Below are 57,671 nucleotides of genomic sequence, written 5' to 3'. Positions count from 1 at the left end.
TTTTCGCTTGGCGTCCGTTTGCTTTATAAGGAGATGAATAATGGTATTTACAGCGAAAAGCCCTAAAATTAATATTGAAGAAGTCCGTAGTTTGTCTAAATTAGAAGGACAAGCACTGGACAATAAACAGCAACGCGATCAAGAGCTTGAAGCGATTATTCGTGGTGAAGATCAGCGTATTTTGTTGGTAATTGGTCCTTGTTCATCTGACAATGAAGAAGCAGTTCTCGAATATGCTAAGCGTTTGTCAAAACTGCAAGAAGAAGTCAAAGACCGCGTCTTTATGGTGATGCGTGTCTACACTGCTAAACCACGTACCAACGGTGATGGCTATAAGGGATTGATTCACCAGCCAAATGCCAAAGAAGCACCTAGCCTCATCAATGGTATCAAAGCAGTTCGTCATTTGCATTATCGTGTTATTTCTGAAACAGGAATGACAACAGCAGATGAAATGTTGTACCCAGAAAACCTTCCTTTGGTAGATGACTTGATTTCTTACATGGCAGTTGGAGCTCGTTCGGTTGAAGATCAACAACACCGTTTTGTAGCCAGTGGAGCAGATTTTCCAACAGGATTTAAAAATCCAACATCAGGAAATCTCAATGTGATGTTCAACGGTATTTATGCAGCTCAAAACAAGCAGAGTTTCCTTTTCCTAGGGAAAGAAGTCGAAACTACAGGGAACCCTCTATCGCATGCTATTCTCCGTGGTGCCCTCAATGAATACGGGAAAAACATTCCGAACTATTACTATGATAATTTGATGGATACTATTGCCCAGTATGAAAAAATGGGACTTGAAAATCCATTTATCATCATTGATACCAACCATGACAACTCTGGCAAGCAGTACATGGATCAGATTCGTATTGTACGTCAAACTTTGATTAATCGCGACTGGAATGAAAAGATTAAAAAACATGTTCGTGGCTTCATGATTGAGTCTTATCTAGAAGACGGTCGTCAAAATGAACCAGAGGTCTTTGGAAAATCTATTACTGACCCATGTCTTGGATGGGAAAATACTGAAGCTCTTGTTCGCGAAATCTACCAAAGACTAGGAGAATAATATGGCATTTATCGAGAAGGGTCAAGAAATCGATATTGAAGCAATCAAGGCGGAAACACAACTATCTGCAGAAGTCTTGCAACATAAGGAAATTCGTGACCAGGAACTAGCTGATATCCTTTCAGGAAAGGATGACCGTATCTTGTTGGTCATTGGGCCTTGTTCGTCTGACAATGAAGAAGCAGTTCTTGAGTATGCTCGTCGTTTGGCAGACTTGCAGAAAAAAGTGGCGGATAAGATTTTCATGGTCATGCGTGTTTACACAGCCAAGCCACGTACTAATGGAGATGGGTACAAGGGTTTGGTTCATCAGCCAGATACTTCTAAAGCCCCAAGTTTGATTAATGGTTTGCAGGCTGTTCGTCAACTTCATTATCGAGTGATTACAGAAACTGGATTGACTACAGCGGATGAAATGCTTTATCCATCCAATCTAGTCTTGGTTGATGACTTGGTTAGCTACCATGCCGTGGGTGCACGTTCGGTAGAAGATCAGGAACACCGTTTTGTAGCTTCAGGGATTGATGCACCAGTGGGAATGAAAAATCCAACCTCTGGAAATCTGTCTGTTATGTTTAATGCTATTTATGCAGCACAAAACAAACAAACCTTTCTCTTCCATGGCCAAGAAGTTGAAACTTCAGGGAATCCCTTGGCTCACGTTATCTTACGTGGAGCTGTAAATGAATATGGGAAAAATGAACCAAACTTCTACTATGAAACTCTCTTAGATGCTATTGGACGTTACGAGTCTATGGGTCTTGAAAATCCTTTTATCATGATTGATACCAACCATGATAATTCAGGGAAACAATATATGGAGCAAGTTCGAATTGTTCGCCAATCTTTGCTCAATCGTGACTGGAATGAAAAAATCAAAAAAACAGTTCGAGGCTTCATGATTGAGTCCTACTTAGCAGATGGTCGTCAAAACCAGCCAGAAATCTTTGGACGTTCCATTACAGACCCATGTTTGGGCTGGGAAAACACAGTAGCTCTAGTAGAAGAAATCTATACTACCTTAACAAAATAAGTGAAAAGGATGGAGTTGGGGGTATCTCAACTCCTTTTGAGGAAAATGATAGTTGGACACGGAATTGATATTGAAGAATTAGCTTCCATACAAAATGCAGTTGAAAAAAGAAAAGGTTTTGCCCAGCGTGTCTTGACAGACAAGGAAATGGAGCGCTTTTCTAGTCTCAAAGGTCGCAGACAGGTCGAGTATTTGGCTGGTCGTTGGTCAGCTAAAGAGGCTTTCTCAAAGGCTATGGGAACGGGAATTGGGAAGTTGGGCTTTCAAGACTTGGAAATCTTGAACAATGAAAGAGGAGCTCCCTACTTCAGCAAATCCCCGTTTTCAGGAAAAGTTTGGCTATCAATTAGCCATACCGATCAGTTTGTGACAGCTAGTGTTATTTTGGAGGAGAATCATGAAAACTAGTCCACATAGACCAACCAAAGCCCTCATCGATCTGGGAGCTATCCGCTACAATATCCAACAAATGGGAGCGCACATTCCCAAAGATACCCTCAAATGGGCAGTTGTAAAAGCCAATGCCTACGGGCACGGAGCAATAGCTGTTGCAACAGCTATTCAGGATGATGTTGACGGCTTTTGCGTTTCTAATATCGATGAAGCCATTGAACTTCGTCAGGCAGGAATTTCTAAGAAGATTCTTATTTTAGGAGTATCTGAGGTTGAATCTCTTTCATTGGCTAAGGAGTATGCCATTACCTTGACAGTGGCTGGCTTGGAATGGATCCAGAAACTCATAGCTACAGAGCCAGACTTATCAGGTTTAACCGTTCATCTTAAAATTGATTCAGGTATGGGGCGAATTGGTTTTAGAAGTGCAAGCGAGGCGGAACAGGCTCAAACTTTGCTCAAGGAACATGGAGCCAATGTTGAAGGGATCTTTACCCACTTTGCAACTGCAGATGAAGAGTCAGATACCTACTTTAAACAACAGTTGGAATGTTTCAAGGGAATAATCGCAGGCTTGCAAGAAGTCCCTGAACTAGTCCATGCGAGTAACTCTGCGACTACTCTATGGCATGCGGAAACGATTTTCAATGCGGTTCGTATGGGGGACTCTATGTATGGTCTCAATCCAAGCGGACAAGTTTTGGAGTTGCCTTATGAACTAAAACCAGCCTTGACCTTAGAAACTGCTATTGTTCATGTTAAAACAGTCCCAGCTGGGGCTTGTATGGGCTACGGAGCAACCTATCAGGCAGACAGTGAGCAAGTCATTGCTACTTTGCCAATCGGTTATGCGGATGGTTGGACACGCGATATGCAGAATTTCTCAGTTCTGGTGGATGGACAATTGTGCCCTATCGTAGGGCGGGTATCTATGGACCAGATTACGATTCGCTTACCTAAGCTGTACCCATTGGGTACCAAGGTAACTTTGATTGGCTCAAACGGTGACAAGGAGATTACTGCAACAGATGTAGCAGTTTACCGAGGAACTATTAATTATGAGGTGGTTTGTCTCCTCAGTGATCGAGTTCCGAGAGAGTATCATTAAGAAACAAAAGGAAAGGAGAGGAGCATGAATTTACATCAACCCTTGCATGTCTTGCCTGGCGTGGGACCAAAATCAGCAGAGAAATATGCCAAACTAGGAATTGAAAATCTGCAAGATCTCTTGCTCTACTTTCCTTTCCGTTATGAAGATTTTAAGACCAAGCAGGTGCTAGAACTAGAAGATGGTGAGAAGGCGGTCCTATCTGGTCAGGTAGTGACGCCAGCTAGTGTTCAATATTATGGTTTTAAGCGCAATCGACTGCGTTTTAGCCTCAAGCAGGGTGAGGTTGTGTTTGCGGTGAACTTCTTTAACCAACCCTACCTGGCTGATAAGATTGAGCTAGGAGCGACTCTAGCTGTCTTTGGCAAGTGGGATCGCGCTAAGGCTAGCCTCACAGGGATGAAGGTCTTGGCCCAAGTAGAGGACGACCTTCAACCTGTCTATCGTCTCGCACAAGGAGTCAGTCAAGCAGGCCTTGTTAAAGTCATTAAAACCGCCTTTGATCAAGGACTGGATCTCTTGATAGAGGAAAATCTCCCTCAGTCCTTGCTAGACAAATATAAACTCAGGCCCCGAAGTCAGGCTGTGCGTGCCATGCATTTTCCTAAGGATTTGGCAGAATACAAGCAGGCTCTTCGTCGAATCAAGTTTGAGGAACTCTTTTATTTCCAAATGCAATTACAGACCCTCAAGTCTGAAAATAAGGTTCATGGAAGTGGATTGGTTCTGAATTGGTCCCAGGAAAAACTAAGGGCGGTAAAAGAAAAGTTACCCTTTGCTCTGACCCAAGCCCAAGAAAAAAGCCTGCAAGAAATCCTGACAGATATGAAGTCGGACCATCACATGAATCGACTCTTGCAAGGAGATGTTGGTAGTGGGAAAACAGTGGTAGCAGGTCTAGCGATGTACGCAGCCGTAACGGCTGGTTACCAGACCGCCCTCATGGTTCCGACAGAGATTCTTGCAGAGCAACATTTTGAAAGTCTAGAGAGTCTCTTTCCTGATTTGAAATTAGCTCTCCTAACAGGTTCATTGAAAGCTGCAGAAAAACGCAAGGTCTTGGAAAGCATTGCTAAGGGTCAAGTTGATGTAATCATTGGTACCCATGCTCTTATACAGGATGGGGTGGACTATGCTAAACTCGGCTTGATTATCATCGATGAGCAACACCGCTTTGGTGTAGGGCAAAGGCGTATTTTACGGGAAAAAGGAGAAAATCCAGATGTCCTCATGATGACGGCGACTCCGATTCCACGAACCTTAGCCATCACAGCCTTTGGAGATATGGATGTTTCCATTATTGACCAGATGCCAGCTGGACGTAAACCCATCGTGACACGTTGGATCAAGCATGAGCAATTACCACAGGTTTTGACTTGGTTGGAAGGGGAGATTCAAAAAGGTTCTCAAGCCTATGTTATTTCGCCCTTGATCGAAGAATCTGAAGCCCTGGATCTTAAAAATGCCATTGCACTCTCAGAAGAGTTGACGACTCATTTTGCAGGGAAAGCAAAAGTTGCTCTCTTACACGGGAAGATGAAGAGTGATGAAAAAGACCAGATTATGCAGGAATTCAAAGAGAGAAAGACAGATATCTTGGTTTCTACGACGGTTATCGAGGTCGGGGTTAATGTTCCAAATGCAACAGTCATGATTATCATGGATGCTGATCGTTTTGGTCTTAGTCAACTTCATCAGCTCAGAGGGCGTGTAGGTCGTGGTGACAAGCAGTCCTACGCAGTTCTCGTTGCTAATCCAAAAACTGATTCTGGGAAAGACCGCATGCGTATCATGACAGAAACGACCAATGGTTTTGTCCTTGCGGAGGAAGATTTGAAAATGCGAGGCTCTGGAGAAATCTTTGGGACCAAACAGTCGGGGCTACCAGAGTTTCATGTGGCCGATATTATTGAAGACTTCCCGATTTTAGAAGAAGCTAGAAAGGTAGCCAGCTATATCAGTTCTCTCCCTAACTGGCAAGAGACCCCAGAATGGCACATGATTGCCTTGCATCTAGAGAAAAAAGAATTCCTGGATTAAGCTTTTTCTAAGAAAAATATAAGTTTGCTTTTAGGATTGTTATCTATACTTGAGTCATCAAAAAGAAACGAGGACTCTCTCATGACTATTAAAGTAAATTACCCAAAGACATTTCAAAAAGAAATTCAACCTTCTCCTAAATACTAAGAAAAGAGCGAAATCGCTCTTTTTTATTTTTTTAAAACTACTTTCAGAGGGATTCTTGCAGGGGTCGGACAGTAAATCCACTTTCCGTTTCCCTTTCTTTCTTGCATTGCTTCTCCATATGTGCTACAGTTATGATAACGTTTACAAAATAAAGGAGAATTCTATGAGAAATCCAGCATTAGTAGAAGAAATGAAAACATATAAAGGAAGAGATGAAGTTCCTCAGGATTTTGATGCTTTTTGGGATGGTGAGATTGACAAGGTTTCGGTCTTACCTGAATACCAACTAGAGGAACGTGATTTTCATATTCCTAATGTGAAGTGTTATGAGTTAACCTTTAAAGGTACACGTGATGGTCTCGTTTATGCGCGTGTAGTTTTACCAAAATCAGAGCAGAAAGTTCCTGTCATTTTCCACTTCCATGGCTATATGGGACGTTGCTGGGATTGGACAGATATGCTCGCATTTACAGTGGCTGGCTATGGTGTCGTATCGATGGATGTTCGTGGGCAATCTGGTTACTCACAAGATGGTCTGCGTTCTCCACTAGGAAATACAGTAAAAGGCCATATCATTCGTGGTGCTGTTGAAGGAAAAGATCAACTCTTCTACAAGGATGTCTATCTTGATATTTATCAATTGGTTGAAATTGTAGCTAGTCTGCCTCAAGTAGATGAAGAGCAGTTGGCTAGTTACGGAGCTTCACAAGGTGGAGCGCTGGCTTTAGTGGCTGCAGGGCTCAATCCACGTATCAAGCGAACAGTGGCTATCTATCCATTCTTGTCAGACTTTAGACGAGTATTAGAAATTGGGAATACCAGTGAAGCCTATGACGAGCTCTTCCGTTACTTTAAGTTCCATGATCCATTCCATGAGACAGAAGAACAAATCATGGAGACGCTTAGCTATATCGATGTGAAAAATCTTGCCCATCGAATCAAAGGTGAGGTGAGAATGATTACAGGGCTAGATGACGATGTCTGCTACCCAATCACCCAATTTGCTATCTACAATCGTTTGACGTGTGAAAAGAGCCATCGTATCATGCCGGAATACGCTCATGAGGCTATGAATGTTCATGTCAACGACCAAGTTTACAATTGGTTATGTGGTAGTGAAATTCCCTTTACCTATCTTGGTCGTTAGAAATATGTAAAAAGAGTCCTGTCAAAATCAGGACTTTCTTTTTGGAAGATTAAAGAAAGTAGTTTCAAAAAGTTCGAATCATAGAAATATATCTGAAAGTAAATTCTATTATAGATTACTAATGCTATAATTAAGAATATTTATTATATAATAAGTATAACATCAAGGCGAAAGGAGTAAAATGGTTGCTTACTGGAAGAAAGTAAATAAAGGCAATCACAATTCAGATGAAAAAGAATGGGGAAACCCATCAACAATACAGTTTCTTTACATGCTTTTAGCCCTAGGGCTAAAAATTTTAAGCGAAAAAGAAAGCGCTTTATTTTTGTGAAAACGAAAGGAAAAATATGAGACAGAGAGAATTTAATCGAAAAGAACGCTATGGAATTCGCAAATTTACAGTAGGAGCAGCATCCGTAGTTATTGGAGCAGTTGTTTTTGGCGTATCACCAGTTTTAGCCCAAGAAGCTCCAACAAACACTGGGGAAACAGCTGGTCAAGCTTTACCAGAATTACCGAAAGAAGTAGAAACAGGAAATCTAGCTAACCTTGATAAAGAACTTGCTGATAAGTTGGCAACAGCTACAGATAAAGGAACTGAAGTCAACCGTGAAGAGTTGCAAGCAAACCCAGGTTCTGAAAAACCAACAGAAACGACAGCTACTACAGAAGCTGCAACGACTTCAGAAACTCCGACTGAGACAACTACGGCAGAAACTGCTAATACTGAAGAAACAGATAATCAAGGAGCCCTTGCTCGGGATTATTACTCAAGAGAATTGGAAAATGTTAATACTGTTGTAGAAAAAAATGACATTGCCACTAATACAGAAAATAACCAGCGAGTTGATCTTACAAGCAACCTAGGAAAACTCAAGGAACTCCAAGATGCAACCGTTCATATGGAGTTCAAGCCAGATGCATCTGCACCACGCTTTTACAATCTCTTCTCTGTATCAAGCGAAACCAAGGAAAATGAATATTTCACCATGTCAGTCCTCGATAATACAGCTCTAATCGAAGGTCGTGATGCAAATGGTGCACAATTCTATGATAAATATACAGATGCACCTTTGAAGGTTCGCCCAGGTCAGTGGAATTCTGTTACCTTTACGGTTGAAAAACCAACAACAGAACTACCTACTGGACGCGTTCGCCTATATGTAAATGGTGTCTTATCTAGAACAAGTCTAAAATCTGGAAAATTCATCAATGATATGCCAGATGTAAACCAAGTTCAAATCGGTGCTACAAAACGTGGAAATAAGACAGTTTGGGGATCAAATTTACAAGTTCGTAATCTAACAGTCTATGATCGCGCCTTGACACCAGATGAAGTTCAAACACGTAGTCAATTATTCGAAAGAGGCGACTTGGAGCAAAAACTCCCAGAAGGCGCTGAAATTTCTAATAAAATAGATGTCTATACAGCAGGTAGCAATGGCAAGACTAATTCTGATGGAATTGCAAGCTACCGTATTCCAGCTCTGCTCAAGACAGATAAGGGAACCTTGCTTGCTGGAGCAGATGAACGTCGACTACATTCGAGTGACTGGGGCGACATCGGAATGGTTGTTAGACGTAGTGAGGATAAGGGTAAAACATGGGGTGACCGGATTACGATTACGAATTTAAGAGATAATCCGAAAGCCAAGGATCCAAATATTGGTTCGCCAGTAAACATCGATATGGTTCTAGTCCAAGATCCTGAAACCAAACGAATCTTCTCAGTATACGATATGTTCCCAGAAGGCAAAGGAATTTTCGGAATGTCTTCTGAAAGGGAAATTGCCTATAAGGAAATCGATGGAAAAACATACCAAATTCTCTATCGTGAAGGAGAAAACGGAGCCTATACGATTCGTGAAAAAGGTGTTGTGTATACGCCAGACGGAAAGGCAACGGATTATCGAGTTGTAGTAGATCCTGTTAAACCATCTTATAGTGATAAGGGTGACCTTTATCAAGGTGACCAGTTGCTCGGTAATGTTTACTTCACAACTCAAAAAACGTCTCCATTTAGAGTTGCTAAAGAGAGCTACCTATGGATGTCTTACAGTGATGATGATGGTAAAACATGGTCAGCACCACAAGATATTACTCCAATGGTAAAAGCAGATTGGATGAAATTCTTTGGTGTCGGTCCTGGTGTGGGAATTACACTACAAAATGGTCCACATAAAGGCCGTATTATCGTTCCTACTTATACTACAAACCGCACACATCACCTTAATGGTTCACAATCTTCCCGTGTTATCTATTCTGACGATCATGGTAAGACTTGGAAACTAGGTGGCGGTGTCAATGACAATCGAAAACTTACAGACGGTAGAGTAATTGATGCAAGTACCATGAGCGATTACTATGCTCAAAATACAGAGTCTTCAGTAGTTCAACTCAACAACGGTCAATTGAAACTCTTCATGCGTGGATTGACTGGTGACCTTCAAGTTGCAACAAGTAATGACGGTGGTCAAACTTGGGAAAATGATATCGAACGTTACGATGTTCCAGATGTCTATGTTCAGATGGCAGCAACACATACGGTTCAAAATGGTAAAGAGTACATCCTTTTAGCTAATGCCAATGGTCCAGGTCGTAAGAATGGGTACATCCGTGTAGCGCGTGTGGAAGAAAATGGTCAATTGACTTGGCTTCATCACCATTTGATCCAAGAAGGAGAGTATGCCTATAACTCACTTCAACAAGTTGGACCAGACGAGTTTGGACTCTTATATGAACACCATGAAGCAGGTGGCAATCCATATACTTTATCATATAAAAAATTCAACTGGGATTACCTCACTAAAGAGAGACTTGCTCCTAAAGAAGTGACTGTTACACAGGCTTTGGAAAAATGGCCAGGAATCATTGCGATGGAGTTTGACTCAGAAGTATTGGTAAACCAAGCTCCAACACTCCAATTAGCAAATGGTAAGACTGCTACCTTTATGACTCAGTATGATACGAAGACTCTTCTATTTTCAATAGCTCCTGAGAATCTTGGTCAAAAAGTGACAGGCCTTGCAGCTGGTGCAATTGAAAGCATGCATAACTTACCAGTATCTGTGGTTGGTACTAAACTGACCAATGGTGTGAATGGTGAAGAAGCAGCTATCAATGAAGTTCCAGAATTCACAGGTGGCGTGAATGGTGAAGAGGCGGCTGTCAATGAAGTCCCAGAATTCACAGGTGGTGTGAATGGTGAAGAAGCAGCTGTTGCTGAAGTCATAGAGTACACAGAGCCTATTGCTACAGTAGGTGACGAAGCAGCACCGATAGTAGAACTACCTGAATTCACAGGCGGAGTTAATGCAGTCGAGGCTGCTGTCAATGAAGTCCCAGAATTCGTAGGTGGTGTGAATGCAGTTGAAGCCCTCAAACATGAAGTCCCAGAGTTTGTAGGCGGTGTAAATTCAGTCCTAGCCCTCAAACATGAGCTTCCAGAATACGTAGGTGGCGTTAACGCAGTCGAAGCAGCTATTAATGAAGTCCCAGAATATAAGGTTGAGGATCAACCACTTGTAACTCTAGTAGCACAACAAGATAAGACTTACCAAGCTCCTGCAGCTCAACCACAACAACCAGCTCTCCCTGAAACAGGAAGTGAAGTTTCAACTTCTCTAGTATCTCTCGGTCTTGTTGGTATGTTCTTGGGATTGTTTGGAATGGCCAAGAAAAAAGAAGATTAATCTACTATTAAATCTTAAAAATATCTAAGAAAAAATAGTGAAATTGAAAGGGTCTGTGACGGTGATTTGTTACAGGCTCTTTCATTTATAGAAATGTAGAAAGCGTAGAAAGTGATGGAATAGTTAGAACGAAGATGATTCAAGCGGAAGCCTCCCCTCTGAAACTACTTTCAGCAGAATCTGTTTCAGAAAATTGTTTTGAAACTTCAATCTATTCTAGTACAAGTTATTGAAAGCGCTTTAAAAATGATATATAATAGGCTCATAAGAAAAAAGAAAAGGAGGAAAGTAGATGCCACAAATCACTAAAGAAGCTTTGATTGAGCAGATTAAAGATGGAATCATCGTTTCTTGTCAGGCACTTCCTCACGAACCGCTTTATACAGAAGCGGGAGGTGTTATGCCCTTGCTAGCCAAAGCAGCTGAGCAAGGTGGAGCAGTCGGTATCCGAGCAAATAGTGTTCGAGATATCAAGGAGATAAAAGAGGTCACAAACCTTCCGATTATCGGGATTATCAAACGTGATTATCCGCCACAGGAACCATTCATCACAGCTACTATGAAAGAGGTTGATGAATTAGCAGCTCTAGACATTGAGGTTATCGCTCTTGATTGTACCAAGAGAGAACGATATGATGGTTTAGACATTCAAGAATTTATCCGTCAAGTCAAAGAAAAATATCCAAATCAATTATTGATGGCTGACACAAGTACCTTTGAAGAAGGTCTAACAGCAGTTGAAGCTGGAATTGACTTCGTCGGAACAACCTTGTCAGGCTACACATCCTACAGTCCAAAAGTAGATGGCCCAGACTTTGAATTGATTAAGAAACTTTGCGATGCAGGAGTAGACGTTATCGCAGAAGGTAAGATTCATACACCAGAACAAGCCAAGCAAATCCTAGGTTACGGAGTGCGAGGAATCGTAGTTGGTGGAGCTATTACTAGACCAAAAGAGATTACAGAACGATTTGTTGCTGGACTCAAATAAGACAATTAAAACACGAGGAGAGTGGTTGATTCGTAGAAAAAAATGAAAACGTATACAAAGTCGCCAATACTCATTATCCGCTTCGGATACGCTTATCATCATTTAGGAGAATACTAATGAAATTTAAAAAACTAGCTTGTACAGTACTTGCAGGTGCTGCAGTTCTATCTCTTGCTGCTTGCGGCAAATCAGACGCTAAAAAAGACGCTGCAAGTGATTCAGGAAAAACAGAAATCACTTGGTGGGCATTCCCAGTCTTTACTCAAGAAAAAACTGGTGACGGTGTAGGAACTTATGAAAAATCTATCATCGAAGCTTTCGAAAAAGCAAATCCAGATATCAAAGTTAAACTAGAAACAATCGACTTCAAATCTGGTCCTGAAAAGATCACTACAGCAATCGAAGCAGGAACTGCTCCAGACGTACTCTTTGACGCACCAGGGCGTATCATCCAATACGGTAAAAATGGAAAATTGGCTGACTTGAACGACCTCTTTACAGATGAATTTGTGAAAGATGTTAACAACGAAAACATCATCCAAGCAAGTAAAGCAGGCGACAAAGCTTACATGTATCCAATCAGTTCTGCACCATTCTACATGGCTATGAACAAGAAAATGTTGGAAGACGCAGGAGTTGCAAACCTTGTAAAAGAAGGTTGGACAACAGATGACTTCGAAAAAGTATTGAAAGCGCTTAAAGATAAAGGCTATACACCAGGTTCATTGTTCAGTTCAGGTCAAGGGGGAGACCAAGGAACACGTGCCTTCATCGCTAACCTTTATGGCGGATCTGTAACTGATAAAGAAGTAACTAAATACACAACTGACGATCCTAAATTCGTTAAAGGTCTTGAAAAAGCATCTAGCTGGATCAAAGACGGTTTGTTGAACAATGGTTCGCAATTTGACGGTGGTGCAGATATCCAAAACTTTGCAAACGGTCAAACTTCTTACACAATCCTTTGGGCTCCAGCTCAAAATGGTATCCAAGCTAAATTGTTGGAAGCAAGTAAAGTTGAAGTGGTTGAAGTACCATTCCCATCTGATTCAGGCAAACCAGCTCTTGAATACCTTGTAAACGGATTTGCAGTATTTAACAACAAAGACGAAAAGAAAGTCGCAGCAGCTAAGAAATTCATCCAATTCATCGCAGATGATAAAGAATGGGGTCCTAAAGACGTAGTTCGTACAGGTGCATTCCCAGTTCGTACTTCATTTGGAAAACTTTATGATGACAAACGTATGGAAACAATTGGTAGCTGGACTCAATACTACTCACCATACTACAACACAATCGACGGATTTGCTGAAATGAGAACACTTTGGTTCCCAATGTTGCAATCAGTGTCTAACGGTGACGAACAACCTGCTGCAGCTTTGAAGACATTTACTGAAAAAGCTAATGAAACTATCAAAAAAGCAGCTAAACAATAAGCTCTAATTAAAAACTGAAATCCCCCTTTTCCCTGTGCACCTCTGTGCACGAAAAGGGGGACTTTTGTTTAAAAATGTAAGGAACTGACAGGTCAAAATTAAAATGAAGTTCTTACATTGTCTAATCTTTAAAAGAATTTCATTTTGATTTTAGATCAATGTCAGATGACAGTCAAAAAAACAAAACTATTTGAAAGTGAGGTGCCAACTGTGAAAGTCAATAAAATTCGCATGAGGGAAACAATTATTTCATACGCGTTCCTAGCACCAGTATTAATCTTCTTTACCGTCTTCGTTTTAGCTCCAATGATCATGGGCTTCATTACTAGTTTCTTTAACTACTCGATGACTAGCTTTGAGTTTGTGGGCTTGGACAACTACATTCGTATGTTTAAAGACCCCGTCTTTACAAAATCTTTGATTAATACCGTAATCTTGGTAATCGGATCTGTACCAGTCGTAGTACTCTTCTCGCTCTTTGTAGCATCTCAGACTTATCAACAAAATGCCGTTGCTAGATCTTTCTACCGCTTCGTTTTCTTCCTTCCTGTAGTTACAGGTAGTGTTGCCGTAACAGTAGTTTGGAAATGGATTTACGATCCACTATCAGGTATTTTGAACTTCGTGCTTAAGTCAAGCCATATCATCAGCCAAAACATTTCTTGGTTGGGAGATAAAAACTGGGCTTTGATGGCGATTATGATTATCCTTTTGACAACATCAGTTGGTCAACCAATCATTCTTTACATCGCTGCAATGGGTAATATTGATAACTCACTTGTAGAAGCAGCCCGTGTTGACGGTGCGACTGAGTTCCAAGTGTTCTGGAAGATTAAATGGCCAAGCCTCCTTCCAACAACTCTTTATATCGCAATTATCACAACCATCAACTCATTCCAATGTTTCGCATTAATTCAGTTGTTGACATCTGGGGGTCCAAACTATTCAACAAGTACACTTATGTACTACCTATACGAAAAAGCCTTCCAATTGACTGAATATGGCTATGCTAATACTATTGGTGTATTCTTGGCAGTTATGATTGCCCTTGTCAGCTTCGCTCAATTCAAGATCCTCGGAAACGATGTAGAATACTAAGGAAAGGAGACAGCTATGCAACCTACACAACAAAAGAAACCATTAACAGCCTTTACTGTTATTTCAACAATCATTTTGCTCTTGTTGACTGTACTGTTTATCTTCCCATTCTACTGGATCTTGACAGGTGCATTCAAATCACAACCAGATACCATTATGATTCCACCACAATGGTTCCCTAAAGCTCCAACAATGGAGAACTTCCAACAATTGATGGTGCAAAACCCAGCCTTGCAATGGATGTGGAACTCAGTGTTCATTTCTTTAGTAACTATGTTCTTGGTTTGTGCAACCTCTTCACTAGCAGGTTATGTTTTGGCTAAGAAACGTTTCTATGGACAACGCATTCTCTTTGCAATCTTTATCGCTGCCATGGCTCTTCCAAAACAAGTTGTCCTTGTACCATTGGTACGTATCGTCAACTTCATGGGAATCCATGATACTCTTTGGGCAGTTATCTTGCCTTTGATTGGATGGCCATTCGGGGTCTTCCTTATGAAACAGTTTAGTGAAAACATTCCGACAGAATTGCTCGAATCTGCTAAAATCGATGGATGCGGCGAGATTCGTACCTTCTGGAGCGTAGCTTTCCCTATTGTGAAACCAGGATTTGCAGCTCTTGCAATCTTTACCTTCATCAATACATGGAATGACTACTTCATGCAATTGGTAATGTTGACTTCACGTCAAAACTTGACCATCTCACTCGGGGTTGCGACTATGCAGGCTGAGATGGCAACAAACTACGGTTTGATCATGGCAGGGGCTGCCCTTGCAGCTGTGCCAATCGTAACAGTCTTCCTTGTCTTCCAAAAATCCTTCACTCAAGGGATTACTATGGGAGCTGTCAAAGGATAGTACTCTGCGAAAATTGAATATAGTACAAACTGTTTATCAGTATGCAGAAGTATAGTTGATAGACTAAGAGAATACAGGATATATAAGTGTCTACAAAATTGAGAGGAGTTGCTTGCTTCACGAAATTTTGTTAGACACTTATAAACTTACTGGCTAGACATCTTAGGTCTGAAGGTAACAATCAGGTAAAGGAAATTACTATGATTTTTGATGATTTAAAAAACATTAGCTTTTACAAAGGAATTCATCCAAATCTCGATAAGGCCATCGATTATCTCTATGAGCATCGTAAGGATAGCTTTGAATTAGGCAAATACGAGATTGATGGGGATAAAGTCTTCCTAGTTGTACAAGAAAATATTCTCAATAAAGAAGAAAATGATCGCTTTGAGCATCATAAAAACTATGCAGATTTGCATTTGTTGGTTGAAGGACATGAGTATTCTAGTTACGGTTCTCGTGTAAAAGATGAGGCTGTAGCCTTTGACGAAGCTAGCGATATCGGCTTTGTTCATTGTCATGAACAATACCCACTTTTATTGGGTTATCACAATTTTGCAGTCTTTTTCCCAGGTGAACCTCATCAACCTAATGGTTATGCAGGTATGGAAGATAAAGTTCGCAAATACTTATTTAAAATTTTAATCGATTAGTCAGTTAGGAGGAGCAAACAATGGCACATAAAGGATCTGGATTGATAAAAGCAGCATTCGATACGGATAACTTTCTTATGCGATTTTGTGAGAAGGTTTTAGACATCGTGACGGTTAACCTACTCTTTGTGGTGTCTTGTTTGCCTATTGTGACAATCGGAGTAGCAAAGATCAGTCTCTATCAGACAATTTTCGAAGTTAAGGGTAGTCGACGTGTTCCTGTTTTTAGAACGTATATGAGAGCTTTTAAGCAAAATTTGAAATTAGGTCTCCAGTTAGGTTTGTTGGAACTAGGAATTTTTCTGATTAGCGTGGTTGACTTATCTCTATTCTGGGGGCAAACCAGTCTAGGCTTCCAGCTAATTAAGGCTATTTGCTTGGGAATTCTGATATTTTTAACCCTAGTTATGTTGGCTAGCTATCCAATTGCAGCACGCTATGACTTAACTTGTAAAGAAGTTCTTCAAAAGGGCTTGCTCTTAGTTAGCTTTAATTTCGTGTGGTTCTTCTTGATGCTTGCGATTATTTTATTAATCATGATGCTTCTCTATCTATCAGGCTTTACGCTCGTACTTGGTGGTTCAGCATTTCTACTTTTTGGCTTTGGCCTTCTTGCCTTTTGCCAAGCTGGATTAATGGAAAAATTGTTTGCTAAATATCAAGCAGATTGAAAATGATATGAAACTACTTTCAAACATGAAAAGCTATGGGAGATGAATAGAAATTAAAATCTAAGTGGCTGAGATGTATTGAAAGCGCTTTTTACAAGGTGTATACTAAAATAGTAAAAAATCATCTGCTCAGAGCAGAAAATAAGAAATCTTAGGAGAAATCTATGTCAGATTTAAAAAAATATGAAGGCGTCATTCCTGCCTTCTACGCATGTTATGATGATGCGGGCGAAGTAAGCCCAGAACGTACTCGTGCTTTGGTGCAATACTTTATTGATAAAGGTGTTCAAGGACTTTATGTCAACGGTTCTTCAGGTGAATGTATCTACCAAAGCGTAGAAGACCGCAAATTGATCTTGGAAGAAGTCATGGCAGTTGCCAAAGGTAAATTGACCATCATTGCTCACGTAGCTTGTAACAATACCAAAGATAGTATTGAACTGGCTCGTCATGCAGAAAGTTTGGGAGTAGATGCTATCGCAACAATCCCACCAATTTACTTCCGTTTGCCTGAGTACTCAGTAGCAAAATACTGGAACGACATCAGTGCTGCAGCACCAAATACAGACTATGTTATCTACAACATTCCTCAATTGGCAGGTGTTGCTTTGACTCCAAGTCTTTACACAGAAATGTTGAAAAACCCACGTGTTATCGGTGTTAAAAATTCTTCAATGCCAGTTCAAGATATCCAAACATTCGTTAGCCTTGGTGGCGATGACCATATCGTCTTTAACGGTCCAGACGAACAATTCTTAGGCGGACGTCTCATGGGAGCAAAAGCTGGTATCGGTGGTACTTATGGTGCTATGCCAGAACTCTTCTTGAAACTCAACCAATTGATTGCGGATAAAGACCTAGAAACAGCGCGTGAATTGCAATATGCAATCAATGCTATCATTGGTAAATTGACTGCTGCACATGGAAATATGTACGGTGTTATCAAAGAAGTCTTGAAAATCAATGAAGGGCTTAATATCGGATCAGTTCGTTCTCCACTTACACCAGTGACCGAAGAAGATCGTCCAGTTGTTGAAGCAGCTGCTCAATTGATTCGTGAAACTAAGGAGCGTTTCCTCTAATCAATAGGAGGCTTTATGACTAATTACGTTGCAATTGATATTGGTGGAACTAATATCAAATATGGTTTGATTGACCAAGATGGACAACTGGTAGAGTCTCACGAAGTAGCAACTGAGGCACATAAGGGTGGTCCGCATATCTTACAAAAAACAAAAGACATTGTAGCTAGCTATCTCGAAAAAGGTCCAGTGGCAGGTGTGGCGATTTCTTCTGCGGGAATGGTTGACCCTGATAAAGGTGAGATTTTCTATGCTGGTCCACAGATTCCGAACTATGCTGGGACTCAATTTAAAAAAGAAATTGAAGAAAGTTTCCAAGTTCCTTGTGAGATTGAAAATGATGTCAACTGCGCAGGGCTAGCAGAAGCGGTATCTGGTTCAGGAGATGGTGCAGGCATAACGCTATGCTTAACCATTGGGACAGGTATCGGTGGTTGCTTAATCATCGATGGTCAGATTTTCCACGGATTCAGTAATTCAGCCTGTGAAGTTGGCTATATGCATATGCAGGATGGAGCCTTCCAAGATTTAGCATCTACAACTGCCTTGGTGAAGTATGTAGCTGATGCTCATGGTGAAGATGTAGAACATTGGAATGGTCGTAGAATTTTCAAAGAAGCTACCGAAGGTAATAAACTCTGTATGGAGGGAATTGACCGTATGGTAGATTATCTTGGTAAAGGTTTAGCAAATATTTGTTATGTGGTTAATCCAGAAGTCGTCATCCTTGGCGGTGGCATCATGGGACAAGAAGCAATTTTAAAACCTAAGATTCGTAAGGCTTTGAAAGATGCTCTCGTTCCAAGCTTGGCAGACAAGACACAACTTGAATTTGCCCACCATCAGAATACTGCCGGTATGCTCGGTGCCTACTATCATTTTAGAACCAAACAAACCTAAATTGGCTTTGCCAATTTAGGTTTTTTAATAGGAAAAAGTTCAGGTAAAACTTTAATAAAATTTTGGAAACCCTTGCATTTTAAAGGATAATATAGTATATTTATTATACTGAGAAATCTCGAAAAGACATTCCTAAAAATCAAAACATTTTTTTATTTCGAAAAAATGTAAGCGATTTCTAAAATGGATTTGAACAGAAAATAAGGCTGGGAGGAAGAGGATTTTTAAGGTAGATAAGAAGAACCAAAGTTGTCGCCAGCATAAACTGGGCTCCTGCAGTAGCTGACTGCTTTTGAACATTAGGAGAATTTGATGAAACATTATTTTTTAGAAAGAAGCCGAATATTCAGTATTCGTAAGCTAACAGTCGGTGTTGCTTCAGTGGCTGTTGGGCTGGCTTTTTTTGCGTCTGGAAATGTTGCTGCTAATGAAGTCGTGACAGAACCAAAACTCGAAGTAGATAGTCAAGCAAAAAATGTGACAGATAAGGAAAAAGAAAAGGTAGAAGCAGTTAAGGATGTCAAAGAAGTAGCCACTACTCTTAAAGAAGAAGTCACAGCAAAAGAAGCCCCTGCGACAGAAAAAGTAACAGAAGAGCCAAAAACAAGTGAGGAAGCTGGAGATTTACTCCCGTCAGAAATTCCTGACCGTGCCTATCCTGACACTCCAGTCAAGAAGTTAGATACTACTGCAATTGTGTCAGATAAAGAAACTCCCAAAGTTGAGACTAAAAGTATTCTAAAAGCTGAAGAAGTAAGTCCAGCTGAGGGTGAGAAAGAAAATAGAGCCATTATCAATGGTGGTCAGGATCTCAAACATATTGATTATGAAGGTCAACCAGCTACCTCTGCGACGATGGTTTATAGCATTTTTAGCTCTCCACTTGCAAATGGCGGTAAACAGGATTACCTTAACTCAGGTTCAGGTATCTTTGTTGCTCCAAACATCATCCTGACAGTAGCGCATAATTTCTTAGTCAAGGATGCAGATACCAATGCGGGCTCTATCCGTGGTGGTGATACTGCTAAGTTCTACTACAATGTCGGTTCAAATAGTCCAAAGGTCAGATCTCTACCAGATTCAGGAAAAACAGTTATTTTCAAGGAAAAGGATATCCATTTCTGGAATAAAGAAAAGTTTGGTGAAGGTTACAAGAATGACCTAGCCTTGGTCGTAGCACCTATTCCACTTCAAATCGCTAGTCCAAATAAGGCTGCGACCTTCACTCCTCTAGCAGAACATCGAGAATACAAAGCCGGAGAACCTGTTAGCACAATTGGTTACCCTACAGATTCAAGCTCTCCAGAATTGAAGGAACCAATCGTACCTGGTCAATTGTATAAGGCTGATGGTGTTGTTAAAGGTACTGAAAAATATGATGATAAGGGAACAGTTGGTATTACTTATCGTTTGACTTCTGTTTCTGGACTTTCTGGTGGTGGTATCATCAACGGTGAAGGAAAAGTTATCGGAATCCACCAACGTGGGACTGTTGACAATATGAATATTGCTGAAAAAGACCGCTTCGGTGGAGGTCTAGTCTTGTCTCCAGAACAATTAGCATGGGTTAAAGGCATCATTGAAAAATACGGTGTCAAAGAAGGCTGGTATCAAGGTGATAACGATAATCGCTATTACTTTGATTCAAAAGGACAATTACTCAGAAATACCACAGCTGTCATTGGTGGAAACAAGTATGCCTTTGACAATAGTGGCCTTGCTACTCTTGTTGAAGGGGTTGACTATGGTCGTGTGGTCATCGAACATGTGGACGAAAATGACAACCTCGTCAAAGAAAATGATACCTTTGTTGATAAGGCTGAAGTTGGTGCTCCATTTAGCTATAACTACAAATCAGAAATTGAGAAAACCGACTTCTACAAGAAGAATAAAGAAAAATACGAAATTGTTTCAATTGGCGATGCTCCTGTTAATAAACAATTGAAAGATGCTTGGACTGAGGACCATAGTGTTGTGAGCAAGGCACCTGCCGGAACTCGTGTTATTAAGGTTGTCTACAAAGTCAATAGAGGTTCTTTTGAAGTTCACTATCGCTTGAAAGATTCTGATAAAGAGTTGATTACTGCAGATGTGGATAATAATGAAGGGAAGGAATATGATGTTTCTTTCGTTCATAAATTCCAAGCCAAAGAAATTGCAGGCTATCGTGCAGTCAATGCAAGCCAAGAAGCAACAATCCAACACAAAGGGGTGAATGAAGTTATTTTTGAATACGAAAAAATTGAAGATCCAAAACCAGTAACTCCTATAACTCCGGTAGTGGATCCAAAGGACGAAGAAACAGAAATTGCTGCCTACGGTCCACTACCAAGCAAGGCTCAATTAGATTATCATAAGGAAGAATTGGCTGCCTTCATCCACTATGGTATGAATACCTATACCAACTCTGAGTGGGGAAATGGTAGAGAAAATCCTGAGTACTTTAATCCAACAAATCTTGATACAGACCAGTGGATTAAGACCTTGAAGGATGCCGGATTCAAACGAACTATCATGGTTGTCAAACACCATGACGGATTTGTCATCTATCCTTCTCAATACACAAAACATACCGTAGCTGCTAGTTCATGGAAAAATGGTAAGGGTGACCTTCTCGAAGAAATCTCAAAATCAGCAACTAAGTATGATATGAATATGGGTGTGTACCTATCACCATGGGATGCAAACAATCCAAACTATCACGTGAATACTGAAAAAGAGTACAACGAATACTACCTCAACCAACTCAAGGAAATCCTTGGTAATCCTAAATACGGAAATAACGGTAAGTTCATCGAAGTATGGATGGATGGTGCGCGTGGTAGCGGGGCTCAAAAAGTAACCTATACCTTTGATAAGTGGTTTGAGTACATCAAGAAAGCTGAAGGAGATATCGCTATCTTCTCTGCTCAACCAACAAGTGTACGTTGGATTGGTAATGAACGTGGTATTGCTGGTGATCCAGTTTGGCATAAGGTTAAGAAAGCTAAAATCACTGACGATGTGAAGAATGAATATCTCAACCATGGGGATCCAGAAGGAGATATGTACTCTGTCGGTGAAGCAGACGTTTCTATCCGTTCAGGTTGGTTCTACCATGACAATCAACAACCAAAATCAATCAAAGATTTGATGGATATTTACTTCAAATCTGTTGGTCGTGGAACGCCACTTCTACTCAATATTCCACCAAATAAAGAAGGTAGATTCGCAGATGCAGATGTAGCTCGCTTGAAAGAATTCCGAGCAACCTTGGACCAAATGTATGCGACTGACTTTGCTAAGGGTGCAACAGTTACTGCAAGCTCTACTCGTAAGAATCACTTGTATCAAGCAAGCCACCTAACAGATGGTAAGGATGATACCAGCTGGGCGCCAGCAAATGATGCTAAGACAGGAGAATTCACTGTTGATTTAGGTCAAAAGAGACGCTTTGACGTGGTCGAACTCAAAGAAGATATCGCTAAAGGGCAACGTATCTCTGGATTCAAGGTTGAAGTGGAGCTCAACGGTCGTTGGGTACCATACGGTGAAGGCTCAACTGTTGGTTATCGTCGTCTGATCCAAGGTCAGCCAGTAGAAGCACAAAAGATTCGCGTGACGATTACTGGTGCACAAGCAACACCTATTTTGACAAACTTCTCTGTTTATAAGACACCAAGCAGTATCGAGAAAACAGATGGCTACCCACTTGGATTGGATTACCATTCAAATACCACAGCCGATAAAGAAAATACAACTTGGTATGATGAATCTGAAGGTATCCGTGGAACATCTATGTGGACCAACAAGAAAGACGCTAGCGTAACTTACCGCTTCACAGGAACAAAAGCATATGTTGTTTCTACCGTCGATCCAAACCACGGGGAAATGTCTGTTTATGTGGATGGTCAAAAAGTTGCAGATGTTCAAACCAAGAATGCAACTCGTAAACGTAGCCAAATGGTCTATGAAACAGATGACTTGGCTCCTGGTGAACATACTATCAAACTTGTCAATAAAACTGGCGAAGCCATTGCAACTGAAGGTATTTACACCCTCAACAATGCAGGCAAGGGTATGTTTGAGATGAAAGAAACAACCTATGAAGTTCAAAAAGGTCAACCGGTAACTGTAACCATCAAACGTGTTGGTGGAAGTAAGGGTGTAGCAACAGTCCATGTCGTAACAGAGCCAGGAACTGGGGTTCACGGTAAGGTTTACAAGGATACAACAGCTGACCTAACCTTCCAAGATGGTGAAACTGAAAAAACTATCACGATTCCAACGATTGACTTTACTGAGCAAGCTGACTCTATCTTTGACTTCAAGGTGAAAATGACCAGCGTTTCTGACAATGCTCTTCTTGGATTCGCTTCAGAAGCAACGATTCGAGTGATGAAAGCAGAATTGCTTCTAAAAGACCAAACTAGCTATGACGATCAGGCTAGTCAGCTTGACTATAGCCCAGGTTGGCACCATGAAACGAATTCAGCAGATAAATATCAAAATACTGAATCATGGGCATCATTTGGTCATTTGACAGAAGAGCAGAAGAAAAATGTTAGTGTAACAGCCTACTTCTACGGTACAGGTCTCGAAATTAAAGGATATGTGGATCCAGGACATGGTATCTACAGAGTAACGCTAGACGGTAGAAAAGTCGAGTATCAAGATGGTCTAGGGAATGCGTCTGAATACAACGGTAAGAAGTACTTCAGTGGTACAGCTACTACCCGTCAAGGTGGTCAGACTCTCGTTCGTTTGACTGGACTCGAAGAGGGTTGGCATGCTGTAACCTTGCAATTGGATCCAAAACGTAATGATACTACGAGAAATATTGGTATCCAAGTTGACCAGTTCATCACTCATGGTGAAGATAGTGCTCTTTATACCAAAGCAGAGTTAATCCAAGCGATGAAGAGTTGGAAGGATGAGTTGGTTAAATTTGACCAAACAAGTTTGAAGAATACACCAGAAGCGCGTCAAGCCTTCAAGTCGAACTTGGACAAATTATCAGAGCAGCTTGCAGCAAGTGATGCGAAACCACAAGAAGTCCTCAAAACAGCAGCTGTCTTGCAACATATCCTTGATAAGGAAGATAATTATGGTGCAGATGACACACCTACACCTGATCAGCCAGAAGAGCCAAACTATGACAAGGCTATGGCAAGTCTGACAGAAGCAATTGAGAAAAAAACAGCTGAGCTAGGTGATGACAAGGAAGCTAAGAAGAAACTAGTTGCATTAACAGAGCAAGCCTTAACAGTTATCCAAGAGGCTAAGACTCAGGATGCAGTAGATAAGGCCTTGCAAGCAGCATTGACATCCATCAATCAGCTTCAAGCAACTCCAAAAGAGGAACCAGCTCCTGAAGAACCTGCACGTCCAGAGGAGCCAACTAAGCCAGAGGAACCAAACAAACCAGAAGAGCCTAAGATTGACTACGATAAAGCTATGGAAAGCTTGTCCGAAGCGATTAAAAATAAAACAGCTGAGCTAGGTGATGACAAGGAAGCTAAGAAGAAACTAGTTGAACTTGCAGAGCAAGCCTTGGGAGCTATCGAAGAAGCCAAAACTCAGGATGCAGTAGATAAGGCCTTGAAAGACGCTTTGACATCTATCAACAATCTTCAGGCGACACCAAAAGAGGAACCAGCTCCAGAAGTGCCTGCAAGACCAGAGGAGCCAAGCAAACCAGAAGAGGAAGTGAAACATTCAAATCTTCCAACTGAAGGTGTTAAAGAATTGAGTGTAACTCAACCAAGCCTTGAAGTAACGACAGAGCCGATTGCCTTCAACACTATTCGTCGTGAAAATTCTCTTCTACCTAAAGGTAAGGAACAAGTCGTTTCTGAAGGAAAAGACGGACAAATAACGACCTATGTAGAAGTTGATGGAAGCGATCGTAAGGTTGTTAAGGTTGAACGTGAGGAAGCTCAAGACCGCATCGTTGAAGTCGGTACTCAAGAAGGAACTGCTATGCCGACAGAAGGCGTTATGAATTTGGACTTTAATCTACCAAATCTAAAAGTAGAGAAAGAACCAATCGCCTTCAAGACTGTTCGCCGTGAGAACGCTGATTTAGCTAAAGGTAAAGAACAAGTTATTTCCGAAGGAAAAGACGGACAAGTGACTACTTATGTAGAAGTCGATGGTAGTAAACGTAAGGTTGTCAAGGTTGAACGTGAGGAAGCCCAAGATCGTATTATCGAAGTTGGTACCAAGGAAGAAAGTCCATCAACTGATAGCACATTGAAGGTTTTGAAAGATGCTTCAACAAACGTGAAACTAATTGCCCGTGAAGGGGATCTCAATGGAGGTTCTGTTCTTGAGGTTGATAAGGTTGCTGATCAAGTCTTGGAAGGTCGACGTTTCGATGCGTATCAAGTTCAATTGAAGAATGAAAAAGGTGAGCTTGTTCAGTTGAAAGGTGCAGCTCTTGTGCAAGTCTTAGTATCTTCAGACGTAGCTAATGTCTATGCTATGAATGCAAATCAAGAATTGCAGGAAGTCAAGTTTGAACAGAAAGGTTCAGCACTTGAATTTGTAGCTCCACATCTGGGTGTCTATGCAGTCGTCTACAAAGATGCCAATCAACCTGATACACCAACAAATGTAGAAACTCCTGCACCACAACCTATGGGAGAAGACAAACTAGAGGCGAAGGGAACTGCAGCTGATTCAGCTGGCAAACAGTTGCCAGCAACAGGAGAAGAAGCAACTTCAGCTCTCTTACCTGCTCTCACTCTTGTTTCAGGAATGATGCTATTCTTCTTCAAAAAAGATGTGAAGGATTAGCATAGAGAAAATCAAATAAAGTGTGATGTAGCACTATAAAAAAAGGGAATCCATTGAGGGTTCCCTTTTTTATCGATAGTGACTAGAAATAGAAAACCCTGAATAGTTTTCTATTTCAGGGCATTCTATTTCTTTTGTTTCTACGATAACCATTCAATTTCTTATTTTCCCAGTAGCTATTAAAGATTTTTTCTTTACTTTCGCGATCAATTTCTAGGAAATAAGCATAGAGTAAATCAATGATAATTAGCATTGGGATTTGCGCAGAGATTCGTTGGATATAAGGAGCCTGGTTCTGGCTCGCCACCAATATTGTCTCTGTAAATTCTTGGGTTTCCTTATTGGGAGAACTTGTAAAGAGAACAGTCTTAGCTCCCATATCTTGTGCATCTAGTAAACTGTCGATGATAGATGGTGTTGTTCCTGAGAGGGAAAAACCAAAGACCAAACATTTTTCATCAATAATACTAGTCGTCCAGGCAAAACCGTCCGGATCTGTCAATGCCTCACAGACGACACCCAGTCTCATGAAACGTAGCTTCATCTCACGTGCTACCAAACCAGAACTTCCTGTTCCGAAAAAGTATACACGTTCTGACTGGTCAATCATCTGAGCCACACGCTCCAGTTGCTCATCGTCAATCAAACCTTGAGAAATTTCTCGTAGATTTGCATAGCTTCTGAGAACTCTCTGAGTCAAAGGGTTCATATCCTGTTGAGGAGTGGAAAGAGTGTCTTTCTGTTGTTGGTATTTGAAGATAAACTCTCGATAACCCTTAAAACCACATTTCTTGGCAAAACGAGTGAGCGCTGCTTGAGAAATATGAAGTTTTTGAGTGACTTGCTGAGAGGATAAGTCATCATTTATCGTATCTGCCTGCAGAAAATAGCGGGCAATCTCTTGCTCCAAATCGGTCATTTCTTCAAAGTGAAGATCAATGATCGTAGAGATATCTTGCTTATTCATGGGACTCCTTTTATAGCTATTTGCCAGAATTACTTTGATAAATCTAACAAATAATATAGCGCTTACTACCATTATATCATAGAAAATAATTTTTGGACCAAAAAGGAAAAGTCTTTTCTTTTTCCATAATTTTCTCCCTAAATTATGGTACAATGAAAAGTAAGATTTTGATTAGAAACGAGACTGATTTGTATGAGAAAATTCAATAGCCACTCGATACCGACACGGCTTAATTTGTTATTCGCAATCGTCATTTTGCTCTTTTTAGCAATTATCGGCCGCTTACTGTATATGCAAGTTCTTCACAAGGATTTCTACGAGACTAAGCTAGCTTCAGCGAGTCAAACACGGGTAACCATGGGTTCTGCTCGCGGAGAAATCTATGATGCAGCAGGAAAGCCTTTGGTTCAAAATACTGTGAAGCAAGTTGTTTCCTTCACACGAAGCAACAAGATGACTGCGGCGGATTTGAAAGACATTTCTAAAAAATTGTTGGACTACGTCACAGTTACTTCTCCAGAGTTGACGGACCGTCAAATGGCTGACTACTATTTGGCTGATGCAGAAGTTTATAAGAAGACAGTCGAAGCTCTTCCAAAAGATAAACGGTACGATTCAGATGGCAATCAACTTTCTGAATCGGATCTCTATAACAATGCTGCTGAGAGTATTGCAGGCAATCAGCTGGATTATTCAGAGGATGAAAAGAAAGCAATCTACCTCTTTAGCCAACTCAATTCAGTAGAAAATTTTGCGACAGGGAATATCCAAACCGATCCTTTGACGGATACGCAGGTAGCTCTGATTGCATCTGCATCTAAGGAATTGCCAGGTATTTCGATTTCTACTTCATGGGATCGAAAAGTCCTAGAAACTTCTCTTGCATCTATTGTTGGAAGTGTTTCTAGTGAAAAATCTGGTCTTCCAGCAGAAGAGGTGGATGCTTATTTGAAAAAAGGATATTCGCTCAATGACCGTGTTGGGACTTCTTATCTTGAAAAACAATACGAAGAAGTCTTGCAAGGAAAACGGACAGTTAAGGAAATCCATTTGGACAAGCATGGAGATATGGAGAGTGTAGAAAATATTGAAGAAGGAAGCAAGGGTAAAAACATTAAATTAACCATTGATTTGGCCTTCCAAGATAGCGTGGACAGTCTCCTAAAAAGTTATTTCAACTCAGAACTTGCAAATGGTGGAGCTAGATATTCAGAAGGTGTCTATGCAGTAGCCCTCAATCCTAAGACAGGAGCTGTATTGGCTATGTCAGGAATGAAGCACAATGTAGAAACGGGTGAATTGACCTCAGACTCACTCGGAACTGTCACTAATGTCTTTGTTCCAGGTTCTGTCGTCAAGGCTGCAACCATCAGTTCCGGTTGGGAAAATGGAGTCTTATCAGGTAACCAAACCTTGACGGACCAACCAATTGTTTTCCAAGGTTCTGCACCGATTAATTCTTGGTACACACTCTCTTATGGCTCCTTCCCGATTACAGCTGTTGAGGCTTTGGAATATTCATCCAATACCTACATGGTTCAAACTGCCCTCGGAATCATGGGACAAACCTATCAGCCGAATATGACAGTAGGAACCAACAATCTTGAGTCTGCTATGGGCAAACTACGTTCAACATTTGGTGAATATGGTTTGGGAGTTTCTACAGGGATTGACCTACCAGATGAGTCGACAGGATTTATTCCTAAAGACTATGATTTGGCCAACTACCTAAATAATGCCTTCGGACAGTTCGATAACTACACACCAATGCAGTTGGCTCAGTACGTTGCAACCATTGCCAATAATGGAGTCCGTTTAGCTCCTCACATCGTAGAAGGAATCTATGACAACAATGAGCAAGGTGGTCTTGGAGAGCTCATTAAGCAAACGGACAGCACAGAAATGAATAAGATCAATATTTCTGAGTCGGACATATCTATTTTGCAACAAGGATTTTACCAAGTATCACACGGAACAAGTGCTCTTACGACAGGTCGCGCATTTTCAAATGGAGCAGCAGTCTCTATCAGCGGAAAAACTGGTACAGCCGAAAGTTACGTCAATGGTGGTCAAAAAGCCAATAATACCAATGCCGTGGCCTATGCACCAACAGATAACCCACAGATTGCGGTTGCGGTCGTATTCCCGCATAACACCAATCTAACTAACGGTGTTGGACCTTCGATTGCTCGCGACATTATCAATCTATACAATCAACACCATCCAATGAACTAGAAAGGAAGCCATGCTTTACCCAACGCCTATAGCTAAGCTGATTGACAGTTATTCTAAACTTCCAGGTATCGGGATTAAGACAGCAACCCGACTGGCCTTTTATACCATTGGGATGTCGGATGACGACGTCAATGAATTTGCCAAAAATCTTCTTGCAGCCAAGCGAGAATTGACCTATTGTTCTATTTGTGGACGTTTGACAGATGAGGATCCATGTTCTATCTGTACGGATCCTAGCCGTGATCAATCTACGATTCTGGTTCTGGAGGATAGTCGAGATGTCGCTGCCATGGAAAATATCCAGGAATATCACGGGCTTTATCATGTCCTACATGGCCTTATTTCGCCTATGAATGGGATTAGTCCAGATGATATCAATCTCAAAAGTCTTATGACTCGTCTCATGGATAGCGAGGTTTCAGAGGTTATCGTAGCAACCAATGCGACTGCTGATGGTGAAGCGACCTCTATGTACATCTCTCGACTTCTCAAACCCGCAGGGATCAAGGTTACTCGCCTAGCACGAGGACTAGCGGTAGGAGCTGATATCGAATATGCAGATGAAGTAACGCTCCTGAGAGCCATCGAAAATCGTACAGAACTCTAGTCTGTAAGGATATAGAACAGGCAATTAGTTAGCATATAAGATTTCAAGAAATCAAGAGACTGGATTTATTTTTAATCCAGTCTCTTTTTTGCTATTCAAGTTTAAAAAAATAAACAAATGTGATATACTAAAAAGCGAGTATTCTAGTAGAAATAGGACAATCATATGAAACAAACAATTATTTTATTATATGGTGGACGCAGTGCAGAGCGTGAAGTGTCTGTATTGTCAGCTGAGAGTGTCATGCGTGCGGTTAATTATGATCGTTTTGCGGTCAAAACTTTCTTTATCAGCCAGTCTGGTGATTTCATCAAAACCCAAGAATTTACCCAAACTCCTGGTCAAGATGAACGCCTCATGACTAATGAAACGATTGATTGGGACAAGAAAGTTGCTCCAAGTGCCATCTATGAAGAAGGAGCAGTTGTCTTTCCAGTTCTTCATGGACCTATGGGAGAAGACGGTTCTGTTCAAGGTTTCTTAGAAGTCTTGAAAATGCCTTATGTCGGTTGTAACATCTTATCTTCAAATCTTGCCATGGATAAAATCACAACTAAGCGTGTCTTGGAATCTGCTGGAATTGCCCAAGTCCCTTACGTAGCCATTGTTGAAGGGGATGACTTGGCTTCTAAGATTGCTGAAGTTGAAGAAAAATTAACTTATCCAGTCTTTACCAAGCCATCAAATATGGGTTCTAGTGTTGGTATTTCTAAGTCTGAAAATAAAGAGGAACTCCATCAAGCTCTCGAACTCGCCTTTAAATATGATAGCCGTGTCTTGGTAGAACAAGGCGTCAATGCGCGTGAAATCGAAGTTGGGCTTTTAGGAAACTATGATGTCAAGAGCACGCTTCCTGGTGAAGTTGTCAAGGACGTAGCCTTCTATGACTACGAAGCAAAATACATTGATAACAAGATTACTATGGATATTCCAGCCAAGATTAGTGATGATGTAGTAGCAGTCATGCGTAAAAATGCAGAAGCTGCCTTCCGTGCCATTGGTGGACTTGGATTATCACGTTGCGACTTCTTCTATACAGATAAGGGTGAAGTTTTCCTAAACGAGCTTAACACCATGCCAGGATTTACCCAATGGTCTATGTATCCATTACTTTGGGACAACATGGGGATTAGCTATTCAGAACTAATTGAGCGTTTGGTGGACCTTGCTAAAGAGAGTTTTGATAAACGCGAAGCACACCTATTGTAAAGACAACTATAAGGGCGGGGCAAGACTCCCTGCCCCTTTTTAAAGGAGTAAACATGAAACTTACGATTCACGAAGTTGCGCGTGTCGTCGGTGCAAAAAATGATGTGACAAGTTATGCGGATAGCCCGCTAGTCAAGGCTGAGTTTGATAGTCGTTTGATTGGACCTGGGGATTTATTTGTTCCTCTAAAGGGGGCGCGTGATGGTCATGACTTTATCGAGACAGCTTTTGAAAATGGCGCTGTTGTAACTCTGTCAGAAAAGGAAGTAGAAGGTCATCCTTACATTTTAGTAGATGATGTCTTGACAGCCTTTCAAGCTCTTGCGGCCTATTACCTTCAGAAGACAGGAGTCGATGTCTTTGCTGTTACAGGTTCAAATGGGAAGACAACGACCAAGGATATGTTGGCCCATTTGCTTTCAACAAGCTACAAAACCTACAAAACACAAGGGAACTATAATAACGAGATTGGGCTTCCCTACACGGTTCTCCATATGCCAGATGACACTGAAAAGTTAGTCTTGGAAATGGGACAGGATCATCTAGGAGACATCCATCTCTTATCTGAACTAGCTCATCCAAAGACAGCTATTGTGACTCTGGTCGGAGAAGCTCATTTGGCCTTCTTTAAAGACCGTTCTGAAATTGCCAAAGGGAAATTGCAAATCGCTGATGGGATGGGAAAGGGTACCTTGCTTTTAGCACCAGCTGATCCTATTGTAGAGGATTATCTACCTACTGAGCAAAAAGTGGTCCGTTTTGGTCCAGGTGCAGAACTCAAAATTACAGAATTGATTGAGCGTAAGGATAGCTTAACTTTCAAGGCTAATTTCTTGGAACAGGCTCTCGACTTGCCAGTAACTGGTAAGTACAATGCGACCAATGCCATGATTGCATCTTATGTTGCTTTGCAAGAAGGAGTAACTGAGGAGCAAATCCATCAAGCCTTCCAAAATCTTGAATTGACCCGCAATCGTACCGAGTGGAAAAAAGCTGCCAACGGTGCAGATATCTTGTCAGATGTCTACAATGCCAATCCAACTGCCATGAAATTGATTTTAGAGACTTTCTCTGCCATTCCAGCCAATGAAGGTGGTAAGAAACTCGCAGTTTTGGCAGATATGAAAGAACTTGGAGACCAGTCTGTTCAACTCCACAATCAAATGATTTTGAGCATTACACCCGATGCCCTTGATACCGTAATTTTCTACGGTGAAGATATTGCGGAATTGGCCCAACTAGCCAGTCAAATGTTCCCAATCGGTCATGTTTATTACTTTAAGAAAACAGCTGAGGAAGACCAGTTTGAAGCCATGGTCAAGCAAGTTAAGGAAAGTCTTGGTGCACATGACCAAATCTTGCTTAAAGGTTCTAACTCTATGAATCTAGCTAAGCTAGTAGAAAGTCTAGAAAATGAGCACAACTGATTTTGCAAGGCTCTGCAGAGAATGTTAGCCATTACCGATACTGGTTTGACCTATACAAGGGATCCTTTTGACCGTGAACGTTATGAGGATTTACGTCAGATTTTATGGAGTGTTTTGCAGGATCAAACAGAGCTCAATCAAGAGGAATTGACTGCAATTTTTCAGCCGTCAGGTAGCTATGCAACTCCCTTGATGGATGTGCGAGCTTGGATTGTTCAAGACCAGAAGATTTGTTTGGTTAGAGGACAAGGAGAGGATACTTGGGCATTACCTGGTGGCTTTGGTGAGATAGGATATTCTCCCAAGGAAAATATTCGAAAAGAAGTTCAGGAAGAAACAGGATTTTCAGCAGAAGTAGGCTCTTTATTGGCAGTTTTTGATACCAACCGCTTTCAACTTCAGAACAAGCAGTATGCAAAGTTCGTCTTTGACTGTCAGTTATTAGATGGACAATTTCAAGAAAATCAAGAAGTTGCTGAATTAGGATTTTTTGACATTTCGGCTCTCCCTCCCTTATCTGAAAAAAGAATAACTAAGGAACAAATGGATATTCTTTGGCAGGTTTATCAGGGTGAGCGGGAACAATATATTGATTAGAAGCTTGGCTTTATCTTAAGGCCGATAGCTACTTTGGAACACAAAAATATAAGAAATAAATGTAAGCTAGGCTCTATAGAAATGAGTAAGAGGTCTGCTTATATGAAAATGAGGAAAGTTACATGAATGTTTGGGATGCTTTATTTAGCACGAAGCCGACAGAGCCACCCCAATTTGATCTTCTTTGGTATGGAAGTCTATTTAGTTTATTGGCATTGACTGTATTTCTTGCCTATCGCTATGGTAATAATAAGATTTGTCAGCGATTTTTCCAGATTTTACAGGCGACCCAGTTAATCCTTCTCTACGGTTGGTATTTGGTCAATCAGATGCCTTTAACAGAAAGCCTACCCTTTTATCATTGCCGTTTAGCAATGTTTGTAGTGCTTTTGACCCCGGGTGTCTCTAGAGTCAAACAGTATTTTGCTGTTCTCGGAACCTTTGGGACTTTGGCAGCCTTTGTTTATCCAGTACCAGATCCTTATCCCTTCCCACATATTGCCATTTTGTCCTTTATTTTCGGACACTTAGCCCTTCTTGGAAATTCCTTTATTTATCTCTTGAAGGACTACGATGCTAATTTATTGGATTTCAAACGAATCCTAATCATCACATCTTCGCTTAATGCGCTGATCTTTATGATTAATCTAATGACGGGTGGAGATTATGGCTTTTTGACAAAACCACCATTGGTTGGAGACCACGGTCCTTTGATCAATTATCTAGTCGTTACCCTATTCTTGACTTGTGCCATTTATTTAGTCTCTAAAGCTTTTCAGACTATGCTTGAGGAGAAGGGGGAAAGAAGACTACGAATCTGGCAGAAATAAAAAAATATTTTCCCAACCGCTTGACTTTTATCTGAGAATTTTGATACAATAGTAGGCGGTATTGTTTACCCCATTTGTAAGGCCCCGGAACCTTTCAAATAACTTGCGGACCGGAACATCCGCCCTGTAAACAAAAACGACATTCATATAGGAGAAATCATGAACAAAACTACATTCATGGCTAAACCAGGCCAAGTAGAACGCAAATGGTACGTTGTTGACGCAACTGATGTACCTCTTGGACGCCTTTCAGCAGTTGTTGCTAGCGTGCTTCGCGGAAAAAACAAACCAACATTCACACCACACACTGATACAGGTGACTTCGTAATCGTTATCAATGCTGAAAAGGTTAAATTGACTGGTAAAAAAGCAACTGATAAGATTTACTACACTCACTCAAACCACCCAGGTGGATTGAAATCAATCTCTGCTGGTGAACTTCGTTCTAAAAATGCAGTACGTTTGATTGAGAAATCAGTTAAAGGTATGCTTCCACACAATACTCTTGGCCGCGCTCAAGGTATGAAATTGAAAGTATTCGTTGGAGCTGAGCACACTCACGCTGCACAACAACCAGAAGTTCTTGATATTTCAGGACTTATCTAAGGAAAGGAACAATAAAGTATGTCACAAGCACAATATGCAGGTACTGGACGTCGTAAAAACGCTGTTGCACGCGTTCGCCTTGTTCCAGGAACTGGTAAAATCACTGTTAACAAAAAAGATGTTGAAGAGTACATCCCACACGCTGACCTTCGTCTTGTAATCAACCAACCATTCGCAGTTACTTCAACTGCAGGTTCATACGACGTTTTCGTTAACGTTGTAGGTGGTGGATACGCTGGTCAAGCAGGAGCTATCCGTCACGGTATCGCTCGTGCCCTTCTTCAAGTAGACCCAGACTTCCGCGATTCATTGAAACGCGCAGGACTTCTTACACGTGACTCACGTAAAGTTGAACGTAAGAAACCAGGCTTGAAAAAAGCTCGTAAAGCATCACAATTTAGTAAACGTTAAAACTTATTTAAACTTATTGAAAGCATTTCGTATCAAAAATACGGGATGCTTTTTCTGTTCACCCCAAATTTTTGTAACTAGGTGATACTTGAAATTAATACAAATTTGGTTGTTTTTGATAAATCTAAGCAACACTACATGATGAAGTGAAAGGGGATGAATCTTTGATAGTATTCACTTATTGTGAAATATGATATATTTATTAATTAGATGGATGAATACTTCTAGAGTTAAATATAGTATAATAGGGACATACTTTTTGGTTTATTTTTGTTTGTAGTCGGATTATGAAAGAATATCCAATATTATGCGATAAGATAGAATGTTACAAAAAAGAAAGGGGATGCAATCCGATGAAGAAAGACAGATTAATTGTATTGACAGATGCTGTTCTAGCAATTATTATGACCATCTTGGTTTTAGAGTTAGAAAAACCAACAACACCAAGTCTTGAAGCTTTTTGGGATTTACGGCAAAATTTCTTTGCTTGTTTTCTTTCCTTTTTCTGGTTGGGATCGTTATGGATGGCACTAAACACATTATGGGAAAAGGTTGAGAAAATTTCCTCAGAAATTATTTGGTGGAATTTGTTTCTACTCTTGGAGCGGCAGGAGTTCTCTTTGGAGAATTTCATGCCATCCAAGATACCAGTCTGAATGATGTGGTGGACCGGATCTATATAAATGTCAAGGATTTACCGTTTCAGTCCTTGGGAGCTTTAGCTAATATCCTGTCTGATATTAAGAAGGGACTGATTCAAGACAGTCATATCTGATCTTTCTTCCAGTCATTTTTCAAACAATATCAGTTGATAATCAGCTTAAATCAGATCTATCAGTTTGTCTATCTTTCTCTGATGGAGATCATGTCCTATCTTCACTTTGATTATTGGAAAAAAACGGCTCGGTCAGGAGCTAGTATGAATAAGGAGAACAAATGAAACGTTTAAAAATGTTATGGCATATTATGCAGGTTACGGGTTTTACTCGGTTTGCTCTGAGTTTTGTGACCTTTGTTTTTGGGTCAGGAGGCGTGCTTTTCCTAGTTGAACCTGCTATCACAAATTACGGAGACGGTCTTTGGTATGCTTTTGTGACTTCGACGACTGTCGGCTACGGGGATCTCCTAGCTGTGACCTTGATTGGAAGGATTACCAGTGTCTTCTTGACGATTTATGGGCTCATATTTTTTGGCTGTTTATCAGCTGTTATTTTTAATTATTATACCAATTTAAATAAGGAAAGAGGAGAGGACAAATGACTGCCAATTATTCAACACGGGAATACCGTGAGAAATTATACGATGACCTTCATGTTCGATTGAGAGATACAGCGATTTTGATGTGTGCAATTTTTATTGCCTCTATCGGACTAAATATGAATTCAACAGCTGTCATTATAGGAGCCATGTTGATTTCACCTCTCATGACACCGATTGTTGGACTGGGATTCGGTTTAGCTATTTTTGATACGCGTTTAATCAAGCAATCTCTAGAGGTTTTATTGACTCAAGTGTTGGTCAGTTTGCTTGTCTCGACTCTGTATTTCTGGATTTCTCCCTTGTCTTATGCAAGTAGCGAGTTGATTGCACGAACCTCTCCAACCATTTGGGATGTCCTCATTGCTATTGCTGGTGGGATTGCTGGTGTGATCGGTTCAAGGAAAAAAGAAGCAAACAATATCGTGCCAGGAGTAGCCATTGCTACAGCTCTGATGCCGCCTATCTGTACTGCTGGCTATGGTTTAGCTAATGGGAATGTACGATTTTTATTGGGGGCTCTCTATCTTTTCTTGATCAACTGTGTCTTTATCATGCTAGCCAACATTGTTGGAACAAGAATTTTGATGAGAAAATCTCCTTTAACTTCATTTAAAGAGCTGAGCATTAAAATGAGAATTGGCTTGATATCTTTGATTGTATTGTTGATTCTTCCAGCTAGCTATTCGGCAGTTACTCTGACAATAGAACAAGCGCGCAAAGAAGGGATCAAACAGTTTGTAGGAAAAGAGTTCGCCAATTATACGGTTATTAATCAAGTCTACAAGTCAAGTAACAATGAATTGGTCTTGACGGTTGTTGGAGATCCGATTTCAGAAGAAGAATTAGAAACACTCCACCAAAAACAAGCCTCTTACGGTATTCAATCTGTTCAATTGAAAGTGAATCAAGTTCAGAACTCGCCAACATTAGATAGTGAAGCGACCAAGGAATTTTATGAAAACATTGACAAGTATATTGATCAAAAACTCTCTGAAAAAGATTCACAAAACGATCTCGTAAAAGAAAATGAAGCAGACAAGGATTGAGGACAATGAACTGAATCGGTTTTTACGCCGTGTTTTTCTTGTATCTTCCTCTTTCTTACTTATAGCAGGTTGTTTTTGCTTGAATAAGAAATAAATTAGAAGTTCTATCATCTAAGAAAAATGATGAACAAAAAATCATTTAACTAATGGTGTGAACGTTTAGTGTTTATCAGCTCCATTCTCTGTAATTTTGGGGGTAAAATCCACACCATTCGGATAAAATTAGTTGAATTTGATTGGAAAAAAGCTTTTATAAAAGCGGAGAAAAGTCTTGATATTACGCTGTTTTTAGTCCAACTGAAATTCATACTTTCCAAACCAGGCTTGAAAAAGGCCCGTAAAGCGTCACAATTTAGTAAACGTTAAAACTTATTTACATTTATTAAAAGCATTTCGTATCAAAAATACGAGATGCTTTTTTTTAGCTTAATTTTACAAATTGGATTTTGAAGGACACCATGGACCTATTTTCAAGTTGATAACGACTACAAATTTGTTCTGGAGACCATGAAGATTGTAATCGCTCTTTAATTTCCTACTTCAATTCACAGGAGTCTAACTCGATTTTCTTCCCTTCTGCTTCGCCAATTGTTCATTGTGTGTTTGTGCTGCTTGTGCAGAGTAAGTGTCATTACCACACTTAATTCTCTTGAGAAGGTTGATTTGTGAACGCCTAATTTTCTAGCTATTTGGCAGGGTTTGAGACCTAATTCTAGGTAAGTCTCTATCTTAATTCGCTCAATTATGGTAATATGATGGTAGCTTATAGATTTCTCCCGTGTTCTGTTTAGTGTGGTTACTTACAGTTTACACGAGATTGGGCTCTATGAGTTTTTTGTTGCACTATATTTTACCATTTATCAAATATAAAAAAGTAAGCTCAGAAAATCTCTGATCTTATTCTCATATCTCTCCAAACAACTTCCGTAAAATTTTCGGTGTGATACGTTGTCCTGGCCCTACGTAAGTATAGGCGTGCAGGTACATGGCAGGATTGAAGTTGAGTTCGATACAGGTGCAATTTGGTAGCTCCTTACTAGCAGGCTTGGTGTAGTCTGGGATAATCAAATCGACTCCACAGGCCCAAGCCCCCATAGCAGTCGCCATATCGGCAGCTAGTTGTTTGTAACTCTCGCCCATCTGGTCAGTCATGTCAATGGAGTCGCCTCCAGTTGAGATATTAGAATTACCACGCAGAAAGGTTTGGCTACCTTTAGGCAAGACTGTATCAGGTGTGTAACCCTGCTGTTCCAACATGAGTAATTCAATATCACCCAGATTGATGATTTCAAGAGGTGAGCGATGGTCGCGACCACGCAGAGGGTCTTGGTTTTTCTTTTCGACTAATTCTCGGATGCTTGAGCTTCCGTCGCCTACGACATTGGCCGCGACGCGGAGCACGACAGCCTCGCATTTTCCATCCAAGATAAAGAAACGGTACTCGGTCCCTGCCACAAACTCCTCGACTAGCACATGGCTATCTTCCGAAAAGGCGATGTCTAGGGCTTTTTCATAGCCAGAAAGGCTTGTTGACTCTTGGAAGATGGAAATGCCCAGACCGAAGTTGGTGGATTTGGGTTTGACAACAATAGCAGAGTTGGCTATTTGTCCGTAGTACCGCAAGGCATCGTCCTTGTTAGCAAATTCTGCTCCCGCAGGTACTGGAAAACCAGCCTTGTCCAAAATCTTTTTGGTCACAACCTTATTAGCCATGGCCAGTGGAATTACGTAGTTATCTTTGGATGTCATGTTGCTATTTTTAATGTACTCCACATGGTCACCATGCCAGAGTTTGAGAAATTGGTCTTCCTCATCTAAAATTTCTACGTTCAAGCCCAGCTGAATGGCGTCAAAGAGAATCATTTGGGTGGAGAGTTCCATGTTTTCATAGCCTTTGAGGGCATAAGGTGCTGTCCAAGCATAGTCATGAAAGGCTTGTCCTTGTTGTTGGCCAAATTTTTCAAGGGACCCTTCTTCAACCTGCTCTGCTATTTTTCCAGAAAGGGTCAAACGTGGATCAAGAAGAGAGGCCTCCACCTTAGTGATAAGCTGGCTATAATAGTCATCCAGTCCAAAGTGAGCGACGATGTCCTTCATGGCTGTCACGATAGGTTTAGGGTCAGCCTCTTTAGGAAGTGGTGTGTGGGGATGGCTGAGAGCGATTTGGTTGTTGAGAGTAGCAGCTACTGCCAATTCTTCGTCGACTTGCTCCATGTCGTCTAGCCACAAGAGTGCGAGTGCAAAGAGGTGGGTGGTGTCTAGTGTTTCTTGGCTGATTGCCAGTGGCTCAAAGGGGTTGAGGTCAAAGTTGCGGAACTCTAGATAGGAGATGCCCTTAGTCAAAAAGTCCCGGCTAGTCTTAGCACCGCGTAAACGGATGGCAGAGTAAAATTCTTTTTCAGAGGACAGTTGCCCAGATCCAACAGCGTTTTCGATGTCGGTCACGTATTGCTCCAGTGAAGAGAAGGAAATGTGAACATCGGGGGCATTGACATAGCCGTAGTTGGAGTTACGAATCGACCGCACGCAACCAATTTCATCTGTCAAAAACCCTTTTTCTGCTAGCGGGCTTGCTCCGTAAAGGTAGGTCAAGAGCCAGCGATAACACAAGAAGTTCTGAGCTAACTTGAGATAGAGGGCATTCTTGAAGGTCAGTAAATCGTCATAGTCACTGACTTCAAAGAGCTGCTGGGTCAGATCTTTGCCGAGTTCAAAATTATAGTGAATTCCAGATATGGACTGGAGCAATTTGCCGTAGCGTTCTGCCAAACCAACTCGGTATTGATACTCGTAGTCACTTTCCAACTGGGCAATCTGAATCTCTTCTTCTACAATCACAGGTGGCATGGATAAAGGCCAAAGATATTCTGACTTATCCATTGAGCGAATAGCCACATCGGTGATGGCCCCGAGGAAGCGACGAGCTTCCGTGGTCGACTGTGCTATCGGTGTAATGAGCTCTAGTTGAGGTTCGCTATAATCTGTCTGGATATAGGGATGGAAACTGCGAGAACCCAATTTTTCAGGGTGTGGCGTTTGAGCGACACGGCCTTCAGTATTGATTCGTAGAGATTCGCGCTCCAGACCAAAGGTAGCTTGTAAGATGGGAGTATTTGGGGATAATTTTTGAAATACGTTTGATAGGTTCATGATTGGGCCTCGAAATAACTAGTTTCTCTATTATTTTATCATTTTATCATTTTGTTAAATAAACTCAACTTTCTGCTACGGAGATGGAGAAGGAAATGCTCGGACGAATTGTCTATTTACTTGCATTAAATATAAGCAAAAGCATTAGTAGAAGTATTGAAACTACACCTAATAGTTTTTTCCCCACACTCAATCTCTCATTTCTGTCTTTTTTTCGTAGACAGTTATAAAGTCGATCAGAATAAACCTTGTAAGTGTATAAGTTAATTCTTACAGACCTAAACTATTCCCCTATTTAAAAAATAATGATTCATATTTTATGAAATTAATTAGTAGATATAGTTCTGAAAAGCCGTTATATTACGCTGTTTTTAGTCCAACTGAAATCCATACTTTCCCAACCAGGTCTTAAGAAAGCTCGTAAAGCATCACAATTTAGTAAACGTTAATTCGAAAGAATTACTGTACTTACAAAGAGCACCTTTCGGGGTGTTCTTTTTTATGCTTCCATACTAAATTGGTGCAATTGACACAGTTGTTGCGACTTTAGTCGCTTACAAATGTGGCTGCAATCTGACAAAGTCAGTTGCCTCAAAACGTTAATCAATACGATTATATCAACGTTTCAAAGCACTCAAGAGTTTACCTCATGGGTGCTTTTTTTTTATAATTTTTACTCAAATTTAACATCATTCATTCCCTACTGACTTACAATACTTGCTAAAAGTATTTTTTTTTACATTCATGATATAATATACATAGATTCCGCTATATAGGAGGAAAGGGATGAAAAAACGTACTTTACTTTGGCTAGTTTTAGCTCTTGTAGTATTTGGAGGAGGCGCATGGATGGCACAGGAAACAAATCTATTTGGAGGGATAACTCTAAGCCCACGGGCTAAGCAGTTGGCTTATTTGAAGGAGCATGAACAAGAGATAGAAGATTTTGTAAAGTCTAAAAATTCAAAGATTGAATCTGTTCAGATTGCTTGGGATGAAACCAAGTGGGAAAAAGTTGGGAATGGGACTCCTCAAGGAGGAGGAGAAATTGTAAATGTATATGGTAGCTTTAATCATATTGAGTCCTCTTCCTGGAATGTAACTTTTGATATTGAGAATGGTGAAATTATTCCTAATTCAATGGCTTTAGCCAATTATTTAAGAGTGGGGGGAAAGATTTTTGACTAACAGTAATCTAAAAACCTTTGATAATTTTTACTCAAATTTAATATCACTCATTCCCTACTGACTTACAATACTTGCTAAAAGTATTTTTTTTTACATTCATGATATAATATACATAGATTCCGCTATATAGGAGGAAAAAGATGAAAAAACGTACTTTACTTTGGCTGGTTTTAGCTCTTGTAGTATTTGGAGGAGGCGCATGGATGGCACAGGAAACAAATCTATTTGGAGGAATAACTCTGAGCCCGCGATCTAAGCAGTTGGCTTATTTGAAAGAACATGAAGAAGATATGGCTGATTTTGTCAAGTCTTTAAGTCCTAAAGTTGAAAGTGTTCAGTTTGATTGGGATAGTATGAAGGTTGGTCAAGTAGGAAATGGAACTCCACAAGGTGGTGGCTATATGTTGACACTTAGAGGAAAGGTAAATAATAATGATAAGACGAAATTCATGGTTGGATTTTCTTTAGACAATAATGCAAACAGTATACCAAAGGAATTTGGAATTTATGAAATGCAGCCTATAAGAATTTATAGGGATGGGGGATGGTATTATTATGACTAATAGTAATTTAAAAACCTTTGATAATTTTTATGCGGATTTAGCACAATCTGCATATAATGGGCGCCCCAATAATTTTCCGCCAGATAATAATGCTCTTGATTATCAGCTGTTTGATTTCTCTAGAGATAATAAATTTTATAATAAAGATAAAAGAGAATGGGAATCACCCCCGGAGGGAAAAAACTTCCTCATGATGGTAAAGTCTATTTGCAACCGGATCCTGATTTAAGAGATACTTATAAAGTCACATCGACACCAGTTCCTGATACAAATGGGATGAGGCAGGATACTCATCACAAACGTTATCAAAAAGGATTGTTAACTGATGATGAAGCTGGTTTCAGTGCCTACTACTTAACGGATACGCCTACCTTAGGGTCAGATACTACGAAAACCTATATGGCTATCCGCGGGAGCGATGCCATCAGTTTGGAAAATCGGAATGACTGGGTTGACAATGATGCGAAGTTTGCCCTTAACCATATCCATATACCGCAAGCCAAGTTAGCGACGGCAGGTATGAAAGCTAAAATCGCAGCGATGCGTGAAAAAGCTCCGCATGCTACGATGGACATCACAGCTCACTCCCTAGGAACCATTGTCTCTGCGCAAGGGGTCGCTGGACTCACTGATGAAGAACTGAAGAAAATCGGCAAAGTTGTTCTCTTTGACGGTCCAGACACGACAAAGAGTTTAAAGAAAATGGGCCTCAGCGATGAGAAAATCCAAAAGATTAGCGAAAAAATCGAGTATTATGTCAATCCTTTTGATATCGTGGGTATGCTTAATCGAGAGCACACCATTACTAAATTACCTGAGGATTCCGATGAACCCCTCAAAAAACCAGTCGGTAAAGTCAATGTCCTTGTTCCCTTGCACTATACCCAGATTTCTGATCCGGAAAGTTCCCATGACTTTGGTGTTTTCCAATCGGATGGGAAGGGAAATTTATTGACTGCTTCAGAGGACTTTCACCCAGAATTGCTCAGGGCAGGTGAAAAGCTAGCTCGATTGATTGCGACATCTTTGGATTCTCTCAGGGCTTTAGGAGTTGATGAAAATGTAGCAACCAATGTTTTAAATTCCATTATGAAAGGTGAGTTTAAAATAAAGGCAGCTATTGGTTATGCCGTTTACGAGAATTTTACAACTGAATATAGTAAGATCGTCGAAGAAGCCCGTCAGGAATCTATAAAGTGGGATCGTGAGGCTATTCCTCGTTATCAGGAACAACTGAGAAACGGCAATCTTTCAGGAAATCAAAGAATCTTGGTTCGAGCTCAACTGCTTCAGACAGCAGCCCAGTTGGCAAATTTTGATATGGAAGATAAAGTTAAAAATGTGAAAACCTTACTTTCAGATGCTAAGGAAGATATTCAAAACATGGTAAAAGAAACAAGACAGACAGCGTTTGACATGGTTGGATACTTGTCAAGTTCAGAAGTTACGAATCTACTTTCTGGTTTTGATATGACAAGTTTTTGGGATGAAGGTCTTGCGAGTGATACGGAGAAAGCAGCCAAATCCTTCCTGACACAAATCGAGCAACTAGGGGAAAGCCTGGTTAAAGCTAGTGGTTCCTTTGAGACTATAGATACGGAAAGAGCTGAGGATTTTAATAATCTATTGGCAGATGTAAAACAAACATGGAGGGGGAAAAATGTTAGTCCTAACGGATGAAGATACTTTAATTACAAGAGAGCAACTCGACAGAGGCTTCAAAGAAAGAATGAAAGAACAAGAACGACAAGCAGTTGGGGCCTTGGTAAGAGCAAAAGAACTATCTATCCTTGCAAAAGGAGAAGAGTTAGCTAAAAAGTTACAAGAAGCAGCCTCTGATATGCAAGAGTATGCTTCTAAGACCTATGTGAACAATATTAAAGGTGGGTTTGAGGGCAAGGCTACTGAAGCAGCTGAAACTTATCTGACCCAGACCTTGCAAACCCCTACTTTACAAAGTCCAATCAAAAACTAGGAGAAAACTCGTCATGGATAAAAAGGAACTTCAGAAACTAGAGGATGAGCACAATCGTAAATTGCGAGACTTAGAGCGTTTGGAGATGGATTTGGATGACGATTTCCACAAGTTTAGTAGGGAGACGGATCATCTCCTAGAGGCGCTTTCCTATGCATGTAGAGATTGTAGCTTTGCTGAAATTCAACCTTATATTTACGAAATCGAGAATAATTTGGATGGCTACCATCAACTTTATAAGAATCGTATAGAGAATGTACTAGAAGCTCGACATCAAGAGAATAAAAACTATTACAAACAGGTAGAAGAAAGAAAAGTCTAATAATATACTCTGTAAAAAAAGAAGTTGGTTTCTATAGTTTTTAGTTAGAAACAAAAAAGTAAGGATGCAAAGAAAAACTGTCGATCGATAGTTTTTTCGTTTGTTCAAAAATAATTAAAATAAAACAGTTTAAAAATGAATAAAAGCTTGCAACCGTCAGCATTTATTGATATAATAAACCTATAAAACTAATTTAAAGGAGTTTCACATGGCTTTAATTCAATTAACAACAGAAGAACTACGTACTTCTGCTCAGAAATACACTAATGGTGCTGAAGAAGTAAGACAAGTGCTTCGTACATTGAGTAGCGAACAAGAAGTTATCAGAGAGAACTGGAAAGGTTCTGCTTTTGAGAGCTTTGATCGCCAATTTACAGAATTGTCTCCAAAAATTGAAGAGTTCGCTACTTTGCTCGATGAAATTAATGCACAGTTGAATAAAGTTGCTGAGATTGTTGAACAAAACGACCAAGATCTTGCAGCACAAATTTAATTTGTTATAAGTGGCTTTAGGAGGGCGAGAGCCTTCCTATTTTTGTTATGGAGATGATTAAAAGGGATAATGGGAAAGAATAAGATTTTTAAGTATGTAGGAAGTAGTCTGTTAGCACTATTATTGCTCGCTTCGATGATTTTTTTGAATCTGTCTGTTCAAAAAAATACTACTATTAGCAATGAAAGCAATCAAAAAGCAAACCAACAGACTAAATTAAATGTGGCTATCGTAAATGAAGATAAGCCCGTTTATATGGATACGAAAGAGTATAACCTAGGTGCTAGTTATGTAAAAAACATTGAGCGGGATAATTCGCAAAATTGGTTCGTTGTACCTCGCGGAACAGCAGATGCTGGATTAGAAAGTGGGAAATACCAACTAGTTTTAACGATTCCTAGTGACTTTTCTGAGAAAGTATTGGATATCAATAAGATTAATGTAGACAAGACCATTATCAATTATAAGATCAATGCACAAGGAAATTTGCAGGTTGAGAATGATGCCAATAAACTAGCAAAAGATATTGTAGCAGATCTGAATAGCCAACTAGTAGATATGTATATGGCTAGCATTTTGAGTAATCTTTATACTGCACAAAAAAATGTCCAAGCTAGCTCACAGATACAAGCGACCAATATCGGAAGTTATCGTACCAACTTATATGGGACAGCTATCAACTCGAAAAATCTTTTTCCAACCCTTTATAGCATGTCTAGTTCTTCAGTAGAATCAAACAATGCTTTAAAGACAGGTTTGGAAAGCTATACGCAAATTTTTGACCGCTATGATACCTCACAGATTGCTTATGGTAATAAAATTGCTGATTTGCTTAAAGCAAGGGTTTCCGAGAAGGAAAATCATGCGGATATTATTACGGGATTAATCGGTCAAAGTCACACAGAAGTTCAGAATCAAATTGAAACTTATAAGAAATTAATTGAAGCTCAAGGTAGTCTGACTTCTAATATAGATGGAACAACAGCCTCTTCTGATGGTACGTCATCAGAAGTTGGATCTTCCTATAAAGCAGTAGCAGAAAATATCAGAAAAGAAATTGATGCATTACAAACTAATTTGACTGAAGAGCGAACTAAGTTTGAAAATCATAAGAAGGATATTAATAACTTTATCGATGAAAAATTAGTGGCTTATTACGGAACAACTGAAAAGGGCAACATCACTCTTGAACAATTCCTAGACAAAGCTGGGAATAAGGATCTAGAAAATGCTGAAAAAACCATTGAAGGATTGTTGGGAACTGCAATATCTGAATTACCAGCAGAAGATTTTAGTGGAAAAGTATTTAATGGTTTTGGAATTTCACCTGTAACTATACCTTCCTTAGACTATAGCAAATTAAAAAGTTTGGGCACTCCTAGTGAGGGGACAACTTTAACGGATTTGAAAAATCTGGAAAGTGAAGCCATTACAAGTACAACTCCTGTAGGTACAACTGGTACAAAAGCTAAAGTTACATGGAAATCCGAAACGGGAGTGACGGTTGCATCAGTTACCTATGATGGCACTCCGGTAATGCTTGGTCAAGAAATTGATTTGAAGACTGGTGGGACCTTTAAAGTAGTATACAGTGTAACTGAAACATCTTCAGCTGCAACTCCAGCCCCAGCCCCAGCTCCAACATCTACACCAAAATCAATCGATATTTCATTAAATGATGTTCAAGCAGTAAGTGCTCCAGTAGATGTGGCAAATGTTCAAAAAGCTGCGGTTTCTTATGGACAAAAGGTTCAGAAAATAGAGTCTACTTATCAAAAAGTGGATTCACTATTAAAAGCATATAATGCTATTAAAGGATTGCGAAACAGTAATGTTTCTACAGCTTTAACAAATATTTGGTACGAAGCGATTACTTCAAATCTGAAGAAATATGAAGATAGTCTATCTGCTCCTGCCAGTGCTACAGATACGGATGGTGCTAAGGACAAAGTGGATAAGGCCTTAACAAAATTGACTGATTTGAAACCTGTATTAGAAAAAAATGTGCGAGATGTTTTGGATACAAACAAGGAATTGGATACCAAAATCAAGGACCAACTTGAGAAGTACAAACAGTTAGAAAAGGAACTAGAGAATTTGGAAAAGGCTCAAGACGGAGGAAATACTGCTTTTGAGACTACTAATACGCAATTGACAACTCTAAATACTGATTTTGCAGCTCTTTTAGCAGAAACAGCAGGTGTGAAGACTTCTTCTCAAAGCAATGTGAAGGTGGCTGAATCAGTGAATGAGACTTTGAGTAATTTTAATCGTGAATTATCAAATGCTCAAACTAGTACTGAAAAACTTTCACAGGATGCTGATTCGTTGATGACACAATTTAACGAGGAATTAACAGCTAATGGCAACTTTGTTGAATCTTTCTTGAAAGTTTTAAATAATGCTTATGAAAATGGAGTGCCAAATGAAGTCTTGCTCAATTTCCTATCAAATCCAGTTGCGCAAAATTCATCTTCAGTAAAAGCAACAGTTAATGTATATCGTCCGTTTACATGGATTCTACTTTTGGAAATTGTAAGTCTCTTTACAGCTTATCTCTTTGCAACTCAAAACATTATTCGTAAGGTTAAAGATAAATTTAAATTAGATAAACTACATGATACAGATCTTGTGACTGTAACGATCTTATCTGCTCTAAGCCTTGTTGTTGGTCTAGTAGTTGGTATCGTTTCAAATATTCAGCTACAAGTTGGTCGTGAGTATCAACCATCATGGGTTTTATTAATTGTTTTAGCGGGATTTGTGCTGATTCAAGGACAATATTTCTTACTTAAACATTTTCGTGTCATTGGTATGGGACTTGCCTTCTTTATGATGATTAGCTTTGTCTACCTATCAAATGCTATCGGTACAACAGCTAGTCTAACAGGCTTCCCAGCATTTATCAAAAACCTTAATGTTTTATCAATATTAGAAGGCTTGCTCTCAGGATATTTTGATGGACATCCAGCCACAATTATAGTTTTTGTCGCAACAATTTTTGTGATAGCAATTCTAATTGTTATGAACGTTTTTATCAAAGCAGGAAGTTTGTGGTTTCAAGTAAATCAACCTGAGAAAGTATAGAAATTAAGAATATGAAAAAAATATTTCTTTTGCTTCTTACCTTGGTAGCGTCTGCAGTAGTTTCAACAGCTACTGCAGATGATATAAAGGATAACAGTCTGCAACTTGACGATTCTCGAATTGAGAAGAAAGAAGGATTGAAGTTTGGTATTCAATCTGAACAAGTCAAAGACCTTTTTAATGAAGCGACTCAAAAGAAGTTGCAGGAAATGCAACATTATCAAGAGGAACAGTTGATCACAGAAAGGGGCCAACTGTTTTCTGCTATACAGGGACCAGTAAAAAATAATTTGCAAGAACAACTATTTCAACCAAATTCCAACAAATTATCTAAATTTCAAACAAATTTAGATAAGACTACTGGAGGAGAATTGAATAATTTTATGCCAGAGATGTTCTATGTAGGAGTCGTTCTATTGCTGATGGGTGTCACTGGTTTGATGAGTTACCGAGTGATGGCAGATAATTTGGATTGATGTTTTAACAGTTCGTCCAAGAAACATAGAAAAAGGATAAATCAGACAGGAGATACAAAAAGTAATGGAGCAACATATCAATATTACCCTGCGCTTGAAAGATAGGGATGTGGATATTCGAATTCCCCGAAAGATTGAAGTACGTCGGCTAATCCGAGAAATTGATACGATTTTTAATCCAGGAATAAAGAGAAAAAAATACCAATTAAGAATAGTCAATAAAGGTTTGTTGATTGATGAAGGAAAACATCTGTCTGATTATCCAATGACGACAGGAGATTTAGTAGAAATTGAGGAAATATAGGTGACTGAAGAAAAATTTGTATTTGGTGGACAACCATTTATTTATGAAAAAAATGAAACTACCTGGGAATTAAAACTCAAACGTTCAGATGTAGCTAGTCAAGATCTACGAGAGCTTTTGCTGTTGGATTTACACCATCCATTGTTCTTGGAGCAATCCATGGTATCTGATGAGGACAGTGTGACTTTTTCTTACCAAGTAGAACCTTATGGATTAAGTTATGATGAAGTGAAGAATCGTACAATCTCAGAGAGAATTCGTTTAGCTCTAAACGTTTTTAGTCTAGAGGGAGCTTTAGAGTTGCCAGTAACGTTTCTTTTGCATCCAATGAATCTGTTTATTACGAAAGATGCACAAGCTAAAATTGCTTATCGTGGAATTCCAGATTTGATGGTTCCTCAGGCTATATCTCCAGAAGATTTTCTACGCCAAGCCAAGTGTTTTACAGTAACTTTATTTACCGATTTGGATTTTATGGATCTCTACAATGGTTCTCTGGAACTAGAAACGTTACCAGATTTCCTAAATGATTTGTGCCAAGCTAATGATATTGCATCTGCAGTTTCAATTTTGGAAAAATATTATGTCGAGAAACATACGAAAGAACAGGCTGATTTGGTATTAGTTCCAAGTAGAAAACATCGTGTTTTTAAGTTGGCTACAATCTGGTTGTCAGCTAGCGTAGTTTTGTTGGCTATTCCACTTATTTATTTGATTTTTGTGCAAAATCCATTCAAAGAAAAAATGCTACAGGCTGATACTGCCTTTATAAAAGTGGATTATAGTGGGGTTATTACGGAATTGGAGGGTGTTACTCCGTCTAATTTACCAAATACTCAAAAGTATGAACTGGCATACTCTTATATTCAGGGATTGGAATTTTCTGATGATCAAAAGAAAGTCATTTTGAATAATGTGACTCTCAAGTCAGATGAACTTTATTTGACTTACTGGATCCAAATTGGGCGCAACCGTTTTGAAGAAGCTCTCGATATTGCCAAACGGATTAATGATAGTGACTTGATTCTCTATGCGTTGACTCAAGAAATCAAGCAAGTTCGAGAAGACGATAAGTTGTCAGGAAAAGATCGAGAAAGTAAGTTGAATGCATTGGAGAGTGAGTACAAGAAATACTGGGATAGTCGAAGTCAATTATTGACAAATGAATCTAGTGCTAACAAGTCCACTACTACAAATCAACAAGGTAAACCTTCTGAAAGTAAACCTTCTTCAGAAAAGAAATCTAGTCCTAGCACTTCCTCTAACAATTAAAGGAGACCAGGAGAGAAATTATGAAAAAACAAATCATTTTCTACAGCCAAGGTCTACGTTATGAAGTAGAATTAGGTGCAGATAAAACTGTCTTGATCGGTGCAACTGAAAAGGCTCAAGTGTATCTTTCACAACAGGAAATGCCAATTCAACTTAAAGTTGATGGTGAAGAGGTGTTTTATCAGTATGGTGACGAAGTAGGCCTGCTGAAAAACGCTCTAAGCTTGGGGGAAGTCGTCTTCTATCTCCGAGAAGGAGAAACAAAAATTTATGATCTTTTGGATCTGTCAGAAATTCAGATAGGTTCTCATAAGGGAGCTCTTATCACTCTAGATGCAGAGATTGAGCTATTATTGCAGAAAACTCAAAATCAATGGATTTTGACTCGAATGCAAGGGGAGTTCTATAGAAATAATCATTTGGAGCAAAACGACCAACAACTCATTAGTTTTGGGGATGAGTTGAGCTTAGGAGCTGTGACAATTAAACTCTATCCAGATGAGATTTGGATTCAAGGACCAGCTCAAGTTGGGAAACAATTGACATTGAGAGAGCCATCTCGTTATGCCTTTTATGAAGAGTATCCAGATTATCATCGTTCTCCAAGAATCATCTATCGTGGTAGTGAAGATAAAATCTTGATAAACCCTCCAGGTCAGGAACCGGTTAAACCTAGTGATGAACTATTGAAATTGATCATTCCACCTCTTATGATGATTGGGGTAACAATCCTGATTACGTTGATTCAACCTCGAGGAATTTATATTCTTGCGACAGTAGGGATGTCAATCACTACATTGATTTTCTCTATCCGAGGCTTTTTCAAAAATCGGAAAAAGTACAAGGCTGATAAAAAAGAGAGAATTGATCTCTATCACCTTTATCTAAAGGACAAGGTCATGGAATTGACTCGTCTGGAGCGGGAACAAAAAGAAGGGATGAACTACCATTTTCCAACTGTTTTGGAGTTGACTGACCTCGTTGAGAGTTATAATCACAGAATCTATGAAAAGACCCCCTTGCACTTTGACTTCCTTTATTATCGTCTGGGCTTAGGAAAACTCCCAACTAGCTATGAGTTAAATTATGGGCAACGAGAACGAAGTGGGAAGAAAGATGCTTTAGAGGAAGAGGGATACGCCCTCTATAGTCGACATAAAAAAATCCCGGATATGCCGATTCCAGCCAATCTAAGCCATGGGCCGGTGGGGTATATTGGTCCAAGAAATCTAGTTTTAGAACAACTTCAGTTGTTGGTCATGCAGATAGCTACTTTCCATTCTTATCATGATGTGCAATTTATCACCATCTTGCCTGAAGAGGAAAAAGAACAGTGGTCTTGGATGCGTTGGCTTCCACATGCCAAGCTTCAAGAGCTCAATGTGCGAGGATTTGTATACAATCAACGAACACGGGACCAGGTTCTCAATAGCTTGAACCAAATCTTGAAACTACGTCGTAGTCAAAAGGAAGAAACATCACATAAAGAAAGTACACTTTTCCACCCTCATTACGTAGTTTTAGTGACAGATGAAAAGCTAATATTGGACCATGTCATTATGGAATTCTTTACAGAAGATCCAACAGATTTGGGTTGTTCTCTCGTTTTTGTAGAGGATGTGATGAGTTCCTTGTCTGAAAATATTCAGACAGTGATCAACATCAAGGACCGCAATACAGGACAACTTGTCATGGAAGAAGGAGTTTTGAAAGAAACAGACTTCCGCTTGGATCATTTTCCAGTCGATTATGACAAGGAGCGCATTGCTCGAACCTTGGCACCTCTCAATCACCTTCAAAATCTCAAGAGTTCGATTCCGGACTCGGTTACCTTCATGGAGATGTATGGGGCGGAAACATTTGAAGACTTGCAGGTATCGAGCCGCTGGGAAAAGAACGCGCCTTACAAGAGTTTGGCTGTTCCGATTGGTTTACGAGGTCAAGGTGATCTGGTTCAACTCAATCTTCATGAAAAAGCTCATGGGCCTCATGGTTTGATTGCAGGGACGACTGGTTCAGGGAAGTCAGAGACCATCCAATCTTATATCCTGTCTCTAGCTGTCAACTTCCATCCTCATGATGTAGCTTTCTTGCTAATTGACTATAAGGGTGGTGGGATGGCCAATCTCTTTAAAAACCTACCCCATCTCTTGGGGACCATCACTAACTTGGATGGTGCCCAATCCATGCGTGCTCTAGCTTCAATCAATGCAGAGATCCATCGTCGTGAGCGACTCTTTAGGGAATTTGAAGTTAATCATATCAATCAATATCAGAAGAAATTTAAAACTGGAGAAGCCAAAGAACCTCTCCCTCATCTCTTTCTCATCTCGGATGAATTTGCGGAGCTCAAGGCCAACCAGCCAGACTTTATCAAGGAGTTGGTATCTATCGCTCGGGTCGGACGTTCTCTAGGGGTCCACTTGATCCTAGCAACGCAGAAGCCATCAGGAGTAGTCGATGATCAGATCTGGTCTAACTCTCGCTTTAAGATTGCGCTCAAGGTGGCGGACCGCTCTGACTCCAATGAAATGCTTCATACGCCTGATGCAGCTGAAATTACGCAGACTGGACGCGCCTATCTGCAGGTCGGAAATAACGAAGTCTATGAACTCTTCCAGTCAGCATGGTCAGGAGCAGATTACCAGCCAGAAAAGGATGATATGGGGATTGAAGACCATACCATCTACCTGATCAATGAATTGGGACAATATGAAATCCTAAACGAAGACTTATCGGGCTTAGAGGATGCGGATGAAATCAAGGAAGTTCCGACAGAGTTAGATGCGATTGTGCACAACATTCAACTCTTGTGTGAAGAAAAAGAGATTCCTCCAGTACCGCAACCATGGTTGCCACCGCTCAAAGAGCGCATTACGCTTGAGGAGTTAGAAGAAGTGCAACCGACAGTAGCCTGGGAACAAGAGAAACCACTTTCTGTACTACTTGGGATGGCAGATATTCCACAGGCACAGAAACAGGAAGCTGTCTCTATCAATCTCGCCAAAGACGGTCATGTCCTTCTCTATGGAAGTCCGGGTACTGGGAAAACAACCTTCCTTCAGTCTGCAGGTATGGACTTGGCTCGTAAGTTCAGTGCTAAGGACCTTACTATGTACTTGATGGACTTTGGAACCAATGGTTTGGCTCCACTATCTAAACTTCCGCAGGTGGCAGATACCATGCTTTTGGACCAAACGGAGAAAATCTCTAAATTTGTACGAATCATGGAGAAAGAACTCAATCGTCGGAAGAAACTTCTCTCTGACTATGGCGTAGGGACATTGGAACTCTACCGTCAGGCCAGTGATCAGAAAGAACCAGCTATTGTCATTCTTTTAGATAGTTATGAAGCCATCAAAGAAGAGGCTTATGAGGCAGAACTCTTCAAGCTCCTAGTGAGAATTTCTCGTGAGGGTCTCAGCATCGGTGTTCATCTCTTGATGACAGCTGGTCGTCAGACCAACCTGCGAGCTCAACTCTACTCGAACTTCAAGCATCAATTGAGCCTACCACAGAATGAAGCAAGTGAAGTGCGTGTGATTGTGGGAGCTACACCACTTGCTATGACCATGGAGGACATCAAGGGACGTGCTCTTATCAAGCGTGAGGAAGTCGATGTCATCCAATTGGCACTTCCAGTTTCTGGAGCCAATGACACCCAAGTCCTCAACAACCTACGCAAAGCAGTCGCTTCGCTCCAAGAAGCCTGGACAGGTCAACGTCCAAGTGCCATCCCGATGGTACCAGAGGAGTTGACGATGGATGCTTTCCTAAATCTACCGACAACTCAGGAAGCAGTTCAAAATAATGAGTTGCCAATTGGTCTAGAGTTCGAAGAAGTTCAAACTATAGGCTTGCCGTTTGATAGATTCAAACACTTGCTTATTTTGTCAGACAAAGATGCTGCTATGAACGCTGTAACTAACCATATGATAAAACTTCTTCTACATTTATTTGATAAGGAAATCGTTACGATTTTTGATCCTATTGATGAATATCGTTCATTCAAGGATAATGTAGGGAACTACCTAGGGAATGGTATGTCTTATCGTACTATACTTGATAGTTTGAAAGAACGAGTTCTTATGGCTAGAAAACAGCGTAGAATGTTTGAACAATTTGTTGTAGTAACGGATCTTGGACAATTTGTAGCTGACAGTAATATTGAACCGAATGAACTTGCCCTTCTGATGGAAGAAGGACACAGAGTTGGTCTTCATTTTATCTTTGCTACTCATAAAGCGTATTTATCTAGTTATGCGGATATACCGAAATATATGAAAACTCAATTAGATACAGCTATCGTAGCAATGAAGATGTCTGATCAATCGATCTTCACTCGCTCTACTACAGGGCGTGAAGAACAGTTGCTAGATGATCAAGTTTATCTTCACTATCAAAATGCCCAAATGAAATTGAAGATTACAAAATAATGGGAGAAAGAGGAAATTGATTAGATGACCCAAGAAGAATACCTTCAACTAAAAAAAGAATATAAAATTCGACTAGTTTTAGTAATAGTTCTATTCGTATTATTTTCTATACTAAGCATCGTCCTTATCGTAAATTCAAATAGATTCATTCCACTGGGAGCGACAGCTATGGCTACAGTTGTGCCCTTTAATCACTTTTTACTCGTTCCACTTTGGGAAGCGAAGAAAGCGATAGAAGCAGAGCATCCTGAATGGAAAGGACTTAGTACCAGTGGAGCCAAGGTGGCTTCGTCAGAAACGAGTAAACGGAACTTGGCAGCTGTTGGAAGTGTCATTGCTTTGTTCTTCTCGTTCGCTTTACTCTATAGACCTGCTAAGGTGTACCAGAAGGTCCCTACTGCCAATGAAATAAAGAATCTTCCCAATATTGAAAACAAGAATATTCCTAAGATTGAAAAAAAATCAGAGGAAGCGGGTTCATCTTATACAACTTCTTCAGAATCTGATTCATCATCTTCCACTGAAGAAGTTCCTAAAACGGAAGCTTCAAATACAGAGACTCGTAAGTATAATTTTCATGTTTATGGGATTGACGACGACGAACTTGATAGAGTGATTGATAAATCTTTGAAAGATATAAGAGAAAATCATGCTAAAAAACAGGCTACAGAAGACGTGGAGGAAAAAAATGAGTGATGAAAGTTTAAGGGCACAAATTGATAGCGATAAAGCTAAAAAAGCAAAGTATCAAAGAGTTCGTAATTCTATTCAATCACATGGCCTAGATTCAGATGTAGATCTTAGTCGTTTTGAAAGCTATGTTGAACTTTGTGACAAGGCAATCAATAAGATTGATGGGAATGAGGGATATCATTATCTATCATCTCTCAAAACAAAATTAGAATCTGATAAAAAGACACTCAAGGAATACATTGATTTTGTTAAGGATGCCAACTCATCTTTTAAAGATTTATATGTAACTCTGGGTGAAAAAATATCAGATTTGGATTACGCAATAGCTAGTAACAGAGCAGCATACAATAAAGGAAAACCTTTATGGGAACAATTATGGTGGTAAGAGGAGGTATCTATGGATACGGATATTAATACTATTGATAGTAGCTATACAAGTGATGTTGTAACATACGATGATAGTCAATTGGACACAGTTATCAAAGAATTAAACGAAATTATTAGTCTTCTTTCCAGTATAGATACTGAAATATCTGGTCTAAACTCAAATGATACAGAGTGGAAAGGAGAGAGTAAAAATCATTATTTAGACTTGAAGGACTTTCTCCAAAAATATCAAGAAGATTATAGTAAGAGTGTTAAAGAGCTAAAAACAGTTGTATCAGGTCTAAAAACTTTACTTGGTTCTATCTCGAGTTCCAATGTCATAAAGGAGATTGACAACGCATGATATTCACACTAGAAGCTTTATATACACTACATATATTTAATAACTATTCAGATGATCTGGTGTTTCTTCCACTTCCAGTAGGAAGTAGCAAAAATCGAAAAGAAAATCTCTTATCAGTAATAGAAAAAGGTTTTGAAGATCTAAAAGAAATGGGACTTATCGTTGATAACCAACCTACAGAAGAATGTGCGCAATACGGAGCTTATCTGAAGGAATATCATGATGCAAACTATCATTGTCAGGTGGATCAACGCTTATCCTATGCACCTGGAGTTGATGCATATAAGCGAATGGCTATTATTATTATGGAAGTTGGTGATAATCAATTTCAACTGGATCGTGCTGGAAGCGCGGTTTTCCTAGCCTTCTTGATGGAGATGCATCCTGTCTTGCAAGATGTTGATGATACCATTAAAGATTATATACACTCACAATGGGAAGTGGAAGCATTTATGCGCCTAATGGTCCACCATGGAAATGATGAGGCCATTCGTATCCGAATCAATGAATTTTCAAAAGATACACAAGATACTGTTTACTTGACAAGTAATGGTCATTTATATGAATATGATCTATTTACGCAGATGCGTCGTTCGATAGATAGTGAACAACTAAAAACAGAACTGATTCAAAAATTGAAAGTGAGGATGTGATATGGGGGTAGATTTTAAACTTGTTTTGAATGATCAAGAACAGCTTATTTACCATTGTCTTAACATAGTCCATTATACAAATCAGGTCAAGACCAAAATTCAACATGTCGTTTCAACTCTCCCCGACCTGTCCTCTGAAGGTGCCTATCATGATTTGATAGCCAATAGTGAGACTAATGCTGGTTTGGGCCTATTTTATCAAAAAGCACAGGAATTTGAAGCAGTCAGCGAGGTGCTCTATAGACATGCGCAGAATACTTATGAAAAAATGGTGAATACGGATAAGGTTTTAGCGACAGCGATTGCCAACTTTTTATTGAATGAGCCAACGACAAGTGCTGCAGATAAAGAAACCATTAGAAAAGATCCAAAAGGATCCGTTGAACAAATTATGAAAAACCGCCAAGCAGAGGCTCAAGGAAGTGGGGCGAAATGACGAAGTATTATACGAATAAACCTGATTTTTCTGGTGATCCAACTTATCCTCTGGTTTCGTCCGATAGTTATTTCAAGTCGATGAGTTCTATCATGGATGATATTGAAGCAGCAGGTAAAGTTGTAAAAGATGAAGGGGTCGAAGACTTATACAGTCAAACAGGTGAAGCATCATTAGGAACGACCAAAGATAGTACGACATTTGATAAGTCCCTGAAACGGATCTACAACATGTTAACGAGTGCCAAGAAGATTCATTCGGATATCATGCAGAACATCGACAGCAAATTCACCAAAGGGATGGATGAGGCCTTCACAACCTTAAATAATGTTAATAGTTCGAGTAAGCCGTATAAAAGTAAATACACGAAAAAAACAGTGTCAAAGAAAGTCTTAGCCGGATATAAGGCAGACGGTAATGCTGTCTATATAGACTCCACTGAAGTGAAGTCCTATAACCTGTCAGAAATCCTAGATGGGAAGGCAAGCCCTCTTCAAGCCGCAAAGGATGTCTATGATGATCGTATAAAGGCTGTCAAAGAGATGATGGCCAAGAAGGATCAATTATCAGATGAGCAGATCAAGGCCATAGAAGGCAAGAGTGCGGAGGAAGTCGTGGCTGTTCGCTACCCTGGACAACTACCAGACTACCAGAGACTCAAGGCAAGTCGCTATTATGAGGAGAATAAGGAAAGTCTCCAGTATTTAGATATTGGGCTTAAAACACTAGCGGTATTAAGTATGATAGGGGGAGCTGCCTTAGCCCCTGCGACAGGTGGTACATCACTAACAGCCACCTATGCGGGAGGTACTTATCTAGCCGCAGACAGTGCCTATTCAGCAATAGAGGGACACAGCTTTATTACTGGAACGCAGTTGACAAATGAGGAGCGAATATGGGCAGGTATTGATTCGGTAGTAACGATTGCGAGCATGGGTTCGGCAGCTTATCTGACGAAACTAGCTAAGAGTGGGGCCGAAGGCTCTACCCTATTAAAAAACCTAGCGACGGCAGGGACACATGCGGACGATGTCAACGATTTCACTAAGGTTGTCTATGCGGTAGGGACAGGAAAGGATCCAAGTTCAGACATTCAAAATCTCATGTTTGGTCAAATCATGGGCTTTGGTATGAAGCAGGCAGGAAATTACGTTGGTAAGAAGTTTGGTGCACCATCTGTAGATGTGTCAGGCACCAAACCATCTCATCTGGATGTCCCACTTCAAGGCAAGCAAATACCTAAGCTGGATCCAGACAGTGTTCGCTTTAACAGTCGGCAAGATCTGCATCTAAAAGCAAGTCCAGCTGATGGGACCCTCGCCAAGCTAAAAAATCACCCAGCAGTCAGCCTGGATGTACCGAAGGTCAAACAAGTATCAGGCGACAGCGCAACTAAGGCTATTGGCGGAATTAAGCCAAGTGATGTGGACGTACCGAAGGTGAAGGGAACAGCGAATCCATCACCAAGTCAATCAACAACACCGCCAATAAAAAATATGCCCCTGGAAGAGTATGAAATGTATCGGACGAAGAGTGTTATCAACCCTGACTCGGATACAATGACATTAGGTAAATATGAACCTACAATTAGACCTGA

The 57,671-nt window shown here is 40.1% G+C and carries 45 protein-coding genes and 3 pseudogenes; 45 read left to right on the top strand and 3 right to left on the bottom strand.

The genetic code is table 11. The annotated features are described in order from the left end of the window. The first annotated feature begins 40 nt into the window (after positions 1–40). The 17 genes from HMPREF1481_RS08270 (at position 41) to HMPREF1481_RS08195 (ending at position 25,101) form a co-directional block, all read left to right on the top strand. Entirely contained in the window at positions 41–1,072 is a 1,032-nt protein-coding gene (locus HMPREF1481_RS08270; RefSeq protein WP_016466222.1) for a 3-deoxy-7-phosphoheptulonate synthase, read from the top strand. 1 nt (position 1,073) lies between these two features. Beyond that, positions 1,074–2,105, top strand: coding sequence for a 3-deoxy-7-phosphoheptulonate synthase (locus HMPREF1481_RS08265; RefSeq protein WP_016466221.1), 1,032 nt, complete (start codon positions 1,074–1,076; stop codon positions 2,103–2,105). A 45-nt stretch (positions 2,106–2,150) separates the two neighbouring features. Continuing rightward, positions 2,151–2,513, top strand: coding sequence for a holo-ACP synthase (acpS, locus tag HMPREF1481_RS08260; RefSeq protein ID WP_025173302.1), 363 nt, complete (start codon positions 2,151–2,153; stop codon positions 2,511–2,513). Continuing rightward, a complete protein-coding gene (gene alr, locus HMPREF1481_RS08255; RefSeq protein WP_016466219.1) occupies positions 2,503–3,606 on the top strand; it encodes an alanine racemase in 1,104 nt (367 codons plus the stop codon). The genes acpS and alr overlap by 11 nt, the downstream gene beginning before the upstream one ends. A gap of 24 nt (positions 3,607–3,630) precedes the next feature. After that, positions 3,631–5,646, top strand: a complete 2,016-nt coding sequence (gene recG, locus HMPREF1481_RS08250; RefSeq protein ID WP_016466218.1) for an ATP-dependent DNA helicase RecG — start codon at positions 3,631–3,633, stop codon at positions 5,644–5,646. Between the two features lie 310 nt (positions 5,647–5,956). Further along, complete coding sequence (locus tag HMPREF1481_RS08245) at positions 5,957–6,940, top strand: acetylxylan esterase (RefSeq protein ID WP_016466217.1); 984 nt, start codon at positions 5,957–5,959, stop codon at positions 6,938–6,940. A 181-nt stretch (positions 6,941–7,121) separates the two neighbouring features. Next, the gene (locus tag HMPREF1481_RS10850) at positions 7,122–7,271 is read left to right on the top strand and encodes a hypothetical protein (protein WP_016466216.1); all 150 of its coding nucleotides are present in this window, start codon (positions 7,122–7,124) and stop codon (positions 7,269–7,271) included. A gap of 16 nt (positions 7,272–7,287) precedes the next feature. Beyond that, positions 7,288–10,632, top strand: a complete 3,345-nt coding sequence (locus HMPREF1481_RS08240) for an SIALI-17 repeat-containing surface protein (protein WP_016466215.1) — start codon at positions 7,288–7,290, stop codon at positions 10,630–10,632. Between the two features lie 292 nt (positions 10,633–10,924). Continuing rightward, a complete protein-coding gene (locus tag HMPREF1481_RS08235) occupies positions 10,925–11,623 on the top strand; it encodes an N-acetylmannosamine-6-phosphate 2-epimerase (protein ID WP_006150888.1) in 699 nt (232 codons plus the stop codon). A gap of 116 nt (positions 11,624–11,739) precedes the next feature. Then, complete coding sequence (locus tag HMPREF1481_RS08230; RefSeq protein WP_016466214.1) at positions 11,740–13,059, top strand: ABC transporter substrate-binding protein; 1,320 nt, start codon at positions 11,740–11,742, stop codon at positions 13,057–13,059. A gap of 231 nt (positions 13,060–13,290) precedes the next feature. Next, positions 13,291–14,157, top strand: a complete 867-nt coding sequence (locus tag HMPREF1481_RS08225) for a carbohydrate ABC transporter permease (RefSeq protein ID WP_033587514.1) — start codon at positions 13,291–13,293, stop codon at positions 14,155–14,157. A gap of 15 nt (positions 14,158–14,172) precedes the next feature. After that, positions 14,173–15,015 carry a carbohydrate ABC transporter permease gene (locus tag HMPREF1481_RS08220; protein ID WP_001183246.1) on the top strand — a complete coding sequence of 281 codons (843 nt, stop codon included), beginning with the start codon at positions 14,173–14,175 and terminating at the stop codon, positions 15,013–15,015. A gap of 200 nt (positions 15,016–15,215) precedes the next feature. After that, on the top strand, positions 15,216–15,668 hold the full coding sequence (locus tag HMPREF1481_RS08215; RefSeq protein WP_016466212.1) for a YhcH/YjgK/YiaL family protein: 453 nt from the start codon (positions 15,216–15,218) through the stop codon (positions 15,666–15,668). A gap of 20 nt (positions 15,669–15,688) precedes the next feature. Next, entirely contained in the window at positions 15,689–16,339 is a 651-nt protein-coding gene (locus HMPREF1481_RS08210) for a YesL family protein (protein WP_016466211.1), read from the top strand. A 164-nt stretch (positions 16,340–16,503) separates the two neighbouring features. Next, complete coding sequence (locus HMPREF1481_RS08205) at positions 16,504–17,421, top strand: dihydrodipicolinate synthase family protein (protein WP_016466210.1); 918 nt, start codon at positions 16,504–16,506, stop codon at positions 17,419–17,421. Positions 17,422–17,436: 15 nt separating this feature from the next. Then, on the top strand, positions 17,437–18,321 hold the full coding sequence (locus HMPREF1481_RS08200; protein WP_016466209.1) for an ROK family protein: 885 nt from the start codon (positions 17,437–17,439) through the stop codon (positions 18,319–18,321). A 312-nt stretch (positions 18,322–18,633) separates the two neighbouring features. Next, the gene (locus HMPREF1481_RS08195; RefSeq protein WP_016466208.1) at positions 18,634–25,101 is read left to right on the top strand and encodes an alpha-L-fucosidase; all 6,468 of its coding nucleotides are present in this window, start codon (positions 18,634–18,636) and stop codon (positions 25,099–25,101) included. Positions 25,102–25,216: 115 nt separating this feature from the next. Here the strand turns inward: HMPREF1481_RS08195 and HMPREF1481_RS08190 are convergent, their stop codons facing one another. Then, positions 25,217–26,068, bottom strand: a complete 852-nt coding sequence (locus tag HMPREF1481_RS08190) for a MurR/RpiR family transcriptional regulator (protein ID WP_016466207.1) — start codon at positions 26,066–26,068, stop codon at positions 25,217–25,219. Positions 26,069–26,260: 192 nt separating this feature from the next. Between HMPREF1481_RS08190 and pbp2b the strand changes: the two genes are divergently transcribed. The 11 genes from pbp2b (at position 26,261) to HMPREF1481_RS08135 (ending at position 36,296) form a co-directional block, all read left to right on the top strand. Next, complete coding sequence (gene pbp2b, locus HMPREF1481_RS08185) at positions 26,261–28,303, top strand: penicillin-binding protein PBP2B (protein ID WP_016466206.1); 2,043 nt, start codon at positions 26,261–26,263, stop codon at positions 28,301–28,303. A gap of 10 nt (positions 28,304–28,313) precedes the next feature. Then, on the top strand, positions 28,314–28,910 hold the full coding sequence (gene recR, locus HMPREF1481_RS08180) for a recombination mediator RecR (protein WP_006152788.1): 597 nt from the start codon (positions 28,314–28,316) through the stop codon (positions 28,908–28,910). A gap of 165 nt (positions 28,911–29,075) precedes the next feature. Beyond that, positions 29,076–30,119, top strand: coding sequence for a D-alanine--D-alanine ligase (locus HMPREF1481_RS08175; protein ID WP_016466205.1), 1,044 nt, complete (start codon positions 29,076–29,078; stop codon positions 30,117–30,119). 53 nt (positions 30,120–30,172) lie between these two features. Then, entirely contained in the window at positions 30,173–31,546 is a 1,374-nt protein-coding gene (locus tag HMPREF1481_RS08170; protein WP_016466204.1) for a UDP-N-acetylmuramoyl-tripeptide--D-alanyl-D-alanine ligase, read from the top strand. A gap of 21 nt (positions 31,547–31,567) precedes the next feature. Further along, entirely contained in the window at positions 31,568–32,143 is a 576-nt protein-coding gene (locus HMPREF1481_RS08165) for an NUDIX hydrolase (protein ID WP_016466203.1), read from the top strand. Positions 32,144–32,265: 122 nt separating this feature from the next. Continuing rightward, the gene (locus HMPREF1481_RS08160; protein WP_016466202.1) at positions 32,266–32,973 is read left to right on the top strand and encodes a YwaF family protein; all 708 of its coding nucleotides are present in this window, start codon (positions 32,266–32,268) and stop codon (positions 32,971–32,973) included. Positions 32,974–33,132: 159 nt separating this feature from the next. Beyond that, complete coding sequence (gene rplM, locus HMPREF1481_RS08155) at positions 33,133–33,579, top strand: 50S ribosomal protein L13 (RefSeq protein ID WP_002876943.1); 447 nt, start codon at positions 33,133–33,135, stop codon at positions 33,577–33,579. A gap of 18 nt (positions 33,580–33,597) precedes the next feature. Beyond that, positions 33,598–33,990: a 30S ribosomal protein S9 gene (gene rpsI, locus HMPREF1481_RS08150; protein WP_002893764.1), complete on the top strand. Its 393-nt coding sequence runs from the start codon at positions 33,598–33,600 to the stop codon at positions 33,988–33,990. Between the two features lie 353 nt (positions 33,991–34,343). Next, a complete protein-coding gene (locus tag HMPREF1481_RS08145; RefSeq protein ID WP_006151097.1) occupies positions 34,344–34,646 on the top strand; it encodes a TMEM175 family protein in 303 nt (100 codons plus the stop codon). Between the two features lie 280 nt (positions 34,647–34,926). Then, positions 34,927–35,250, top strand: coding sequence for a potassium channel family protein (locus HMPREF1481_RS08140; RefSeq protein WP_000825751.1), 324 nt, complete (start codon positions 34,927–34,929; stop codon positions 35,248–35,250). Further along, positions 35,247–36,296, top strand: a complete 1,050-nt coding sequence (locus tag HMPREF1481_RS08135; RefSeq protein WP_000126416.1) for a DUF389 domain-containing protein — start codon at positions 35,247–35,249, stop codon at positions 36,294–36,296. The genes HMPREF1481_RS08140 and HMPREF1481_RS08135 overlap by 4 nt, the downstream gene beginning before the upstream one ends. Before the next feature lie 445 nt (positions 36,297–36,741). Here HMPREF1481_RS08135 and HMPREF1481_RS11005 read toward each other — a convergent pair. Both HMPREF1481_RS11005 and gshAB read right to left on the bottom strand, forming a co-directional pair. Then, positions 36,742–37,063 (bottom strand): annotated as a pseudogene (locus HMPREF1481_RS11005) (transposase); the annotation flags it as partial. Between the two features lie 136 nt (positions 37,064–37,199). Continuing rightward, complete coding sequence (gene gshAB, locus HMPREF1481_RS08130) at positions 37,200–39,446, bottom strand: bifunctional glutamate--cysteine ligase GshA/glutathione synthetase GshB (protein ID WP_016466201.1); 2,247 nt, start codon at positions 39,444–39,446, stop codon at positions 37,200–37,202. 786 nt (positions 39,447–40,232) lie between these two features. Here gshAB and HMPREF1481_RS08125 point away from each other — a divergent pair. The 17 genes and pseudogenes from HMPREF1481_RS08125 to HMPREF1481_RS10870 all read left to right on the top strand — a co-directional run. Next, the gene (locus HMPREF1481_RS08125; protein WP_016466200.1) at positions 40,233–40,634 is read left to right on the top strand and encodes a hypothetical protein; all 402 of its coding nucleotides are present in this window, start codon (positions 40,233–40,235) and stop codon (positions 40,632–40,634) included. A 140-nt stretch (positions 40,635–40,774) separates the two neighbouring features. Further along, on the top strand, positions 40,775–41,197 hold the full coding sequence (locus tag HMPREF1481_RS08120) for a hypothetical protein (RefSeq protein ID WP_016466199.1): 423 nt from the start codon (positions 40,775–40,777) through the stop codon (positions 41,195–41,197). Further along, positions 41,190–42,877, top strand: a pseudogene (locus HMPREF1481_RS10540) (DUF2974 domain-containing protein). Before HMPREF1481_RS08120 ends, HMPREF1481_RS10540 begins: the two are co-directional and overlap by 8 nt. Continuing rightward, entirely contained in the window at positions 42,858–43,172 is a 315-nt protein-coding gene (locus tag HMPREF1481_RS08110) for a hypothetical protein (protein ID WP_016466197.1), read from the top strand. Before HMPREF1481_RS10540 ends, HMPREF1481_RS08110 begins: the two are co-directional and overlap by 20 nt. Positions 43,173–43,185: 13 nt before the next feature. After that, positions 43,186–43,494 carry a hypothetical protein gene (locus tag HMPREF1481_RS08105; RefSeq protein WP_016466196.1) on the top strand — a complete coding sequence of 103 codons (309 nt, stop codon included), beginning with the start codon at positions 43,186–43,188 and terminating at the stop codon, positions 43,492–43,494. A gap of 208 nt (positions 43,495–43,702) precedes the next feature. Beyond that, the gene (locus HMPREF1481_RS08100; protein ID WP_016466195.1) at positions 43,703–43,987 is read left to right on the top strand and encodes a WXG100 family type VII secretion target; all 285 of its coding nucleotides are present in this window, start codon (positions 43,703–43,705) and stop codon (positions 43,985–43,987) included. A 69-nt stretch (positions 43,988–44,056) separates the two neighbouring features. Next, the gene (esaA, locus tag HMPREF1481_RS08095; RefSeq protein ID WP_016466194.1) at positions 44,057–47,074 is read left to right on the top strand and encodes a type VII secretion protein EsaA; all 3,018 of its coding nucleotides are present in this window, start codon (positions 44,057–44,059) and stop codon (positions 47,072–47,074) included. An 11-nt stretch (positions 47,075–47,085) separates the two neighbouring features. Continuing rightward, the gene (gene essA / locus HMPREF1481_RS08090; RefSeq protein ID WP_016466193.1) at positions 47,086–47,550 is read left to right on the top strand and encodes a type VII secretion protein EssA; all 465 of its coding nucleotides are present in this window, start codon (positions 47,086–47,088) and stop codon (positions 47,548–47,550) included. A gap of 64 nt (positions 47,551–47,614) precedes the next feature. Continuing rightward, positions 47,615–47,854 carry an EsaB/YukD family protein gene (locus HMPREF1481_RS08085; protein ID WP_016466192.1) on the top strand — a complete coding sequence of 80 codons (240 nt, stop codon included), beginning with the start codon at positions 47,615–47,617 and terminating at the stop codon, positions 47,852–47,854. Next, on the top strand, positions 47,855–49,126 hold the full coding sequence (gene essB / locus HMPREF1481_RS08080) for a type VII secretion protein EssB (protein ID WP_016466191.1): 1,272 nt from the start codon (positions 47,855–47,857) through the stop codon (positions 49,124–49,126). 20 nt (positions 49,127–49,146) lie between these two features. Further along, a complete protein-coding gene (gene essC / locus HMPREF1481_RS08075; RefSeq protein ID WP_016466190.1) occupies positions 49,147–53,562 on the top strand; it encodes a type VII secretion protein EssC in 4,416 nt (1,471 codons plus the stop codon). 24 nt (positions 53,563–53,586) lie between these two features. Then, positions 53,587–54,258: a hypothetical protein gene (locus HMPREF1481_RS08070; RefSeq protein ID WP_016466189.1), complete on the top strand. Its 672-nt coding sequence runs from the start codon at positions 53,587–53,589 to the stop codon at positions 54,256–54,258. After that, entirely contained in the window at positions 54,251–54,640 is a 390-nt protein-coding gene (locus HMPREF1481_RS08065; RefSeq protein ID WP_016466188.1) for a hypothetical protein, read from the top strand. The genes HMPREF1481_RS08070 and HMPREF1481_RS08065 overlap by 8 nt, the downstream gene beginning before the upstream one ends. 12 nt (positions 54,641–54,652) lie before the next feature. Continuing rightward, a complete protein-coding gene (locus tag HMPREF1481_RS08060) occupies positions 54,653–54,985 on the top strand; it encodes a hypothetical protein (RefSeq protein ID WP_016466187.1) in 333 nt (110 codons plus the stop codon). Beyond that, positions 54,982–55,638, top strand: coding sequence for a hypothetical protein (locus HMPREF1481_RS08055; RefSeq protein ID WP_016466186.1), 657 nt, complete (start codon positions 54,982–54,984; stop codon positions 55,636–55,638). The genes HMPREF1481_RS08060 and HMPREF1481_RS08055 overlap by 4 nt, the downstream gene beginning before the upstream one ends. A gap of 1 nt (position 55,639) precedes the next feature. Beyond that, on the top strand, positions 55,640–56,074 hold the full coding sequence (locus HMPREF1481_RS08050) for a hypothetical protein (RefSeq protein WP_016466185.1): 435 nt from the start codon (positions 55,640–55,642) through the stop codon (positions 56,072–56,074). Between the two features lie 80 nt (positions 56,075–56,154). Then, a pseudogene (locus tag HMPREF1481_RS10870) lies at positions 56,155–57,671 on the top strand (hypothetical protein); the annotation flags it as partial.

The organism is Streptococcus sp. HPH0090, from assembly GCF_000411475.1.
GTDB lineage: Bacteria > Bacillota > Bacilli > Lactobacillales > Streptococcaceae > Streptococcus.
The sequence above is the reverse complement of the archived record's forward strand: the minus strand, read 5'-3'. Positions and strand labels throughout refer to the sequence as shown.

What these genes read in the sequence shown, in the direction of transcription:
- HMPREF1481_RS08055 (WP_016466186.1), top strand. Translation starts at nt 54,982, where the DNA reads ATGATATTCACACTAGAAGCTTTATATACACTACATATATTTAATAAC.
- HMPREF1481_RS08145 (WP_006151097.1), top strand. Translation starts at nt 34,344, where the DNA reads ATGAAGAAAGACAGATTAATTGTATTGACAGATGCTGTTCTAGCAATT.
- HMPREF1481_RS08060 (WP_016466187.1), top strand. Translation starts at nt 54,653, where the DNA reads ATGGATACGGATATTAATACTATTGATAGTAGCTATACAAGTGATGTT.
- HMPREF1481_RS08175 (WP_016466205.1), top strand. Translation starts at nt 29,076, where the DNA reads ATGAAACAAACAATTATTTTATTATATGGTGGACGCAGTGCAGAGCGT.
- HMPREF1481_RS08125 (WP_016466200.1), top strand. Translation starts at nt 40,233, where the DNA reads ATGAAAAAACGTACTTTACTTTGGCTAGTTTTAGCTCTTGTAGTATTT.
- HMPREF1481_RS10850 (WP_016466216.1), top strand. Translation starts at nt 7,122, where the DNA reads ATGGTTGCTTACTGGAAGAAAGTAAATAAAGGCAATCACAATTCAGAT.
- alr (WP_016466219.1), top strand. Translation starts at nt 2,503, where the DNA reads ATGAAAACTAGTCCACATAGACCAACCAAAGCCCTCATCGATCTGGGA.
- HMPREF1481_RS08215 (WP_016466212.1), top strand. Translation starts at nt 15,216, where the DNA reads ATGATTTTTGATGATTTAAAAAACATTAGCTTTTACAAAGGAATTCAT.
- HMPREF1481_RS08110 (WP_016466197.1), top strand. Translation starts at nt 42,858, where the DNA reads ATGTTAGTCCTAACGGATGAAGATACTTTAATTACAAGAGAGCAACTC.
- HMPREF1481_RS08135 (WP_000126416.1), top strand. Translation starts at nt 35,247, where the DNA reads ATGACTGCCAATTATTCAACACGGGAATACCGTGAGAAATTATACGAT.
- essA (WP_016466193.1), top strand. Translation starts at nt 47,086, where the DNA reads ATGAAAAAAATATTTCTTTTGCTTCTTACCTTGGTAGCGTCTGCAGTA.
- rpsI (WP_002893764.1), top strand. Translation starts at nt 33,598, where the DNA reads ATGTCACAAGCACAATATGCAGGTACTGGACGTCGTAAAAACGCTGTT.
- HMPREF1481_RS08085 (WP_016466192.1), top strand. Translation starts at nt 47,615, where the DNA reads ATGGAGCAACATATCAATATTACCCTGCGCTTGAAAGATAGGGATGTG.
- HMPREF1481_RS08160 (WP_016466202.1), top strand. Translation starts at nt 32,266, where the DNA reads ATGAATGTTTGGGATGCTTTATTTAGCACGAAGCCGACAGAGCCACCC.
- HMPREF1481_RS08205 (WP_016466210.1), top strand. Translation starts at nt 16,504, where the DNA reads ATGTCAGATTTAAAAAAATATGAAGGCGTCATTCCTGCCTTCTACGCA.
- HMPREF1481_RS08140 (WP_000825751.1), top strand. Translation starts at nt 34,927, where the DNA reads ATGAAACGTTTAAAAATGTTATGGCATATTATGCAGGTTACGGGTTTT.
- HMPREF1481_RS08220 (WP_001183246.1), top strand. Translation starts at nt 14,173, where the DNA reads ATGCAACCTACACAACAAAAGAAACCATTAACAGCCTTTACTGTTATT.
- recR (WP_006152788.1), top strand. Translation starts at nt 28,314, where the DNA reads ATGCTTTACCCAACGCCTATAGCTAAGCTGATTGACAGTTATTCTAAA.
- rplM (WP_002876943.1), top strand. Translation starts at nt 33,133, where the DNA reads ATGAACAAAACTACATTCATGGCTAAACCAGGCCAAGTAGAACGCAAA.
- essC (WP_016466190.1), top strand. Translation starts at nt 49,147, where the DNA reads ATGAAAAAACAAATCATTTTCTACAGCCAAGGTCTACGTTATGAAGTA.
- HMPREF1481_RS08070 (WP_016466189.1), top strand. Translation starts at nt 53,587, where the DNA reads ATGACCCAAGAAGAATACCTTCAACTAAAAAAAGAATATAAAATTCGA.
- HMPREF1481_RS08230 (WP_016466214.1), top strand. Translation starts at nt 11,740, where the DNA reads ATGAAATTTAAAAAACTAGCTTGTACAGTACTTGCAGGTGCTGCAGTT.
- HMPREF1481_RS08265 (WP_016466221.1), top strand. Translation starts at nt 1,074, where the DNA reads ATGGCATTTATCGAGAAGGGTCAAGAAATCGATATTGAAGCAATCAAG.
- HMPREF1481_RS08120 (WP_016466199.1), top strand. Translation starts at nt 40,775, where the DNA reads ATGAAAAAACGTACTTTACTTTGGCTGGTTTTAGCTCTTGTAGTATTT.
- esaA (WP_016466194.1), top strand. Translation starts at nt 44,057, where the DNA reads ATGGGAAAGAATAAGATTTTTAAGTATGTAGGAAGTAGTCTGTTAGCA.
- HMPREF1481_RS08105 (WP_016466196.1), top strand. Translation starts at nt 43,186, where the DNA reads ATGGATAAAAAGGAACTTCAGAAACTAGAGGATGAGCACAATCGTAAA.
- HMPREF1481_RS08210 (WP_016466211.1), top strand. Translation starts at nt 15,689, where the DNA reads ATGGCACATAAAGGATCTGGATTGATAAAAGCAGCATTCGATACGGAT.
- recG (WP_016466218.1), top strand. Translation starts at nt 3,631, where the DNA reads ATGAATTTACATCAACCCTTGCATGTCTTGCCTGGCGTGGGACCAAAA.
- HMPREF1481_RS08270 (WP_016466222.1), top strand. Translation starts at nt 41, where the DNA reads ATGGTATTTACAGCGAAAAGCCCTAAAATTAATATTGAAGAAGTCCGT.
- acpS (WP_025173302.1), top strand. Translation starts at nt 2,151, where the DNA reads ATGATAGTTGGACACGGAATTGATATTGAAGAATTAGCTTCCATACAA.
- HMPREF1481_RS08170 (WP_016466204.1), top strand. Translation starts at nt 30,173, where the DNA reads ATGAAACTTACGATTCACGAAGTTGCGCGTGTCGTCGGTGCAAAAAAT.
- HMPREF1481_RS08050 (WP_016466185.1), top strand. Translation starts at nt 55,640, where the DNA reads ATGGGGGTAGATTTTAAACTTGTTTTGAATGATCAAGAACAGCTTATT.
- HMPREF1481_RS08200 (WP_016466209.1), top strand. Translation starts at nt 17,437, where the DNA reads ATGACTAATTACGTTGCAATTGATATTGGTGGAACTAATATCAAATAT.
- pbp2b (WP_016466206.1), top strand. Translation starts at nt 26,261, where the DNA reads ATGAGAAAATTCAATAGCCACTCGATACCGACACGGCTTAATTTGTTA.
- HMPREF1481_RS08195 (WP_016466208.1), top strand. Translation starts at nt 18,634, where the DNA reads ATGAAACATTATTTTTTAGAAAGAAGCCGAATATTCAGTATTCGTAAG.
- HMPREF1481_RS08065 (WP_016466188.1), top strand. Translation starts at nt 54,251, where the DNA reads ATGAGTGATGAAAGTTTAAGGGCACAAATTGATAGCGATAAAGCTAAA.
- HMPREF1481_RS08235 (WP_006150888.1), top strand. Translation starts at nt 10,925, where the DNA reads ATGCCACAAATCACTAAAGAAGCTTTGATTGAGCAGATTAAAGATGGA.
- HMPREF1481_RS08225 (WP_033587514.1), top strand. Translation starts at nt 13,291, where the DNA reads ATGAGGGAAACAATTATTTCATACGCGTTCCTAGCACCAGTATTAATC.
- HMPREF1481_RS08245 (WP_016466217.1), top strand. Translation starts at nt 5,957, where the DNA reads ATGAGAAATCCAGCATTAGTAGAAGAAATGAAAACATATAAAGGAAGA.
- HMPREF1481_RS08190 (WP_016466207.1), bottom strand. Translation starts at nt 26,068, where the DNA reads ATGAATAAGCAAGATATCTCTACGATCATTGATCTTCACTTTGAAGAA.
- gshAB (WP_016466201.1), bottom strand. Translation starts at nt 39,446, where the DNA reads ATGAACCTATCAAACGTATTTCAAAAATTATCCCCAAATACTCCCATC.
- HMPREF1481_RS08240 (WP_016466215.1), top strand. Translation starts at nt 7,288, where the DNA reads ATGAGACAGAGAGAATTTAATCGAAAAGAACGCTATGGAATTCGCAAA.
- HMPREF1481_RS08100 (WP_016466195.1), top strand. Translation starts at nt 43,703, where the DNA reads ATGGCTTTAATTCAATTAACAACAGAAGAACTACGTACTTCTGCTCAG.
- HMPREF1481_RS08165 (WP_016466203.1), top strand. Translation starts at nt 31,568, where the DNA reads ATGTTAGCCATTACCGATACTGGTTTGACCTATACAAGGGATCCTTTT.